At 62.4% G+C, this 44007-nt stretch carries 36 protein-coding genes and 8 pseudogenes; 19 read left to right on the top strand and 25 right to left on the bottom strand.

Translation table 11 applies throughout. From position 1 onward, the window contains the following. Both fghA and ABY44_RS29365 read right to left on the bottom strand, forming a co-directional pair. The coding region (gene fghA, locus ABY44_RS29370; RefSeq protein ID WP_431642319.1) for an S-formylglutathione hydrolase at positions 1-719 on the bottom strand (719 nt) is incomplete at its 3' end. 16 nt (positions 720-735) lie between these two features. Further along, positions 736-1842, bottom strand: coding sequence for an S-(hydroxymethyl)glutathione dehydrogenase/class III alcohol dehydrogenase (locus ABY44_RS29365; RefSeq protein ID WP_034178684.1), 1107 nt, complete (start codon positions 1840-1842; stop codon positions 736-738). Between the two features lie 409 nt (positions 1843-2251). Between ABY44_RS29365 and ABY44_RS29360 the strand changes: the two genes are divergently transcribed. Further along, positions 2252-3694: an APC family permease gene (locus ABY44_RS29360; protein WP_034178683.1), complete on the top strand. Its 1443-nt coding sequence runs from the start codon at positions 2252-2254 to the stop codon at positions 3692-3694. 128 nt (positions 3695-3822) lie between these two features. Then, positions 3823-5112, top strand: a complete 1290-nt coding sequence (locus ABY44_RS29355) for a porin (protein ID WP_235212418.1) — start codon at positions 3823-3825, stop codon at positions 5110-5112. Between the two features lie 91 nt (positions 5113-5203). Here the strand turns inward: ABY44_RS29355 and ABY44_RS29350 are convergent. Both ABY44_RS29350 and ABY44_RS29345 read right to left on the bottom strand, forming a co-directional pair. Further along, positions 5204-5352, bottom strand: a pseudogene (locus ABY44_RS29350) (IS3 family transposase); the annotation flags it as partial. A 33-nt stretch (positions 5353-5385) separates the two neighbouring features. Then, a pseudogene (locus ABY44_RS29345) lies at positions 5386-5706 on the bottom strand (LysR family transcriptional regulator); the annotation flags it as partial. Between ABY44_RS29345 and ABY44_RS29340 the strand changes: the two are divergent. Then, positions 5705-5974 (top strand): annotated as a pseudogene (locus ABY44_RS29340) (aldehyde dehydrogenase family protein); the annotation flags it as partial. The pseudogenes ABY44_RS29345 and ABY44_RS29340 overlap by 2 nt on opposite strands. Next, a pseudogene (locus ABY44_RS29335) lies at positions 5974-6456 on the top strand (MFS transporter); the annotation flags it as partial. The pseudogenes ABY44_RS29340 and ABY44_RS29335, both read left to right, overlap by 1 nt. 171 nt (positions 6457-6627) lie before the next feature. Here ABY44_RS29335 and ABY44_RS29330 read toward each other — a convergent pair. Further along, positions 6628-7008, bottom strand: a complete 381-nt coding sequence (locus ABY44_RS29330) for a nuclear transport factor 2 family protein (protein WP_152603865.1) — start codon at positions 7006-7008, stop codon at positions 6628-6630. Positions 7009-7255: 247 nt separating this feature from the next. On the opposite strand from ABY44_RS29330, the gene ABY44_RS29325 reads away from it, so the two are divergent. Further along, positions 7256-7957 (top strand): helix-turn-helix transcriptional regulator, encoded by a 702-nt coding sequence (locus ABY44_RS29325; protein ID WP_051983591.1) that lies wholly within the window; start codon positions 7256-7258, stop codon positions 7955-7957. Between the two features lie 270 nt (positions 7958-8227). Here ABY44_RS29325 and ABY44_RS29320 read toward each other — a convergent pair whose 3' ends face one another. Next, positions 8228-9697 (bottom strand): flavin monoamine oxidase family protein, encoded by a 1470-nt coding sequence (locus tag ABY44_RS29320; RefSeq protein WP_051983590.1) that lies wholly within the window; start codon positions 9695-9697, stop codon positions 8228-8230. Positions 9698-9956: 259 nt separating this feature from the next. On the opposite strand from ABY44_RS29320, the pseudogene ABY44_RS29315 reads away from it, so the two are divergent. Continuing rightward, a pseudogene (locus tag ABY44_RS29315) lies at positions 9957-10100 on the top strand (IS3 family transposase); the annotation flags it as partial. Positions 10101-10353: 253 nt separating this feature from the next. Here the strand turns inward: ABY44_RS29315 and ABY44_RS29310 are convergent. The 4 genes from ABY44_RS29310 to ABY44_RS29295 form a co-directional block, all read right to left on the bottom strand. Beyond that, the gene (locus ABY44_RS29310) at positions 10354-10905 is read right to left on the bottom strand and encodes a hypothetical protein (protein WP_081053972.1); all 552 of its coding nucleotides are present in this window, start codon (positions 10903-10905) and stop codon (positions 10354-10356) included. A gap of 67 nt (positions 10906-10972) precedes the next feature. Further along, a complete protein-coding gene (locus ABY44_RS29305; protein ID WP_034178713.1) occupies positions 10973-11950 on the bottom strand; it encodes an ATP-binding protein in 978 nt (325 codons plus the stop codon). A gap of 26 nt (positions 11951-11976) precedes the next feature. Then, entirely contained in the window at positions 11977-13962 is a 1986-nt protein-coding gene (locus ABY44_RS29300; protein ID WP_034178682.1) for a DDE-type integrase/transposase/recombinase, read from the bottom strand. Next, positions 13962-14594: a hypothetical protein gene (locus ABY44_RS29295; protein WP_034178681.1), complete on the bottom strand. Its 633-nt coding sequence runs from the start codon at positions 14592-14594 to the stop codon at positions 13962-13964. Before ABY44_RS29295 ends, ABY44_RS29300 begins: the two co-directional genes overlap by 1 nt. Positions 14595-14761: 167 nt before the next feature. Between ABY44_RS29295 and ABY44_RS29290 the strand changes: the two genes are divergently transcribed. Next, on the top strand, positions 14762-14980 hold the full coding sequence (locus tag ABY44_RS29290; RefSeq protein WP_431642911.1) for a hypothetical protein: 219 nt from the start codon (positions 14762-14764) through the stop codon (positions 14978-14980). Between the two features lie 110 nt (positions 14981-15090). On the opposite strand, the gene ABY44_RS29285 is transcribed toward ABY44_RS29290, so the two are convergent. Next, a complete protein-coding gene (locus tag ABY44_RS29285) occupies positions 15091-15978 on the bottom strand; it encodes a LysR family transcriptional regulator (RefSeq protein ID WP_226816466.1) in 888 nt (295 codons plus the stop codon). Between the two features lie 143 nt (positions 15979-16121). Between ABY44_RS29285 and ABY44_RS29280 the strand changes: the two are divergent. The 8 genes and pseudogenes from ABY44_RS29280 to ABY44_RS29245 form a co-directional block, all read left to right on the top strand. After that, positions 16122-16388 (top strand): annotated as a pseudogene (locus ABY44_RS29280) (porin); the annotation flags it as partial. A gap of 631 nt (positions 16389-17019) precedes the next feature. Further along, positions 17020-17514, top strand: a complete 495-nt coding sequence (locus tag ABY44_RS29275; RefSeq protein ID WP_193093306.1) for a (R)-mandelonitrile lyase — start codon at positions 17020-17022, stop codon at positions 17512-17514. Beyond that, positions 17492-18295 (top strand): carboxymuconolactone decarboxylase family protein, encoded by an 804-nt coding sequence (locus tag ABY44_RS29270; RefSeq protein ID WP_081052407.1) that lies wholly within the window; start codon positions 17492-17494, stop codon positions 18293-18295. Before ABY44_RS29275 ends, ABY44_RS29270 begins: the two co-directional genes overlap by 23 nt. Positions 18296-18378: 83 nt before the next feature. After that, positions 18379-19569, top strand: coding sequence for an arabinose transporter (locus tag ABY44_RS29265; protein WP_226816468.1), 1191 nt, complete (start codon positions 18379-18381; stop codon positions 19567-19569). Between the two features lie 270 nt (positions 19570-19839). Continuing rightward, positions 19840-20607 (top strand): SDR family oxidoreductase, encoded by a 768-nt coding sequence (locus ABY44_RS29260; protein ID WP_431642908.1) that lies wholly within the window; start codon positions 19840-19842, stop codon positions 20605-20607. A 73-nt stretch (positions 20608-20680) separates the two neighbouring features. Next, positions 20681-20938 (top strand): 4-oxalocrotonate tautomerase family protein, encoded by a 258-nt coding sequence (locus tag ABY44_RS29255; RefSeq protein WP_226816470.1) that lies wholly within the window; start codon positions 20681-20683, stop codon positions 20936-20938. Between the two features lie 52 nt (positions 20939-20990). Further along, positions 20991-21983: an aldo/keto reductase gene (locus tag ABY44_RS29250; RefSeq protein ID WP_124646042.1), complete on the top strand. Its 993-nt coding sequence runs from the start codon at positions 20991-20993 to the stop codon at positions 21981-21983. A gap of 75 nt (positions 21984-22058) precedes the next feature. Next, on the top strand, positions 22059-22658 hold the full coding sequence (locus ABY44_RS29245) for an SDR family NAD(P)-dependent oxidoreductase (protein ID WP_431642906.1): 600 nt from the start codon (positions 22059-22061) through the stop codon (positions 22656-22658). A 146-nt stretch (positions 22659-22804) separates the two neighbouring features. On the opposite strand, the gene ABY44_RS29240 is transcribed toward ABY44_RS29245, so the two are convergent. The 4 genes from ABY44_RS29240 to ABY44_RS29225 all read right to left on the bottom strand — a co-directional run bounded on the left by ABY44_RS29240 (position 22805) and on the right by ABY44_RS29225 (position 26059). Further along, on the bottom strand, positions 22805-23899 hold the full coding sequence (locus ABY44_RS29240; protein ID WP_431642904.1) for an IS5 family transposase: 1095 nt from the start codon (positions 23897-23899) through the stop codon (positions 22805-22807). Positions 23900-24282: 383 nt separating this feature from the next. Beyond that, entirely contained in the window at positions 24283-25029 is a 747-nt protein-coding gene (locus ABY44_RS29235; RefSeq protein WP_431642902.1) for an SDR family oxidoreductase, read from the bottom strand. A 43-nt stretch (positions 25030-25072) separates the two neighbouring features. Further along, positions 25073-25273, bottom strand: coding sequence for a zinc-binding dehydrogenase (locus tag ABY44_RS29230; RefSeq protein WP_124646044.1), 201 nt, complete (start codon positions 25271-25273; stop codon positions 25073-25075). A 183-nt stretch (positions 25274-25456) separates the two neighbouring features. Continuing rightward, a complete protein-coding gene (locus ABY44_RS29225) occupies positions 25457-26059 on the bottom strand; it encodes a putative quinol monooxygenase (protein ID WP_431642900.1) in 603 nt (200 codons plus the stop codon). A 203-nt stretch (positions 26060-26262) separates the two neighbouring features. On the opposite strand from ABY44_RS29225, the gene ABY44_RS29220 reads away from it, so the two are divergent. The 4 genes and pseudogenes from ABY44_RS29220 (at position 26263) to moaA (ending at position 30481) form a co-directional block, all read left to right on the top strand. After that, positions 26263-27156 (top strand): LysR family transcriptional regulator, encoded by an 894-nt coding sequence (locus tag ABY44_RS29220; RefSeq protein WP_193093340.1) that lies wholly within the window; start codon positions 26263-26265, stop codon positions 27154-27156. Between the two features lie 16 nt (positions 27157-27172). Further along, entirely contained in the window at positions 27173-28075 is a 903-nt protein-coding gene (locus tag ABY44_RS29215) for a LysR family transcriptional regulator (protein WP_431642898.1), read from the top strand. Between the two features lie 330 nt (positions 28076-28405). After that, positions 28406-29215, top strand: a pseudogene (locus tag ABY44_RS29210) (IS481-like element ISBcen26 family transposase); the annotation flags it as partial. 117 nt (positions 29216-29332) lie between these two features. Continuing rightward, on the top strand, positions 29333-30481 hold the full coding sequence (gene moaA / locus ABY44_RS29205; RefSeq protein ID WP_226212711.1) for a GTP 3',8-cyclase MoaA: 1149 nt from the start codon (positions 29333-29335) through the stop codon (positions 30479-30481). A gap of 156 nt (positions 30482-30637) precedes the next feature. On the opposite strand, the pseudogene ABY44_RS29200 reads toward moaA, so the two are convergent. The 10 genes and pseudogenes from ABY44_RS29200 to ABY44_RS29155 form a co-directional block, all read right to left on the bottom strand. Further along, positions 30638-31234 (bottom strand): annotated as a pseudogene (locus ABY44_RS29200) (MFS transporter); the annotation flags it as partial. Positions 31235-31359: 125 nt separating this feature from the next. Then, the gene (locus ABY44_RS29195; RefSeq protein ID WP_226212710.1) at positions 31360-32640 is read right to left on the bottom strand and encodes an MFS transporter; all 1281 of its coding nucleotides are present in this window, start codon (positions 32638-32640) and stop codon (positions 31360-31362) included. Positions 32641-32653: 13 nt separating this feature from the next. Further along, on the bottom strand, positions 32654-33442 hold the full coding sequence (locus tag ABY44_RS29190) for a peptidylprolyl isomerase (protein WP_226212709.1): 789 nt from the start codon (positions 33440-33442) through the stop codon (positions 32654-32656). A gap of 9 nt (positions 33443-33451) precedes the next feature. Further along, positions 33452-34135, bottom strand: coding sequence for a respiratory nitrate reductase subunit gamma (gene narI, locus ABY44_RS29185; protein ID WP_431642896.1), 684 nt, complete (start codon positions 34133-34135; stop codon positions 33452-33454). A 24-nt stretch (positions 34136-34159) separates the two neighbouring features. Continuing rightward, positions 34160-34855 carry a nitrate reductase molybdenum cofactor assembly chaperone gene (gene narJ / locus ABY44_RS29180; protein WP_431642894.1) on the bottom strand — a complete coding sequence of 232 codons (696 nt, stop codon included), beginning with the start codon at positions 34853-34855 and terminating at the stop codon, positions 34160-34162. After that, positions 34852-36381, bottom strand: coding sequence for a nitrate reductase subunit beta (gene narH / locus ABY44_RS29175; RefSeq protein ID WP_226212706.1), 1530 nt, complete (start codon positions 36379-36381; stop codon positions 34852-34854). The genes narJ and narH overlap by 4 nt, the downstream gene beginning before the upstream one ends. After that, complete coding sequence (locus ABY44_RS29170) at positions 36378-40145, bottom strand: nitrate reductase subunit alpha (protein WP_431642892.1); 3768 nt, start codon at positions 40143-40145, stop codon at positions 36378-36380. The genes narH and ABY44_RS29170 overlap by 4 nt, the downstream gene beginning before the upstream one ends. Positions 40146-41288: 1143 nt before the next feature. Further along, a complete protein-coding gene (locus ABY44_RS29165; protein ID WP_080465451.1) occupies positions 41289-41801 on the bottom strand; it encodes a TniQ family protein in 513 nt (170 codons plus the stop codon). After that, complete coding sequence (locus ABY44_RS29160) at positions 41794-42663, bottom strand: TniB family NTP-binding protein (protein ID WP_112751254.1); 870 nt, start codon at positions 42661-42663, stop codon at positions 41794-41796. Before ABY44_RS29160 ends, ABY44_RS29165 begins: the two co-directional genes overlap by 8 nt. A 9-nt stretch (positions 42664-42672) precedes the next feature. After that, a partial coding sequence (locus ABY44_RS29155; protein WP_431642890.1) for a Mu transposase C-terminal domain-containing protein occupies positions 42673-44007 on the bottom strand: 1335 nt, incomplete at its 5' end.

Raw genomic sequence — 44007 nt, 5'->3', positions numbered from 1 at the left:
TCGAACACGTCGGGGTTGAGCTGGTTCGCGAGGAACTGATCCGCGAGGCCCTGATCGACGAGGATGCCGTCCGCGAACTTCGGCGCATCGGCGCGCGCGACGAGTTCGCTCGCGTCGTGTGCCTTCCAGGCATCGCGATCGGCGCCGAGGTAGCCCGAGAAGGCCTTCTCGCCCCACGGGCAGCGTGTCGGCGCGGCGATCGGCGCGAACGCCGATACCGACCGGTACAGCCCGGGATGACGCAGCGCAAGCGTCAGCGCGCCGTGCCCGCCCATCGAATGACCGAAGATCCCGAGCCGCGCGCCGTCGATCGGCAGTTCGGCCGTGACGAGTTCGCGCAGCTCGCCCGTCACGTACGACTCCATCCGGTAATGCGCGGACCACGGCGCTTCGGTCGCGTCGACATAGAAGCCCGCGCCGACGCCGAAGTCCCACGCGTCGGTCTCGCCCGGCACGCCCGCGCCGCGCGGGCTCGTGTCCGGCATCACGAGCGCGATGCCGTGCTGCGCCGCGTATTGCTGCGCGCCGGCCTTGATCGCGAACGTCTCGTCGGTGCACGTGAGCCCCGCGAGATAGAACAGCGCCGGCACGCGGCCGTGCGCGGCCTGCGGCGGCAGGTACACCGAGAATTTCATCGGCAGGCCGATGGCCGCCGAATCGTGACGGTAGAAACGCTGCTCGCCGCCGTGGCACGCATGCGAGGAAACGAGTTCGAGCATCGCGGTGCGCTCCCGGTCAGTACAGCACGACCGAACGGATCGACTCGCCGGCCTTCATCAGGTCGAAGCCTTCGTTGATCCGCTCGAGCGGCAGCGTGTGCGTGATCAGGTCGTCGATGTTGATCTTGCCTTCCATGTACCAGTCGACGATCTTCGGCACGTCGGTGCGGCCGCGCGCGCCGCCGAACGCCGAGCCCTTCCACTCGCGGCCCGTCACCAGCTGGAACGGACGCGTGCTGATTTCCTCGCCCGCTGCCGCCACGCCGATGATGAACGACTGGCCCCAGCCCTTGTGCGTGCACTCGAGCGCCTGGCGCATCAGCTTCACGTTGCCCACGCATTCGAACGAGTAATCCGCGCCGCCGTCGGTCAGCTGCACGATGTGGTCGACCACGTTCTCGACTTCGTTCGGGTTGATGAAGTGCGTCATCCCGAACTTCTTCGCGAGCTCGACGCGCTTCGGGTTGATGTCCACGCCGATGATCTTGTCCGCGCCGACCATCTTCGCGCCCTGGATCACGTTCAGGCCGATCCCGCCGAGGCCGAACACGACGACGTTCGCGCCGGCCTCGACCTTCGCCGAGTACACGACCGCGCCGACGCCCGTCGTCACGCCGCAGCCGATGTAGCAGATCTTGTCGAACGGCGCGTCCTCGCGCACCTTCGCGACCGCGATTTCCGGCACGACGATGTAGTTCGAGAACGTCGACGTCCCCATGTAGTGGAACAGCGGCTTGCCGTCGAGCGAGAAGCGCGACGTCGCGTCGGGCATCAGGCCCTTGCCCTGCGTCGCGCGGATCTTCTGGCACAGGTTGGTCTTGCGCGACAGGCAGAACTTGCACTCGCGGCATTCGGGCGTGTAGAGCGGAATCACGTGGTCGCCCTTCCTCACGGTGCCGACGCCGGGGCCGACGTCGACCACGACGCCCGCGCCTTCATGGCCGAGGATCGCCGGGAAGATCCCTTCCGGATCGGCGCCCGACAGCGTGTAGTAGTCGGTGTGGCAGATGCCCGTCGCCTTCACCTCGATCAGCACTTCGCCGGCACGCGGCCCTTCGAGATCGACTTCCTCGATCGTGAGAGGCTGCCCTGCCTTCCAGGCGATTGCGGCTTTCGTTTTCATCTCAATCCTCGATCTATTTGCTGGAACGAAGATTAAATGTCGAAGAACGCTCAGCCAACGCTTCTCCTGAATGTTGGCGGGATCGTTGCGCACGATGGCGCGAATCAGTGCATCTGCTTCCAACCTGAAATCTACGCTTGGGTGGCTCCCTTTTCGTCATTCGTGCCCTCGACCTGGGACACCTGGGTGTATCCCGCACTAGGGGAAACACTGGCTTTGCAACTTTGGGATGATTGACGATTGATTTCGGCCGCAGAAAATCAGTTCGACAGATGCCGGTACCGCACGGAAATCCGTCTCCAGCGAGAGGTCGACGCGACAGATCAACACAGATCAGAAGAACTTGCGTTGACAAATGTACAAGCCGACAACGCCAGCTTTTCGCCCTAATTTTGGAAGGAACCCCACCATGGATGCCGCAAGAGAAGTAGATCAACCGCAACTGCGGAAGGGCGCTTTAGGGCTCTTCGCAATAGTCTCGGCCGTCATCGCAACCAACGGCCCCTTGACCGCTCTGGTTGGAGCGGTTCCCGTTTCCCTCACCATGGGCAACGGCATCGGGCTGCCTTCGGTATTTGTCATCGTCGGCTTGGTCTATGTGCTCTTCAGCGTCGGTTTCACCGCAATGAGCAAATACACCACGAACGCGGGTGCGTTCTATGCGTACATCGCTCAGGGACTCGGGCGGCCGTGGGGCATCAGTGCAGCGTTTGTCGCCATCTTGTCGTATAACGCAATGCAGCTCGCCTGTTACGGCATGCTTGGATTCTTCCTGTCGACAGGCTTACACGACTGGATTGGCGTTGACGTGCCATGGTGGATATGCTGCCTGGGTGCGCTACTTGTCATTCTCGTAGCGAGTGTCACCAACATCGAGATCAGCGGTCGATTATTGTTTTTCCTCCTCGCCGCCGAAATGCTCGTCATCGCCGCATTCGACGTCGCTGCAGTTTTGCATGGCGGTCCCGCTGGCTATACGCTCGCACCTTTCACCCCGCAGCATACCTTCACTGCCGGTTTTGGAACGGCAATCGTGTTTGTCGTCGGTTCATACATGGGCTTTGAAACCACCGCGATTTATGCGGAAGAAGCAAAGGAGCCGCATCGCAATATTCCATTGGCGACGTATATCTCCATCACGACGATCATGGTGCTGTACACCTTCTCCGTTTGGGCGCTGATCGTCGTCTGGGGACCGAGCGAGGTCGTCTCCATGGCTGGGAAAGATCCTGCCGGTTTGTGGTACGGAATAGCAGAGCGAATCGCCGGCAAATTCATTTCCGAGGCGATGCAAGCGCTGATGCTTACCAGCCTGTTCGCCGCACTTCTCAGCTTCCACAACACCACGTCCCGTTACATTTTCTCGCTCGGGCGAGAGGAAGTGCTGCCAAAGGTGCTCTCAACGGTATCACGAGGACAGCAAGCGCCCGTAGTTGCATGTGCGGTGCAAGCTACCGCCGTGGCCGCCGCTCTGCTCCTGTTCGCGTGGTCGAAGTCCGACCCGATGAACGTCGTCCTGCCCTATACGGCCGCACTCTCGACCATCGGTCTCCTGTCGGTTCAATGCTTGACTTCGCTTTCGGTGATCGCCTTTTTCATGCGGGGCGGTCGTGGCGAGAGCGCGTGGGTGAGGCAAATAGCGCCGGCGGCGAGCGCAATCGCGCTTGCGTGGTTCGTCTTCATGGAAGTCAGCCACCTTGATCTGATGACTGGATCGACGTCGCGGTGGATCTACTGCTTCCCTTACGGCATCGCGACGCTGGCGCTCTTAGGGGTCGTGTACGCACTTTGGTTGCGCAAGGCTCGTCCGGATCGCTACAGCAGTCTGGGGCGCTTCCTCTCCGAGTTGTGAGTTTCACGGAAAGTTCAAAACATGGCTCGTAAGCGAGCCAACTGAAACCCATCAATCGGTCCAACGCAGGCGGCGACCTCTGCGGGGCGGCGTTCGACCGAAACACATCGATTCCAGGAGCCGTTCGAATGCGCAATCCAAAAATCAACCCGTATTCGGTAATGAATCGCTACGCGAGTTCATCCTCTTTCAATGCCAGGCATGCAAAGTTTCGGACCCGCGCAATCTGTTCATCTGTCGCGGCTATCTTCGCGTGCGGACCGATGATTGCCGCGGCCCAAAGCAGCGTCACACTTTATGGTGTAGTTGACACCGGCATCACGTTCCTGTCCAACCAGCAGATTGCAGACGGCGCGGGTGCTTCGGGAAAACGCGCGTGGCAAATGACAGCCGGTAACAGTGCGCCGTCATCATTCGGCATTAAAGGCGTGGAGGATCTCGGCGGCGGAATGGCTGCAACTTTCAATTTGCAGAATTATTTTCAATCGAACAACGGTGCTTTATTTGAGCCCAACGGACTGTTTGACGCGAATGCAACCGTTGGCCTCAAGTCCGACAAACTCGGGGTGCTCACCCTTGGCCGCCAGTTCGACTCGTACACGACGTATCTCGCACCATACGCATCGAGCAATGTCTGGTCCGGATTTGCAGGCGCGCACTTTGGCGACGTCGACAATCTAAATGCCGCGTTCAATGTGAACAATTCCGTTGTGTATACGAGCCCGTCCTTTGGTGGCTTCTCCTTCAGCGGCACGTTCAGCCTGGGCAATCAACCTGGAGCGTTCGCGACCAATCGTGCATGGGCCGTCGCGGCTGGTTACCAGTCTGGTGCCCTCTCCGTTGCGGCCGGTTATCTTTCGCTGCGTGATCCGTTCACAGCAGCCTTAGGGGGCAACAACGCATATATCGGCGAGTTTAGCTGCGGCCAAAGCCCGTCGAACTATTGCCAGCTGCAGAACGCGAGCGAGCTTCGGACATACGGGGTTGGAGGCAGCTACAGTTTCGGCCGATTCAACGTGAATGCCACGCTTACGCGCGCAAAGTTGCTGGCCAGTCGGTATCTGGTCCAGGCCGGCGGCCCGGTCAGTGACGTGCGATTCGATACAGCCGAAGTCAATAGTCTGTACAGTTTTTCCGAGGCGCTGCAGTTCGGTCTGGCCTACGCATACACGATTGGAAAAATATCCGAAACGGGGGATCGGCCTCAGATTCACAAGGTAAGCCTCGCGACGATCTACAATCTTTCGAAGCGAACGCAGCTCTACCTCATCGGCAATTTCGAAAAAATGGCTGGCGATGGCATCGGTATCAACCCCGTGACCGGCTCGCTCGAGCGCTACGCGCAACTCTCGTATTTCGGCAATTCGAATTCGTCGAGCCAGCTCGCAGTGTCGATGGGTATCAAGCACACGTTCTAGCCGCATCTTGCGGTCTCGACCCGGTTCTGGACGATCGTAACGTCGAAGTAATCGACGCGAGCGCTTGGACCCGCCAGCGTCTCATAGACACTCACGAGCCGTTTAGCGATGAAAGATCGCCGGCGGAACCATGCCGACGAACCGGGTCATAAAACCTTTCGATGTAATCGAACAGGTCCGGGGCCGCGTCGCCCGGCTCGGATAGATGCGCCGCTTGATTCGCTCCTGTTTCAGGAGCTCGGAAGAACAGCAGCAAGCCACTGCGGGGAGCGGTCAGCGTTGCTCTGCCGTCAGTTGCCTCAACTGTTCGAGCAGTTTGACGGCGGGGCTCGGCAATAAACCGTGCCGGCGCCGAAATCCGGTCAACGTGCGCCGCCCGACCACCTTCGGCAATTCGAGCGTATCGAAGACGCCAGCCTTGTTCTCCGTGACGTACATCGGTTCAGGCATCCAGCTCAGAAAGCCGGACCGGGCGACGAGACTCTTCAACACGGTAATCGATCGGGTTTCGTCTACGACGTTCGGGAATCCGAGGCCGTGTCCGGCGAACACCTGCAGCATGTGTTCGAATGGCGCGGTGCCGCGCGGCGACACCCATGGCCTCATCGTCGAGGCGATGCAGGAGACCGGATTGCCGGCCGGCACGGTGAATTTCGTCACGAACGCCCCGGCGGACGCTGCCCGCAGCGTCGACGCACTGGTCGCCCATCCCAAGGTCCGGCGGGTCAACTTCACGGGCTCCACGCGCGTAGGGCGCTTGATCGCGGAACAATATGCGCGTCATCTGAGACCGGCCGTGCTCGAACTCGGCGGCAAGGCGCCGTTCATCGTCCTCGGTGATGCGGACGTCGACGCAGCGGTTGGCTGCCTGCCATGCTCACCAGCGAGGGATTGTCGGTGACGATCGCCGACTACCGCCTGACGGCCTACAATCTCGGCGGCGTGCTCGGCGCGCCCGCATGTGCGACGGCGATCGCCCGCAACGGTTCGCGCGTCCCGTTGCTGCTGTGCTGCATCGGCGGCGCCGCCAGTGCATGGCTGATCCTCGGCGTGGACTTGAAGCATCAGACCACGCTTCTGATCTTGGGACTCGGGCTGCACGGCCTGTTCGTCAACGCAGTCCAGTCGACGATGTATGCACTCTGCGCGTACGTCTATTCGACCGGCGTGCGGGCGACCGCCGCGGCGTCCGCCCTGGCTTTCGGCCGGCTCGGTGCAATCCTCAGCGCCTTTGCCGGTGCGGCCGTGATTACCGTGACCGGAGGAGCCGGCTACCTGCTCATGCTTGGATCCGCGATGATGGGCGTATTCGTCGCCCTGACCGTCGTTCGTCAGCACATTCCCGCGGATTCAACGCGACGTCAGGCGATACGCGCTTCCGGTGACAGGCGCGACGGAGACGATTGCCGGAAGCGCGAACCGCCGCACAATGCACTTGCACTGGGTGTCGGTAAAAAACCGAACCCGGTCATGGCGATTGCTTTACCGAATGCACTGACTGTCAGGCTGCAACATTCACAGTTCGCCGGCAGAGAACGAGTCGCTGGAGATGACGAGCCGGCCATCCACTCGCTCCCAGAGCGTCAGTGACCGCATGGTGGCCTGGACCGCTCCACCAGCATCGGTAATCCGCCAATGCAGCCAGCTCGAGATCGCGGAGTCGAATGCGCTTGCCGATACGACTTCCACTTTGACGTACGGAGCCTGCTCGAACATGTGCTGAAGCGTTGCTACGACTCCTGCGGCGTCATGCGCGGCTGCCGGCATACCTTCGCCAGCGATCCATGCCTGCGGCGAGAAGAATTCACGATGGATGGTGTTTGCGTCGTGTTCGGGCCATGCCTTATTGAGTTCCGAGACGCGAGCTTCAAGCTCGCTGCGAAGGGCTTGTGACATAGGGTCTCCACCTGTTTTCCGGTTCGATGTGTCGGTCCGATCGGACCCGTCGCGCCACGTAGGTTGCGACGTAGCGTATTGTCGTCAATCGGTCTCGCCGCCGGAATCCATCGCAAGATTGAATTTTTCTTTCACCTGTCTTTCACGCGGCAGGACATGCACGGAAATTCAGGTAAACACGATGTTGACGGGCCGATGACGGGTGACGATATTGACGTGCAGCCTAAATTTTCATCGTGGACGTGGAATGAAACCTCAAGATCTCAACCAGTTCGCAGTCGAAACCATGAAGTTTTTGTCGACTATCCTGCGAACCGACAAGATGCTCTTTTACACCGTCGATCGGTCTGCGGACGGACCGATCTTCGTGGCAAGGGACATCGACGAGGATCTGATGACGAGCTACATGTCGTCAATGCGGGACGTCGATCCATTTAACACCGAGCGAGCCTGGTTGTCGGGGAGTTCAGTCGAGGTCGCGAGTAAAGGTGCCGCGCGTGTGCCATTCGGCGAACGTTTCATGGATTTTTTCGGCAGCTATGGCTTTGGCGAGATCGTGGAACTCTTCTTCCGCGATGCCAAGCATCAGTTACGTGGCGGGCTGAGTATTCCGCTCACGCACTCTCAAAGCAAAGAGGAAAACGTGCGACGTGTCGTATCGGACGTCGCCAATTGTCATCGCTTCATTGAGTTCAATTTTGTTAGCCAACGCTTGAATGCGTCGGACGCGAACGCCGAATGGTATCTGAACGATTTTCCGCTTTCAAAACGCGAATCGCAGATTGCCCGATTGATTGCAGATGGGCGCAGCAATCAGGAAATCAGCGAGGCATTGTGCATTAGCCTGGCGACCGTCAAAAGCCACTTGAACAATATCTTCGGAAAGGTTCAAGTCACCAGCCGCACGGCGCTTGCAGCCAAGATCCTGCGGCAGGCTGTAATCCATTAAAGTCGCCGCGCAAATCCGGACAATCGGACAAGTGGGTTTGGCCGAGGCCTGAGCCAGCGATCATGCTGGTAAAGGAACTGGGGAAACTACGAAGAGAACCCGACACACGCACTCGGCGGCGTTCCAAGTGAAGGTGGCGCTGGCGGTAGATTTGCTCCCGCGCCCGTTCCGGCCTGTTCCCGGAACAACGGAACCCCCGCGCCGAAAAACGTGGAGTTCGTCGGCAATCTGAGGACTGCGCACGCAGTCCTCATCTTCAGGTGTCGATCGTCAACCTCGAACGGGTTGCTCTGTCTCCACCTCGTCCCGCAGCGCTGCGCGCACATTGACTGCAGCGATTGTCCCGCTCTCGATCGCGCCATCAATAAAGCCGCGCCAGCCATTCGCCCAGTCCGAACCGGCAAAGAACAGTCGGTTATCGGAGGACTGCAACGTCGCGAGTGCCGAGGTGAGCTGATTCGGCCGGTAGAAACACCACGTGCCCAACGCCGCTTCATCTTTCGCCCAATCATGGGCAATCACTGCTTTCACCGCGGCATCGGGCAACAACGTATGCAGAGCCGTCTGAACCGCCTCGAGACTCGACACGTCGACTTGATCGGGCGAGCCGAAGCACACTACGTAAGTGCCATCCTCTGCCTCGGTATCGGTCCATGCGGCCAGAACGGGATTCGGATAGGGAGCCATACCAAACCAGCTGCCGATCTTTCGGTCAAGTCTCACCCAGAACTTCGTACCCTTCCCTGCATGCTCCTCGCGCGAAGCCGCAAGTTTTCCCGGACTCAGTTCCGGGATGAATTCCACGTTCTTGAGCACGTTCATCGGCAACGCGCATACCACTTGCCGTGCAGTGAGCGTTTCACCATTCGCCGTATGGACCTCGACTGCATCGCCCCGTTGCTCGATTTTCACGACTTTGGTCGAAAGCAGGAGATCTGCCTTGCTGTCCTCCAGCATTGCCAGCGCAAGGCTGGTCGTGCCCTCCTTGATCTTGAACTTGCCACACTTGTCGAACATGCGGCCCATTTCGTAGTCTCCCAGGGCCCACCAGCGCAGTTGATCCACAAGACCAGCCGTTGCGGGATCGCCGTGGCAATCGAGCGCGAGCATCGCGCCGATCATGTCGCGAATTTCCGGGCGCAGATTCAGTTCCGCGAGGCGATCGGCGAGGGTGATATGGTCGTACTTTGCAATTTCCTCCGAGTAAAGCGGATCGTGTGCTCGCGGGAACACCGTGCGCGCCTCGGCACCGTCGACATTGCAGTATGCCGCCATCGCCTCGGCAAACTCTGCCCATACCTCCTCTGCTGCCGCCCGTTTGAGGACGCCGTCGCAAAGATAGGAAATCGTCGTTGGCGCGGCACCTATGGACTCCTTGATGCTCAGGCCGTAGCGCGTGACCTCCGACCATACGTGAGGCTGACTCCAGTGAATCCACGTGCCGCCAATTTCGTAGTCGTAGCCGTCAACGCGTGCGGCGAACGTGCGGCCGCCGATTCGATCGCGACTCTCGACGAGCAACACCCGATAGCCATCCCTGCCCAAATCCCGCGCCGCCGTCAGCCCGGCGAAGCCCGCACCGACGACGATCACGTCGTAATCGCGCGCTGCTGCGTCACGAGCGCGTACGCCCGTGACGGCCGCCCGGGTCGGCAGCTCGTTCCGTGGCGGCCGTGCATCGGCATAACGCACGTACCCCTCTTTCGTCACCGAAAGCTCCGAATCTTTAAGCTGCGACATGCTCAGTCTCCATGAAGGTCGCGTTGTATCCTTGCGTCGACACGCTCGTCATTCGATGCGACTCGCGATGATTCGAGTCATTCAGCGGTGAACGACGGTCCGTCTATTTTTGACCTTCACGATGCGGATTGCCAATCCGCCAAAGGATGGTTTTTCTTCAGTTTATGGCTGGCCGCTTACTGACGTTGCTCAGGGGGGAGCTGGCCAATTGAACCGCCCCGAGTTTTGTGGAGGCTCCAACTCTTGAGAGAATGGAGCTATGAACAAGAAGCCAAGCAAGTTTTCCCCGGAAGTCCGAGAGCGCGCAGTGCGCCTGGTACGCGAGCAGCGTAGCGAGCATCCGTCGATGTGGGCGGCCGTCGAATCGATTGCGCCAATGATCGGCTGCACGCCGCAGACGCTGTCGTAGACCGAAGCAAAGTTGTCACCGTTTGCGAAGTAAAAATGTCACTTCAGAGGTCGACACCGACGCGGAATCGGAAAATTGCCAAGAAATCATGGATTTGCGTACCGCGAAATAAAATCGTCACCGCGCGTGGTGTCGCGAAGACCGGCGTCAATTCCCCGTAGTGCCTGCTGTCGCAGTCACGCGATGTTCAACCCTTGCGTTTGAACAGGCGATCGTTGATCGCGCGTGCAACTTCCGGATCTGCGCCCTATCCCAGGTGACGTTCGTAATAGCGTCGCGTCAACGCCTTGCGGTACGTAGACTTCATCGGACAAGCCTTGTCTGGCGACCAACCGCCGCCTCCGTAACTGCCACCACAGATCGCGCATCGATACGGCGACTCGAGCAGGCGAACATTCACGACGTAGGGGGCCTCATAGCCGCAGCGGCGACACGCAGTTTCCAACTGCCGATAATGTGCCGGACAGGTGTTGAATTTCAGCATCTGGTGCACCACGCTATGGTAGCCGCGCGCAATGCAGCTGCGGCAGTGACGAAACAGTGGACTGTACTGGCGCCGCTGACTCGGGTGCAGCAGTCCAATCTCGAGCGACGCATAGGGAATACCGAGGATGCTGTGTAGCCGCGCAACACTGACGATACCGAGTTGGGGTACTACGCCCTCGTACGGATCGACATCGGGGCCCATCACCCGCGCCACAACATTCCCAGGCAATGCATTTACTTTCTCGAACTTCCACAAAATCGACACGAGCGATTCGCAGGGGTCCAGCCAGCGCTTGTTGAACACGTAGCCCATCGACGGTGTCAGCTTTTGCTCGTCGAGCGTCAGAATCGGCAGGCGCGGCGGCTGGAGCGACGCTCCGCTACGCTGTGGCGAGGACCTGGCCGGTCGCATGGCGAGACTGAATGTAACCACATTGATGCGCCGCGCGCGTCCACAAGGTCGGCTCGGGACAGTAACCAGGCGCATCCATTAACTCGCTGTCCTTCAAAACGATTTCCACCGCGCGCGCGAACGACTCCATCGGAATCTCGAGACGGCCCGGCAAACGGGCCTTGTGGTGGGCCGCCTCGAACGCCCGCCAGAGTTCACTCGCGTCGTCGAGCAAGCGATAGCCGGCGTCGAAAGCCTGCGGCAGATAGAATCGCGTAAAGCTCCAGTCGCTCGTCTCCGGATACGCAGTCTGATCGTAGCCGTTCAGACAGGTGGCGACATCGGCGACGTTGCGAATTCCGTAAAACGGCAGTTCCTCGACCATCAGGCGCGCGACGATCTGCGTCTTGCCGGCAATCTGCAGGGCGGTTTTCTGGGAGAGCAGTTCCTGTTGGCCGACGAGGAACGTGAACAGCTTAATTTGCTGGCGATCGAGTGCATCGTGAACGTCACGCAACCATTCGTATTCGTTTTCGTTGTATCGCTGCGCCTCGTCGCAAAACAGCAGCACGGTGCCGCTGCCAGCACGGGCAGCCGCTTCGCGAATGCGCAACGTCAGACGCATGCGCTTGGCCGAACCGACACCCGCGTTCGGGTTATGGTCTCCAACGGCCTCGAGCAAGTTGACGAAGAATGGGCCTTCGGCGTGCCGCGGCTTGTGCTCGCACTGCGCATGGTAGCTGGTAATCTTTGGCAGGTCGCGAGCCAGCAGTAGGCGCAGATATTCAATTGCCCGGGTCTTACCAATGCGCGGCGGGCCATAGATAAGCGCGCCCATGATGCGATAACGCAAACATTTCGTGACAAGATCGTAGAAAGCCTCAATGGCGGGCGTAGCGATCCGGTAATTGCCGGTCGCCAAGGGATGCAACGCCGGATCGATGGGACGTGGAACCTCGACTGACATGGTGTCCTCCTCTCGGAAACGTTGGATCAACCTACCTGACCGGTGCCGATCTTCAGCTTGCGCGGATGCGCACGTACCTGTGGGACTTCGGGCTGCACTACACTGGTAGCCGGGTAGACTACGGCGGTCGACGTGGACATCGATGTCGACACCGGTCCCGGCGGCGTCCGAACGATTGGCGCGGCCGCCAGAATGCGAGCCGCTTGCGCCAAATCGGACGCGGCTCGGCGGGTTTTCCCCGCTTGCTCGAGTTTGGCGCGGATGTACTTCTCGATCCCGCTGGCATCCAGTGATGCCCGCAGACGCTTGCGGCTTTGGGCCTTGCGAATCTCCTGTCGCAAGGTCAGGTTGTGCGGCACGACGTGCCACGCACCTTGCGCGTCGAGGACACCTAATTCGGTGCCGTCGAGCAGGAATGCACGGACACTGCGCAAGTCGTCCGCGTTCAGGTAGACGAGCAGCTGCTTACCGATGAGCTCAGTGCTGCAAGCCAGAACGGGACTCGAATACCGTACACCGTAGAGGTTGATATGCGGTCGGATACCCTGATTCAGATAGGCGTGGACACGACAGCGCTTCGCCGACTGCATCAGGCACAGCGTGCGACGGCGAGGCTCCGGCAACCAGTTCACGAGCGTGTGTCGGCCACGGACGAACGATTCCATCGCCTCGAGCGGCGAGACGTTGTTGAGTCCGGTGTGCGGCGTGCCGTTGTAGCTCGCGATTGCGTATTCGACCAACTCTTCGAGCTCGTCGAAGGATACGAACAAGCGCAGATTCCCCTTTGGGTCCGACAAAGCGCGACGCAAATCGCGAGGATGGCCGCCGGTGTAGCCCGGCAAGCGCGAGGACAACCGAGTGGCGATCGTGCCAAAGAACCGCTCGATGTAAGGACGCTCATCCGGACTGTGCTTCGGTCCGGCCGCGACCTGGCAGCCAATGAACTCGCATAAAGCGGTCAGCGTCTCGGTGGCGAGATTCGCCTTCGCGTTGTCGAGCTTGATGCGCTCCCACGTCACGTACGCCAGCTCCGGCATGCGTTGAGACGGGTACCCATCCATGGGACCGTAGCCGAGTTCGCGAATCGTGAAGGACCGGGCTCGATGCGGCTCGAGCGCCGATTCGATCGCTTTGATGACGTCGTAGCGGCTGTATTCGCGAGCCAGAACGAGGTGATGCCCGAGCACAGCGCGTGTGCAAACGTCAATGATCACCAGCAACCAGGCGCGTTCGATTTCGAACTCGTGCGTAAAACCGAGCGGATCAAGCATCACGATCTTGAGCCGGATATCGAGCCGGTGCCCGTCGAATTCAACGACCTGGTAGGGGCGTGTCGCGACGGGCGCAGCGAAATCATCGCTGCGCGGCAGGCCTTTCAGATGCGTCGCGCCGGCGGCACGCGCAGCGGTGCCGAATCCGCTCAGCAGTTCGCTTTTCACGCGGGCCGAGAGCGAGCGGATCGCGTGGCTCGCCGTATTGAACGGATAGTCGGCAGCCATGAGGCCGCACTGACGACATTGCTGCAGAAAGCCCGCATGCAGTCCTTGCAGGCCGCGTAGGCGTGTGCGCAATTCTCCGCCGGTACGGATCTCGATCAACGCGACGCGGTGCTGCTTGATTTGCAACCGCAGCCACGCCGCGAGCACCGGGAAACGCTCAAGCAGTTGCGACAACGCGCCGACGGCGCCGCGGCTTCCGCGTTCGCCGTTCGGTTTCACCGGACTCAAACGGACGTAATCGGCAACGCGGGCGTGCAAGACCAGCGCGCGAAAGCCATAGAGGCGACCGTCCGGGTGCGCTGCGAGTGCCCGCTCGAGCAGGCGATAAAGTTGTCGTCGGTTGACTCCCGTGCTCTGCTCAATCTCCTTGATCGCAGCGCCACGCGCATACTGCTCGATCGCTGTCATACGCGCCTGGATCGATTCCCTTTCGGCAGTATCAAACTCGGTCCACGCGATGGTCGGCCAGGTCGACGGATCCAGTGTCTGAAATTCCGGCTTGCGACGTGCCATCATGCCGCCTCGGTTGCGACGAAGCGCGTCAGCAACGACAGAGGCTCGGTACGCAGATCAACCGCGTCCACGTGCCCTGCATACACGAGCGCGAAAATCGCCGCACGGACCAGCGCCGGATCGCCGACAGAGAGCTCACGCTCGATCTCGAGCAAGGTATGCGGCATCGTCACGAAAGTTTCGACTGCGCGTAGGAGCGAAGACGCGACCAACCCGCGCGCCGCGACCAGGCAGGGCAGCATGTGCCGCCAGTTATCGATCCAGGCGCGCGCGGCCGCGAGGTCGGTTGATGTCACCGACCGGACGGGAACGCCGTCCAATTCATACTTGGGGCGAGCAGCACGGAGCCGCATGTCCGCGAGCGAATCGGACAGGATGACCACCTCTTCGCGGTCGGCATAGCGGATCCAAAAATCGGCGAGGTAGCGCTGTCCGTTGAGCTGCACGTAACCCGGCCGCTCGCAAAATGATTGGACAGCGGGATCCGTTTCGATGAGCAGCCACAGTTCGGGCGCGCCACGTTGAAACAGCGTCAGTCGACGATCGAGTTTGAGGCTGAAGGCGTCCAGCCGGGGTGCGCCGCGGGGGCGCGGCGTCGTAACCGGCCGCATTGCGTGCCGGGAATCGTCCATAAGATCAGGGCCTTACAGTCGGGCTTCGAAGTCTATGACGCGAGTTGACAAATTTAATTCGGACATATGCGAATTGACGACTTTATTTTGGTGAGACCGCCAATAATGTCGTCAACTCACACGCCACATGCCTTGAACCGCGGGGATTCTGGAGTGACAGAATTAATTTGCTCTACGCCATGCAATTGGCCGTATTGGGCCGTGAAATCCCTTTCAAGGTCCATGCGTTGCGCGCGTTGTCGCGCGGCGTGACCAAGGCGCAACTGGAAGGTTTGCTGCTGTGCGGACTGGGGGTGTCGCTCGTCGCGTTCGAAGCGGCCCAGGCTCTGATCTGGCTCGACGAGGCCTGCGCCGAAGCAGATACCACCCAGCCCATTCAGACCTGACGAACGGGCGGTCCATCATCCGTACGCGTTCGACACGTCACAGCCCACGAGGTCACCTGGGTTTCGAACAAGCGTGCGCGATGCATAGCACGCTTGCCCGCTCGCATCCATTACAACCCGAGCGGGCGAAGTTCACGCGTAAGGTCGATCAAGAGGCGCAGGCCGGTCGGCATCTGACGTCTGCTCGAATAATAAATGTAGAAACCCGGCTCGGAAGGCGCCCAATCGTTGAGCACGAGACGCAGCCGCCCCTCCTTCACGTACGGCGCGACGAGCGGTTCGGGAAAGTACATCAACCCCGCTCCGCCGAGAACTGCGACGAGCCCGGTTTCGGCCTGATCGACCGTCAATGACGATGGCACAGCCACCTCGAGTTTCTCATCGCCCCGTTCGAACTCCCATCGGTAAATTCGATCGTCGCCAAGACGATTGCCGATGCAGCGATGTGCGAGCAGATCATTTGGATGATCGGGGTTGCCGAAGCGATCAAGATAGTCGGGCGCCCCTGCGACGACCCAGCGTATATTGGCCGAAAGCCGCTGTGCGATCATGTCCTCCGGCACCGTACCGCCGTAGCGAATACCCGCATCAAAGCCTCCCTCCGTCACGTCGACCAAGCGGTTGCTCGCAACGATATCCAGCTCTACGTCCGGATAGCGTTCGACAAAAGTCGGCAGGATCGGTCCTAACAGCAACGTCGACGCCTCGACGGCGACATTGATCCGAATGCGGCCGGTAGGCGCGTCCCGGAAGCGATTCAGGGTTTCCAGCGCCGTGTCGATCGCCTCGAAAGGCATGCCGATCGATGCAGCCAGCGCGTCTCCCGCCGCAGTCAGCGTGACGCTCTTGGTCGTGCGGTTCAGTAGGCGAACACCGAGTCTACCTTCTAGCCCCTTCAGTGCATGACTCAATGTCGAAGCGCTTACCCCGAGCTCTATCGCGGCACGACTAAAGCTCCTTTGTCGGGCAATGGCCAGGAAATAGATCAAATCAGCCATATCAGATCGATTTATTTGCATATCAAAAATCTCATTAAAAAAATCTTTCTGATTTAACGAACATTTCGCTCAATGAACCGCACCACGGACGGCCAGCCCGTCCGGCTCGCCATACTCGTCTACCGCAGAGCAGGCACTCGGACGCGGGGTACAGCTACACGCGTGCCACCCAAGCCAAAATCATTGCCAATGGCGCAACGTATCAGCAGATCACACTCACACAGCACGATGGGCTGTCCAAACGAACCGGACTGTGTGCGACGGAGGCCTACACACGCGCAGCAGGACAAACGCTCGGCTCGACGTGAGCAGGTAACATCATAGAGGCCACGGCGACAATAGGCGATGGATTCAATTCGGCACCGTCGCGCAGCGTGTTCGCAGGCATGGGGATATTTCACAAGTTTTAGCAGCTCTCCGAAGCGAATCCTATCGATTCAACGCGCGAGGCACCACACCGCGGACTGGTTGCACATTTCGAGCCAGTATTCGTTGGGCGCGTCGAAGCCAGCGGCGTCGGCACGGCCGATGTGTTCCGATTCGCCCCACTCGCGGCAACGCTCATCGGTCGGGTCAAGCTAGACATCGACGTTGCCACTATGCGAGTACTGCCGCAGCGCCTCTGCTTGGCATCGAGGGCGTGAGCCGGATGCGGGCCATGCGGCGAGCACTCTCAATGCGCTCACGATGTCCGGACAATCGCGCCGACGCAGCGACCGCAGCACCGAGATGAGACGCTGCGTCGGCCGTCGACTCGCGAAGCACGACCACCATTTGGCCGTCTGTGGCTGCTGTCCGGAGCAACATCGGCACGAACGTCCTGACCTACGCACTGGATCAAGGTCTGGGCCGCCGACATTCATGAGCATTGCTTATATGACCTTTCACAATTCATCGGCTACTCAGCGGCACTCAAACTGACGAAAATTTTGATTGCCGAGGGCCGGACGACGACGCCGATGCAACACGCCGTCTCCCGAGAAGCCTGACCAAGCCTCCGCGCGATTGACCGCTTCGCACTCTGGAAAGGAGAGAGTCTTCATGCGCCCGTCTTTGATACCCGCGCTGCTCGCCACCACCCTGCAGACGACCTTCGCCTTTGCTACCGAGCCGCAGGCCGGCAAGCCCGCCGACGCGCAACAAATCACGCTCGCCGGCGAACAACCGTCGGCTGCCGGCCCGGCCCGGTTCTTCACCGGCCGCGTGCGGGTCGACCCGGTGTGGCCCACCAACGAGAACATCAATGCATCGGGCGGTCTCGTCACGTTCGAGCCTGGCGCGCGATCCGCCTGGCACACCCACCCGGCTGGCCAGCGGCTGGTGGTCACCTCCGGCGTTGGTCTGACGCAGGAGTGGGACAAGCCGGTGCAGGTCATCCGCCCTGGTGACGTGGTCTGGTGCCCGCCGGGCGTCAAGCATTGGCATGGGGCCGCGCACCACACAGCCATGACCCACCTGGCTGTGACCGGCACGGTCGATGGAACGAATGTCACGTGGATGGAGAAAGTTACCGATGAGCAATACAACGCCCGCTAAGTCCCGAAACACGCATCTACATGCTGGCGCGCTGACCTTGGCCCTGGGTCTGGCCACCGCGCTGGGCACCGATGCCAACGCACAGGAAACCAAGCCCATGACCCCTTCCCCAACCTCGGCGCCCAGCGCATCCGAAACCCTCAACACTCGGCAGCACGCCATCGTGCCGATCGCGGCTTTCGCCGCCGCGGGCGACATTGCCAAGTTGAACACCGCACTGAACCGGGGGCTGGACGCCGGCCTGACGGTCAGCGATGCCAAGGAAGTGCTGATCCAGCTGTACGCCTACGCTGGCTTTCCGCGCAGTCTCAACGCCTTGGGCGAACTGATGAAGGTCGTGGAGACGCGCAAACAGCGCGGCATCCAGGACGCCCCAGGCAGCGCGCCCAGCCGCCCGACCCCGAAGGGTGACGCGCTGATGGCAGCGGGAACCGCCAATCAGACCAAGCTCTCGGGCGGCCCGGTGGGCGGTCCGCTGTTCGACTTCGCACCGACGGCCAACGAGTACCTGCGGGCCCACTTGTTCGGCGACATCTTCGAGCGCGACAACCTGGATTGGCAAAGCCGTGAGCTGGCCACGGTAGGTATGCTCTCGGCGCTGCCGGGCGCGGAACCACAGTTGCTGGCGCACATGCGTATCAGCATGAACGTAGGCATTACCGAAGGCCAGTTGCGCCAGCTCACCCAAGTCCTGGCCGATCGCGTGGACGCAAGCATGGCCGCCCGTGCGCGCGAGGCGCTGGCGCAGCAAGTCGCAAGCCTTTCCGGCAAGAAGCAGTAATCCACTGCGCTGGATGCCGCCGCACGGCTCGCGCCGGCATGATCCCGGCTGGCGTACGCGCCGCCCTTACAACCTCCGCCACGATGCCCAGCCCTCCGGATTTGCCGATCGATCGCACGCTGCTGTCCTTGATGGCCTGCGTCTTCGCCGTGTTCCTCGTCACCGGAGCGGCACTGCCGGCATTGCCGCTGCACATCCATGACGATCTAGGCTTCGGCACCTTCGCGGTCGGCCTGGTTTCCGGCGCGCAATTCGCCGCCGCGCTGCTGTGCCGGCTGTGGTCCGGAACGGTTTCAGACCGGCACGGTCCGAAATTCACCGTGACGACGGGCCTGCTGCTGGCGGCCCTTGCAGGTACGCTCTATCTCGTCTCGCTGCTGGCGATGGGCCGCCCCTCACTGTCTATCGCCATCCTGATCGCAGGACGAGTCCTCCTTGGAGGTGCAGAGAGCTTCATCATGATCGGCGCGCAGAGTTGGTGCCTATCGATCGGAGGGCCCCGCAACGTCGGCAAGATGATCGCCTGGATCGGCACGGCCATGTTCATTGCGCTAGCCTTGGGGGCACCGCTAGGAAGTTCGCTGCTCGCTAGTTTTGGCTTTGCGTCGATCGGCTGGATCACGCTGATCGGCGCGACGGGCACGTGGCTGCTCGTCGTGTCCATTCCAGCCATCCAAGCCGCACCGCGAAGCGGCAAGGCAAAGGGGCACGTCCTCAAAGCGGTCTGGATACCTGGCCTTGCGATGGCGTTCTCCAGTGTGGGCTACGGCATCATGACCGCGTTTGGCGTGCTGCTCTTCGTTGAACACGGCTGGCAACCTGCGTGGCTGTCCTTTACCGCCTTCGCCGTGGCGCTGATGGTGGCACGGCTGTTCTTCGGCCCATTGCCGGACCGCTTCGGCGGAGCGCGCACCGCGATGATCTTCGTCGTCATTCAGAGCGCCGGCCTGGCCCTGATCTGGCTGTCTCCCTACGCATGGCTCGCCTTCGCAGGCTCTGCCATGGCGGGTTTCGGATACGCGCTCGTGTACCCAGGCCTGGGAATCGAAGCAGTGGCACGGGCACCCGCGGATGCGCGAGGCCTTGCCATGGGGATCTATACGGCTTTCATCGATCTGGCGCTCGGCCTACTTGCTCCTCTGCTGGGACTGCTCGCCAACGGCATCGGGCTGTCCCGAATTTTTCTCATCACGGCGCTTCTCGCGCTTTGCGCCGTGCCCATCGCGGCATGGTTGCGGACTCATCCCGCCCGAGCGCCGGCGACTGCCCAGTGAGGGACACCGGGCTTGTTCGACGATTCAAAGCAAAGGTCCAGAGCTTTTCCCGGCATGCCTGCTTCGGGGTCCAGAATTCGTGAATTTCATTTATATGAGTTTGCACCATTCATTAGCTACTCAGTAGACCTGAAATTGGCGACCATATCGGTTCCGAATCAGCCATTCCATTGCTGCCGGCGAGTGCGCGCGCAAGCCGCTGCGGCCTTGATGCCCGGCGCGTATTGCTGCGCAGCAGTGGATTCGCGCCCAACCATGGAAGGTCACAACATGAATCCGATTTATGACTTCAAGGGCCAAGTCGCCTTTGTCACCGGCGCCGCAATGGGGATGGGCCTGGCCGCTGCCCGTGCCTTTGCACAAAGCGGCGCGTCCGTGGTGCTCGCAGATCTCGACGGGGCACTGGCGGCCAAGGAAGCGCAGAAGATCGTCGATGAAGGCGGCACCGCCATCGGGGTGGCCTGCGACGTCACCGACGAAGCACAGGTGGCAGCCACAGTCGATCGGGCCGTCGCCGAATACGGCCGGCTTGACATGGCCTTCAACAATGCTGGCATCCAGGTGCCACCGAGCGATGCAGCCGACGAGCCGGTCGAAAGCTTCCAGCGCGTGGTCGGCGTCAACCAGTTCGGCGTGTGGGCCTGCATGAAGCACGAGCTGCGCGTGATGCGCGCCCAAGGGTCCGGCGCGATCGTCAACAACTCATCGCTGGGCGGCCTGGTCGGTCTTCCCGAGCGCGCGGCGTATCACGGGACGAAGCACGCCGTGCTGGGCATGACCAAGAGCGTCGGCGTGGAATACGCGCCCCGCGGCATCCGGATCAACGCTGTGTGCCCTGGCACCGTCGACACCCCGATGGTGCAGGACATGCTGAAGGGCCAAGCGGACGCGATGAAGGTCATCCTGAAGGAGCAGCCGATTGGCCGCCTGGGGCGCGCCGATGAAGTGGCAGCGGCCGTGCTGTGGTTGTGCAGCCCCGGTGCCAGCTTCGTCGTCGGTGTCGGCCTGCCGGTCGATGGCGGCTTCACCGCACACTGATTTTCGGGAGCCCGGTGAGCGGAGTTTGCCCGCTCCCGAGCCCACAGGCCTCAACCCGACAAGGACACATGCCATGCCTCACATCATCGTCAAGATGGCCGCAGGACGCAGCGACGCCACCAAGCAGGAACTGGCCGAGCGCCTGGCCACTGCCATGAGCGAGGTGCTGGCGCTCGACGCCAGTGCCATCTCCGTCGCGGTGGAGGATGTGCCGGCGCAGAAGTGGATGCAGCAGGTCTACGGCCCCGACATCGAAGGCGCCGGCCAGCGCCTCGTCAAGCGGCCGGAATATGGCCCGCTGGCCGCGTCTGCGCCAGGCAACGAGCAATGAAACAGCCCTGGCCGCGGCGATCCCGCGCAGGGCCATGCAGGAGTACCAAGCAATGAACTACACGCACCTCGGCCGCACCGGCCTCAAAGTCAGCCCGATCGCGCTGGGCGCCCTAAACTTTGGCGAACTGACCGACGAGGCGACTGCCTTCGCGATCATGAACGAAGCCCTGGACGCGGGCGTCAACTTCTTCGACACAGCCGACGTCTATGGCGGGCCCCAGTCGCCGGACATGGAGAAGGGCTTTGGCACCTCCGAGGAGATCATCGGCCGCTGGCTGGCCCAGGACCGCGGCCGCCGCAACAGGATCGTGCTGGCGACCAAGGTCTATCAGCCGATGGGCACCGGCCCGAATGACAAGTACCTGTCGGCCTATCACATCCGCCGCGCCTGCGACGACAGCCTCAAGCGCCTGCAGACCGATCACATTGACCTCTACCAGATGCACCACATCGACCGGGCCACACCCTGGGAGGAGGTCTGGCAGGCGATGGAGCAGCTAATCCGCGAAGGCAAGATCACCTACGTCGGCTCCAGCAACTTCGCCGGATGGGACATTGCCACCGCGCAGAGCACGGCGGCCTCGCGGCACTTGCTGGGGCTGGCGTCGGAGCAGAGCCTGTACAACCTGGCCCAGCGAACCATTGAGCTGGAGGTGATCCCGGCCCTGCGCCACTTCGGCGTTGGCCTCATTCCTTGGAGTCCGGTCGGCAAGGGGCTGCTGGGGGGCGTGCTGAACGAGACGTTCACGCAAGGACGCCGTGCCACGCCCCGGCTGAAGGCACAGATCGAGAAGTTCCGCCCGCAACTGCAAGCCTATGAGGCGCTGTGCGCCGAGCTGGGCGAAGCACCCGCTGTCGTGGCGCTCGCATGGCTGCTGCACAACCCGGTCGTGACCGCTGCAATCAATGGCCCGCGCACGCTGGAGCAGTGGCGCCTGAGCCTCAAGGCCCCGTCGGTGACGCTCTCGCCAGAGACGCTGGCCCGGCTCGACGAGATCTGGCCAGGCCCTGGCGGCGAGGCGCCCCAAGCCTATGCTTGGTAGGTAGACGCTCGGGCCGGCATGCCAGCCGCGACCGTCCTGGTGCAAACCCCGCCGAATTCCCGACAGGAGATGTCCATGTCCAACACGCAACAAGGCGCGGGCCGCAAGGCTCGCGTGTTTATCACCGGCTCGGCCGATGGGCTTGGCCATGCTGCGGCCAAGACGCTGCTGTCCCGGGGACACGACGTCGTAGTGCATGTCCGTTCCAAGGCCCGGATGTCGGCGGTGAAGGAACTTGTGGACCAAGGCGCCACCGCGACCATCGGCGATCTGTCGGACCCCGCGCAGATCCGTAACGTCGCGCGCCAGGTCAACGACATCGGCCGGATGGATGCCGTCATCCACAACGCGGGAGTGATTTCCGGTGCACCGCTGCTGGTGGTGAACGTGGTCGCTCCCTACCTGCTCACCGCTTTGATCCAGCGTCCGCAGCGCCTCATCTACGTCAGCAGCAGCATGCACCGAGGCGGGAACACCAATCTGTCCGGCATGGACTGGACGGGTGGCACGCCCACCGGCAGCTATTCGGACAGCAAGCTACTCGTCACCACGCTGGCTGCGGCCATCGCACGGCTGTGGCCTGGGGTGTACAGCAACGCCGTCGATCCGGGCTGGGTGCCAACCAAGATGGGCGGCGCCGGGGCGCCGGACGACCTGCGCCTAGCAGGCTGTTGAAAAGCGCCTCGTTTTGACAACCGAGGCAGTGTTTCAAAGGATTTCGTATGCGATTAGCGGCCGAGTTGCAGACGTATCGTGCCGGATGCCCCGCTGGCGAGCGGGCTGGCCGGCGCGTCGCCGCGCGGCGATCGCACTTGGGCGGCTCATCGCGCCGCTCCTTGCGGCACCGCTGCCAGTATTCGCGCCATTCGAGTCAGGTTGCTCGCCAGCATCGTCAGCTTGAAGTGCTGGTCGACTCGCTTGATGCCGCGATACGCGGTCTGTCGAATCCGGCCGACGGTCTTGCCCCAGCCGAAGTGCTCTTCGATGCGCTTGCGAATCACTTGGCTAATGCCATAGCCGACGTGCCGCGAGGTGCGGCCGTCGATCGCGCTGCCGCCTTGATGCGTGTCGTTGCGCGCGACGTGCGGCGTCACTTTGCGCGCTCGGCAATCCCGCACAAAGTCGCGCATGTCGTAACCCTTGTCGGCGCCGAGCGTCTTGGCGTCACGACCCGGTACACAATCGAGCAGGTTCAACGCACTTGCGCGTTCGGCGAAACCGTCGGCATGGCTGACCACGGCCCCAACCACCAAGCCCGAGCGGTTCTCCATCAGGATGTGCCCCTGATAACAAAGGATGGCTCCGCTTTGCCTACCCTTACGGAACAGGCGCGCATCCGGATCGGTGCTCGATTCATGCGTGTCGTTGCTGCGCCGCTTGCCCTTCCAGTCGGTGTCGACATTGCGACCACCGCCGGCTGGCGGGTCGTCCGAACCGTCCTTGGGCCGGAAGCTCTTGTGGCTGGCCCACGCCTGGATCAGCGTGCCATCGACCGAGAAGTGTTCTCTGGACAGCAGCCCTTGCTTGTCGGCCAAGCTCATGACTTCGGTAAAGAACGCTTCGATTACTTCGTGCTCAAGCAGACGATCGCGGTTCTTCGAGAACACCGAGTGGTCCCAGACGGCGTCTTCGATGGCGAGGCCGACGAACCAGCGGAACAGCAGGTTGTAGCGCATTTGCTCCATCAGCATGCGCTCGCTGCGCACCGAGAACAGCACCTGCAGCAGCAACGCGCGCAGCAGCTTCTCGGGCGCGATCGACGCACGGCCGCTGTCCGCGTAGATCGTGCCAAACAGCCCATTGAGCCGCTTCAGCGCTTGATTGACCAGCAGCCGAAGCGGCCGCAACGGGTGATCGGCCGGCACGAAGTCTTCCAGCTTCACCGTCGTGAACAGCGGTTCTTGCATCTCGTCCATTCCGCGCATCGCTCTCGTCTGCCCAAGATCATGAACACGATATCTCTAACGCACCGCTCGCAACGCCCGTTTACACCGTTCCGAATTTCAACAGCCTGCTAGGGCATCTGACGCAGGAGTGGCTGGCGACCAGCGACGATCCCGCGGCGCTGACCAGCGGCGGCTACTGGCATCATCAGCGCCGCCAGGAACCGCTGCCAGCCGTCAACGACACCCGGTTCCAGAACCTGTTACTGAGCGAACTCGCACGCGCGGTCGGCACCAAGCTGACCTAATTCAGCGCCATCGAGTCGCACGGTCGGAGGCGGTGGATGGCATGGATCAGCCTCCCCTGTCGCATCGAAGAGGAAGACGCTGCGCAGGCAAACGGCCGCGCTGCTGCATCAGAATTCTTGTCGCGTCGGACGCAGGGTGATCTCATTGATGGACACGTCCTCTGGCTGCTCGATGGCATAAGCCACGGCGCGGGCCACCGAATCGGCCGGGATTTCATTGGCTTCGTAAAACGCCTTCATCCCGGCGGCGGCATCGGCATCGGTGCTGCCGTTCACGAGTTCGCTGGCAACTGCACCTGGATACAACGTGGTCACGCGGATGCCCTCGGGGCAAACCTCGGCGCGCAGGCCTTCGCTGATCGCCTTCACTGCAAACTTGGTGGCGCTGTACACCGTGCCCACGCCGGTGGACACGCGGAGCCCGGCCACGGACGACAGGTTGATGATGTGGCCGCTTCTGTTGGCGCGCATGCCCGGCAGCGCCGCGGTGATCCCGTAGAGGACGCCCTTGATGTTCACGTCGATCATCTGGTCCCACTCATCGACCTTGAGCTTGGACATGGCCGCCATGGGCATGATGCCGGCGTTGTTGACCAGCACATCGACGCGGCCGAACTTGTCCTGCGCCGCCTTAATTAGATTCTCCACGTCGGCGCGCTTAGCGACGTTCGTCGCAACGGCGATGGCTTCGCCACCTGCGGCCGTAATGTCGGCCGCGAGCTTTTCCAGACGATCCAGACGGCGCGCACCCAGGACGAGCCCGGCGCCGCGCTCCGCGAGCAGGCGGGCCGTGGCCTCGCCCAGGCCGCTCGATGCGCCAGTGATGACGACGACCTTGCCGGTGATGGTATTCATGTGGACTACTCCTGATGCTTGATGAATGGACGCTGCGGATAGCTCAGAACGTCAGAACGATGCGGCCTCGCAGGCCGCCAGCTTGCAGCAGCCGATGTGCCTCGACCGCCTGCTCGGCGGGCAGGGTTCGGGCCACGCGCAATGTGATGTGGCTCTGATCGGCCAGTTCGCGAAGTTGGTTCAGTGCCGCATGATTGCGTGCGTATTTCGGCACGAAGGTACGGTCGGTGACGATGCCAATCATGTCCGTCGGAGCCTGCGTAAGCCTGGCGCGATCGACTGTACCGACACCGATCCTTCGTCCCAGCACCTCAGTGCGCAAAGCGTGACATCGGAACGGGACAGCATGCCCGGCGCGGGCGGTTCAAACGCGCCATAAGCCAGCCGATCCTCGGTCAACGGCCCTCTGTTTCTCACCACCGCGCTTCTAGGGTTGACGGCTCATCTTCTTGAACATGAGCGGCATCGACTTCGCATCCATGGCCTGCATGTCCACGAGCCGAAGCGACTTCACCATCTCCAGCGTCGACGTCTTGTACTTCTGGAAATGCGGCGACTTAATGTGTGACTCGTAGGCCTCTCGACTGGCATAGATTTCCAGAATCCTGATCTGCGTCGGATTGTCCTTCTGGGCGCTCGGGAAGATGCACATGACTCCTGGCTCCAGACGAACGGACGCTTCGGCTTCCTCATTGAGGATGCGCTGATATTCCTCAAGGTGCTCGGGGAATATCTCGATTTCCGAAATGCGTATCAGCATTTGCGGCTCCTGGGCATAGGCGTTGTGGTGTCCGGCGAACAACGCCAGCGCGCACACCAGCACGGTTGCGAAAATGACCGCTCGACGAGGCCCGAAACGCGGTGCGTCATGCGCTGTTTTCATGGGTGTCGAATGTTGAGTGGGCCTAGCTGCATCAATATACCCGTTCAATCCCTGGAGGCCACGCTGATCATCAAGCCGGATGACCAGCCCCGAGGGACAAGTACGCTGGATGACGTGCGCCTTACCTGGCATTTCTGCCTGCAGCACCGATAGACCGCGGATTCAACGCGCGAACGCCGGTGATCGTCCTTCTGACCTAGGGTACGGCGAATTTAAGGTGCTGCCGCGAATTCGACTAGATGGCTGGATCCGCATGCCGATATAAGCGGAATTCATCAATCATGCTGGTGACTTCGCCAAACTCGCCGGCACTGGTAGACTCTGCGGAGTCACATAAAGATCTCTCATTAATGCCACGAGATACCTTTGGCGACCTGCAAGCCTTCATCGCCGTAGCGCGAGCGCGCAGCTTCACGCGCGCGGCGGCCCAGCTTCGCGTGTCTCAACCTGCGCTGAGCTACACCGTCAGAGAGCTGGAGGAAAGGCTCGGCGTGCGCCTGCTCATGCGTAGCACGCGCGGCGTGTCCCCTACCGAGGCTGGGCAGCGCCTGCTGGATCGCCTCGCCCCCGAGTTCGATGGCATCGAAGAAGGAATCCAGGCGCTGAGCGAACTGCGCGATGAGCCGATGGGGACCATTCGGATCACGGCGATCGACTACGCGATCAGGAGCACGGTCTGGCCGAAGCTGGCGATGTTCCTTCCGAAGTACCCGGACATCAAGGTCGAGCTGATCAACGAGTATGCAAGCGTGGACATTGTCGCAAGCGGCTATGATGCGGGCGTGCGCTTTGGGCAGGAACTGGCGCAGGACATGATCTCGGTGCGGATCGGCCCGGATATTCGCATCATGGTCGTTGCTGCGAAAACCTACTTCGCGGGACGCAAGCTTCCCGGGACACCCCAGGACCTGATGGAGCACACCTGCATCAACCTGCGCACCACGACGTATGGCAACCTTTATGAGTGGGAGTTCGTCAAAGGCAAGAAGGCGCTGAGCGCGCGTGTCGATGGCCCTCTTACCTTCAACAACGCATACGACATTTTCGAGGCAGCAAAAGCAGGCTTCGGGCTGGCCTACCTGCCCGAGGACTTGGTGCGGCCCTTTATTGCAAAAGGTCACTTCGTGTCGGTTCTCGAAGACTGGTGCCCCACATGGGATGGCCTGCACCTGTACTACCCGAATCGTCGCCAACCGTCCAGAGCCATGACATTGCTGGTGGACGCGCTTCGCTATAGACCTTAGAGATTCCGGTACATCCATGTCAGGCGACAACCTCCGAGATATCTACACATTTCTCGCCGTGGCACGCGAGCGCAGCTTCACGCGCGCGGCGGCACAGCTTGGCGTGTCGCAATCTGCCCTGAGCCACACCATTCGCGGTCTGGAGTCGCGGTTGGGGTTGCGGCTGCTGACCCGTACAACGCGCAGCGTCGCCCCGACAGAGGCCGGCGAGCGCCTGATCCAGAACATCGCTCCGCGGTTCGACGTGATCCAGGAAGAACTCGCCGCGTTTGACGAGCTTCGTGACAAGCCTGCCGGGACGGTTCGCATCACGACCTCGGACTTTGCGGCCAACACGGTACTGTGGCCGAAGCTGTCGAAGCTCCAACCCGAATACCCTGACGTGAAGATCGAGATCGCCATCGATCCCGGCCTCACTGACATCGTCGCCGAACGCTATGACGCGGGCGTGCGCTTCGGCGACCAGATCGCCAAGGACATGACTGCTGTCCGAATCACCCCAGACATTCACATGACCATCGTTGGCGCGCCGTCCTACTTCGAAAAGCGTCCTTTGCCGAAGACACCGGCGGATCTCACCCAGCATGACTGCATCAACATGCGTTTCTCGATTCGGGGCGGTGTATATGCGTGGGAGCTGAAGAAGGGCAAGCGCAATCTGCAGGTACGAGTAGAAGGGCCCTGGACCTTCAACAGCATCTACCCGGCGCTCGACGCGGCCTTGGCCGGTTTCGGCCTAGCGTACATGCCCGAGCAACTTGCACAACCACACGTTGAAAGCGGGCGCCTGCTGCCCGTCCTCAAAGATCGGTGTCCGACGTTCCCGGGCCTGCATATCTTCTATGCCAGCAGGCGGCAGTCCTCGCCCGCGCTGTCGCTGATCGTGGAGACGCTGCGCTATCGCCGTAGAGCAAAATAAAGTCGTCGCCTTCTGCGAAGTAGAAATGTCACTTCGCCTGTCTCAGTCGACTAAGAGATACGAAACCGTTGCGAATCAAACGATTGTCCGCCGCGAACTAAAGTTTTCACGAAGCCCGGCTTCGCGAAGACCAGGGTCAATTCCGCTAGAGCGCTGACGGCCGCCGCGGCACGTTGCGCGGAATCTGAGTTTGAACGGACGAGCATGCCGTAGTGGTAAGGTTCTTATCTCACTGGCGCGTTCATCCCGGCGTCAGGATCGGCAGCCCAGAGCTTTGCCCCGCTTAAGGTCACCTAACCGGAAAAGCGCACGGGAATCAAAGCCCCCCCACGCTACCTAGCCGGCGGTGCGGTTGCGCTGGCTGACGCTTCTTCTCGACCGGCTCGCTCTCCACGCGCCATCGCCCCGTCGACTGCCTTACTGATCGTGGAATTGCGCCAGCAGCGCTTGCTGCAACGTCAGATCGCTCGACAGGTGGGAGTGTCGGCCTCGACCGTCAGTCGGGTGCTGGTGCGTGCCGGACTATCTCGGTTGAGCGACCTGCAACCGCGTGAACCGGTTCAGCGCTACGAGCACAAGGCGCCGGGCGATTTGCTGCACATCGACATCAAGAAGCTTGGCCGTATCGCGCGTCCTGGCCATCGTGTCACCGGCAATCGGCGCGATACAGTGGACGGCGTTGGCTGGGAGTACCTGTTCGTCGCAGTGGACGATCACGCCCGGATTGCCTACACGGCAATGCATCCAGACGAGACGAAACGCAGTGCCGTGCAGTTCCTGCGCGATGCAGTGGCTTGGTACGCCGGACTCGGCGTGCGTGTGCATCGCTTGCTAACCGACAACGGTTCGGCGTTTCGCTCACACGAGTTTGCGCGAGCCTGTCAGGAACTGGGTATCCGGCACAAATTTACGCGGGCGTATCGTCCGCAGACCAACGGCAAGGCCGAACGCTTCATCCAGTCAGCATTACGCGAATGGGCCTACGCATGGACATACCAGAGCTCGGCCCATCGCATCGAAGCCTTGGCGAGTTGGCAGCACCACTACAACTGGCATCGTGCCCATAGCGCCATCGGCGGCGTTGCGCCGATGGCCAGACTTCCCGCGTCGAGAAACAACCTCTTGACGCTTCACAGCTAGCCTGCACATGTCGCACCGCCTTGCCGCGATTAGCGCGAAATTGCGCATCTGCCCGTATCATCACACGAACGCGCGCCCCGACTACGCATACCGTCGCCAACGCGTCATCTGCCGGCCATGCACGTGGCCGCTCTTCCACCCTACCTTACCCGGGCAGACGAACCGATCGTGAATTCCATCGCACCCGCCCTGCCGATCGACATCGCGTCCTACCGCAATGCACCGGCAGACGCCCCGTCCTTAGACACGCTCGCGCGCCCATTGCGCGATCTGCGGCTGTCCGTCATCGATCAATGCAATTTCCGCTGCACTTACTGCATGCCGCGCGCAAACTTCGGCGCCGACTACGCATTCTTGCCGTCGTCGCAGTGGCTGCCATTCGAGCAGATGATCAAAATCGCACGTGCATTCACGTCGCTCGGCGTCGAGAAGATCCGCATCACGGGAGGCGAGCCGTTGCTGCGGCGCGGGCTCGAATCGTTGATCGAGTCGCTCGCGGCATTGCCGGCCTTGAACGGCCAGCCAGTCGAAATCGCACTCACGACCAACGGCTCGCTGCTCGCCGCGAAAGCGCGCTCGCTTCGCGATGCGGGCCTCGGTCGCGTGACGGTCAGCCTCGATGCCGTCGACGACGCGATCTTCGGCCGCATGAGCGACGCCAGCGTGCCCGTTTCGCGCATACTCGCCGGCATCGAAGCCGCGCAGGCGGCCGGGCTCGCACCGGTCAAGGTCAACGCGGTAATCGAGCGCGGCGTCAACGATAGCCAGATATTACCGCTGGTTCGCCAGTTCCGGCATACGGGCGTGGCCGTGCGCTTCATCGAATACATGGACGTCGGCGGCGCGCGCTTCTGGTCGGGTGACAAGGTGCTGACCGCGATACAAATGCGCGAGATCATCGAATCGGCCTATCCGCTAATGCCGGTCGGCGACGGAGATCCCGCGGGAACCGCGATCCGCTATCGCCACGCCGACGGCGCCGGCGAAGTCGGGTTCGTCGCCAGCATGTCGCATCCATTCTGCGGCGCGTGCACGCGGGCGCGCGTGTCCGCCGACGGGAAGCTGTACACGTGCCTGTTCGCGACCGACGGCACGGATCTCCGCCCGTGGCTCGCCGATACGACGCCCGTCGAGCAACTGGCTGCCGCGGTACGCCGCCGCTGGCTGCACCGCGACGACCGGTACTCGGAACTTCGAGCCGCCCTCGGCGCGCGGCGGCCGGGAAAAGGCTATCCGACCGTGCGCATGTCGCTCGTCGGCGGTTGATAGGTGGCGCGGCCAAGAAATACGACACGCGACGCTTCCCAAACAACAAGATCACAAAGACAACCGACGATACGCATGCCGGACCACCGGACGAGCCGCTGCGATCCGTATCGCCGCCAAACTCGCTCTAGATCCGGTCCGGAAAACCAAGCGGATCAGCGACAGAGTGACGTAGCCGCCGAGTACGACGACGTAATATTGCGAGTAACGCAACACCCGCCGGTCCTTCAGTACGGCCATCTGGCTGCTGAAGCTTTGCGCCACGGCCGCTCGATGGGAACGGTCGGAAACCGACACGAGCCAGAAGCCGACGACCGTGAGCAGAATCTCCACCGAATAGACCTTGGGCACGATGGTCCATATGCCTGCCGCCACCATCAGCACCGGCGCGACGAAATTATTGAGCGCGGCGCCCGAGTTGCCGGCGCCGAATATGCCCATCGCAAAACCTTGGCGCGCCTTCGGAAGCCAGCGGGCAACATAGGGCGTGCCCACCGAAAACGAAGCCCTCGCGATACCGAAAAACAGGCCTAGGACGAGGAGCTGCAAGAGCGCCGTCGCGTACGAAATGAGCCGGATCGGCACGATCGTGCAGAGAAAGACGATGTGGCCGCCATACCGGTCGGTCCAGATGCCGAGCGGCACGCTGGCGAGCGAGTCCGTCAGCACCGGCATGGCCGTAATCAGTTCGAACTACGTGTCTATCAGTTGCAACTGCTGCTTGAGCGGAATGCCGAGAATCGCAAACGTCATCCGGACCGCGAACGCAAAGGTGCTGGCGCCGAATGCACGCGACGCCCTCACATGAATTGCTAACGAATTAGGTCACCCCAATCGCAACGGGTCCGGAAGCACGCCGCGTGATGCAATCACGCGGCTCAACCCCAATGCGAGCCCTCGGCAACCGGAATCCGTTTGACTTCAGAAAAATAAATTAGGATCAGCGACACCCACACGATCCCGTACAGGAACATGAAGCAGGTCGTGCGCACGCGCAGCAGGTCGAGCAGCACGCCGAACAGGATCGGCAGCAGGAAGCCGCCGAGCCCGCCCGCGAGGCCGACGATGCCCGTGACGACGCCCATGTTGTCCGCGAAATCGTCGGCGACGTACTTGAAGGTCGACGCCATCCCGAACGCGAACACCGCGCCGAGCGCGAAGGTCAGCGCGACGAAGCCGGCCACCGGCATCGACATGTTCAGCGTCGCGGTGCCGTCGATCGTGTGGATCACGAAGTCGGTGGCCGGATACGACAGCAGGAACAGCGTGATCCATGCGACCCACAGCCCCCACCACGTGACCGCATGCGCGCCGAAGCGGTCGGACAGCGCGCCGCCGAGCGCGCGCAGCACGGAGCCCGGCAGCGAGAAGCCGGCCGCGAACGCGGACGCCATCACGAGCGACATCCCGTATTCGCTTTTCAGGTACTGCGGAATCCACAGCGACAGCGCGGTGAAGCCGCCGAACGTGATCGAGTAGTACTGGCAGAGCCGCCACACGCGCGGGTCGCGCAGCACCTTGAACGAATCGAGCCACGAACCGCCGCGCTTGCCCGCGCCCGGATCGGGCGCCGACGCGAACCAGAAGATCAGGGCCGTGACGAGCAGCGCGACCGCATACACGCGCGGCACGAAGCGCCAGCCGTACGCATTGAGCAGCAGCGGCGTGACGAACAGGTTGACCGCCGCGCCGCTCGTGCCCGCGCCGAACACGCCCATCGCGAGCCCGCGCCGCTGCGGCGGGAAGAAGCGCGCGACATACGGCGTGCCGACCGCGAACGACGCGCCGACGCAGCCGAGGAACAGCCCGATCAGCAGGAACTGCCAGAGCTGCGTCGCATAGCTGACGATATAGACGGGCACCGCGCACACGACGAGCAGCACCGTCATCACGATGCGGCCGCCGAAGCGGTCGGTCCACGTGCCGAGCGGCAGACGCATCAGCGCGCCGGTCAGCACGGGTGTCGCCGTGAGCATCCCGAACTCCGTGCTGTTCAGCCCGAGATCGGTGCGCAACTGCACGCCGAGCACGCCGAACATCATCCACACGACGAAACACACCATGAACGCGAGCGTGCTCGCGGCCAGCACCGACCACGCGCGCAGCGGGATGGCCGGCACGTTCGCGACCGACCCGGCGTTACCTTGTTGAGTTGCCATATGCAAAACCCCGTTATTGGACCAGCGGCCCGTTCGCGCCGTCGAATTCGACGCCTTCGACGCGCGCACTGCCCGCGAGAATCGCCACGTACTGCCGCATCGCCCGCTGCCGCACGCGTTCCGACAGATACGCGGCGATCTGCGCGGCGGCTTCGTCGAACGGCACCGCGTCGCCCGGCACGCGGCGCTCGATCCGCACGATGTGGAAGCCGAAGCGCGTGTTGACCAGTTTCGGCAGCACGCCGAGCCCATCGGTATCGAACAGCGCGGCCTCGAATTCCGGCACCGTGTCGCCGCGCAGCAGTTGCCCGAGGCTGCCGCCGATTTCCGCCGACGGGCAGTTCGACGACGCGCGCGCGACCGCTTCGAACGTATCGGGCGCGGCGACCACGTCGGCCAACGCGCTTTCCGCGCGCTGCCGCAGCGGCGCGAGCGGCACGCGGTCCGTCACCGCGAACAGCACATGGCTCGCATAGACGATGTCGTTGCGGCGAAAGCGCGCCGGATACTGCGCGTAGTAGCGCTCGCAATCCGCGCGGTCGGGTTCGGGCACGTGCGTCAGCTCGCGCTCGAGCAACGCGTCGACGGCCGCGTCGTCGAGCGGCGCGCGTTCGTCGAGCAGCGCGAGCGATACCGCGCGCTGCCGCAGCAGCTCGCGCACCGCGAGCGAACGCCGTGCCGCATCGATCGGATCGAGTGCGTCGCCGTGATGCGCAGCCGCCTCAGCCGCGATTGCGTCGTCGTCGATCGCGACACCGTTGATGCTCAATGCGACCGGCGCGTCGGAGAGAACGTCGTTCATGCGGCCTCCTCAGCGCTTGCGCACGAGCTGGTACGGGCGGATCAGGTACGCGACCGACGCGATCCCGCTCCAGATATGCACCATCCGCGTGAACGGCGACACGAGGAAAATCGTGAAGCCGAGCAGGATATGCAGCCGGTACGTGAGCGGCACGCCGACGAGCAGGCTCGCGATGTCCGGCCGGAACGTGACGACGCCCTTCACGTAGTCGGTGAGCTGTTCGAACATCGCGCCGTCCATGTGCCGCGTCGACAGCACGACGGTGCCGAGCCCGAGCGCGAGCTGCACCCACAGCATCAGCACGATCAGGATGTCCGACTTGCGGCTGTTGCGGCGGATGCGCGGGTCGCCGAGACGCCGCCAGATCAGGAGCGTCAGCCCGATGATCGCCGCGACGCCGGCGGCACCGCCCGCGACCATCGCGACGAGCTGGTGCCCGGACGCCGACAGGAACGGCGACACGAGCCAGTGCGGCGCGAGGAAGCCGCCGAAGTGCCCGAGCACGACGACGAGCACGCCCCAGTGGAACAGGATACTGCCGAGCCGCAGCATGCCGTGGCGCAGCAGCTGCGACGAATCGCTCTTCCACGTGTACTGCTCGCGGTCGAAGCGGATCAGGCTGCCGACCAGCAGCACGGCGAGGCAGATGTACGGGTAGATCCCGAACAGGAACTGATGCAGAGTGTCGTTCATGTGTTTCCCCAGTTGGGCCCGCGCTTAAGCGCCGCGGGCGGGCCGCTTGTCGTGGAATTGAACCGTCTGCTCGGCGGGTGTCGCGGCGCCGACGAAGCGCACGGCCTCGTCCGCATACGACGCATCGAGCGCGCGGTAATCGTCGGCACTCGGCCGCTCGGCGGCCACGTCGTCGGTGGCGGCATCCGGCGCGTCGACCGGCGCGAGGCCGGCCATCGGCAGCAGCGCGCCGACGACGAAGCTGTAATGGCTGCCGCGCTGCGCGAGCGCGCCGGCCAGCGCGCGCAGGATCTCGCCGGTTTCGGCGAGCAGCTTGCGTGCGTCGGGCGCTGGCAGCCGCGACAGGTATTCGAGGAACACGGGCAGGTAGTCGGGCAGCTCGCCCCGGTTCAGGAACAGCCCGTGCCGCTCGTACATCTGCAGCAGGTCGACCATCGCCTGCCCGCGGTCGCGCGATTCGCCGTGCACGTGCTCGAACAGGTACAGCGATGTCGCGCGGCCGCGGTCGAACAACCCGACATAGTTCTCCTGCAGCGTGAGCAAATCGCGCTCGCGCACGTAGCCAAAGAACCGGTCGAGGCCCGCGCGCACCGTTTTCGGCAAACGCGCACCGTCGCGCAGATGCGCTTCGATCGAATCGAGCGCGGCGACGAGCGTATCGTCGGGATAGTCGAGCAGCGCCGCGAGCGCCGCATAAGTTGGATCGGTTGCGGTGCTCATCGCGAGGCCTCGTGAATCGGAATCGTCTTCGTGCCCTTCTTCGTGCTGAACAGGCTCGCTTCGGAACGACCGTCCGAACAGCCGTTGCCGAACGAGAAGCCGCACGATGCACGCAGGTCGTACGCGTTCTCCGCATACTCGCGGTGCGTCGTCGGGATCACGAAACGATCCTCGTAGTTCGCGATCGCGAGGTAGCGATACATTTCCTCGACCTGCGCGAGCGACAGCCCGACCTGGTCGAGCACGCCGCGCGCATCGACGCCGTCCACGTGACGCGCACGCATGAACGCGCGCATCGCGAGCAGCCGCTCGAGCGCGAGCTTCACGGGCGCCTCGTCGCCGGCCGTCAGCAGGTTCGCGAGATAACGCAGCGGAATGCGCAGCGATTCGACGTCCGGCAGGTAGCCGTTCATCCCGAGCGCGCCGCTGTTCGCGGCCGCGTTGATCGGCGACAGCGGCGGCACGTACCACACCATCGGCAGCGTCCGGTATTCCGGATGCAGCGGGAACGCGATCTTCCAGTCGATCGCCATCTTGTAGGCCGGCGAACGCCGCGCGGCGTCGAGCCACGCGGCCGGCACGCCGTCGCGTTCGGCCTGCGCGATCACGGCCGGGTCTTCCGGGTCGAGGAACAGCGACAGCTGCGATTCGTACAGGTCCTTTTCGTTCTCCGCGCTGGCCGCTTCGCTGATCCGGTCGGCGTCGTACAGCAGCACGCCGAGATAACGAATGCGGCCCACGCAGGTTTCCGAGCACACGGTCGGCTGGCCGGCCTCGATGCGCGGATAGCAGAAGATGCACTTCTCGGCCTTGCCGCTCTGCCAGTTGTAGTAGATCTTCTTGTACGGGCATCCCGACACGCACATGCGCCAGCCGCGGCACTTGTCCTGGTCGATCAGCACGATGCCGTCTTCCTCGCGCTTGTAGATCGAGCCCGACGGGCACGCCGCGACGCACGCCGGGTTCAGACAGTGCTCGCACAGGCGCGGCAGGTACATCATGAAGGTGTTCTCGAACTGCCCGTAGATGTCCTTCTGCACCGATTCGAAGTTGTAGTCCTTCGCGCGCTTCTCGAATTCGCCGCCGAGGATTTCCTCCCAGTTCGGCCCCCACTCGATCTTCTCGAGCCGCTGGCCGCTGATGAGCGAGCGCGGCCGCGCGACCGGCATCGCGCGCGTGTTGCCGGCTTCCTGCAGATGCGCATAGTCGAACGTAAACGGCTCGTAGTAGTCATCGATCTCGGGCAGGTGCGGGTTCGCGAAGATCTGCGCGAGCAGTCGCCACTTACCGCCGAGGCGCGGCTCGATCTTGCCGTCCGCGCGCCGCTGCCAGCCGCCGCGCCAGCGGTCCTGGTTCTCCCAGTCCTTCGGGTAGCCGATGCCCGGTTTCGTCTCGACGTTGTTGAACCACGCGTACTCCATCCCCTCGCGGCTCGTCCATACGTTCTTGCAGGTCACCGAGCAGGTATGGCACCCGATGCACTTGTCGAGGTTCAGCACCATCGCGATCTGTGCGCGTACCTTCATGACGTTTCTCCTACCCGTGCCTGCGTTGTCGGGTCGACCGCGGTTTCTTCACCATCGAGCCAGTCGATCTTGTTCATCCTGCGCACGATCAGGAACTCGTCGCGATTCGAGCCGACCGTGCCGTAGTAGTTGAAACCGTATGCGAACTGCGCGTAGCCGCCGATCATGTGCGTCGGCTTCAGCGCGATGCGCGTGACCGAGTTGTGGATGCCGCCGCGCGTGCCGGTGATCTCGGAGCCCGGCGTGTTCACGATCTTCTCCTGCGCGTGGTACATCATCACCATCCCGGACGGAATCCGCTGGCTGACGACGGCCCGTGCGCACAATGCGCCGTTCGAGTTGTAGCACTCGATCCAGTCGTTGTCGGCCACGCCGATCGCCTTCGCGTCGTCCTCCGACATCCACACGATCGGGCCGCCGCGCGACAGCGTCAGCATCAGCAGGTTGTCCGTGTACGTGCTGTGGATCCCCCACTTCTGGTGCGGTGTCAGGAAGTTCAGCACGCGCTCGGGATTGCCGTTCGAGCGCTTGCCGACCATATGCGCATAGCTGCCCGTATCCACCGGCGGCTTGTACGCGCACAGCGATTCGCCGAACGCGCGCATCCATGCGTGATCCTGGTAAAGCTGCTGGCGGCCGGTCATCGTGCGCCACGGCACCAGTTCGTGCACGTTCACGTAGCCGGCGTTGTACGACACGTGCTCGGATTCGATCCCGCTCCACGTCGGCGACGAGATGATCTTGCGCGGCTGCGCCTGGATGTCGCGGAAGCGGATCTTCTCGTCCGCGCGCGCGGCGGCCAGGTGCGTATGGTCGATGCCGGTGATGCCGGACAATGCGCGCCACGCCTTCACCGCCACTTCGCCGTTGGTCTCCGGCGCGAGCGCGAGGATCACCTCGGCCGCGTCGAGCGCCGTATCGATGCGCGGGCGCCCTTGCGCGACGCCGTCGGCCACCTTGTAGTTGAGCTCGCCGAGCAGCTTCACTTCGTCCTTCGTGTCCCAGCCGATGCCCTTGCCGCCGTTGCCGAGCTTGTCCATCAGCGGCCCGAGCGACGTGAAGCGCGCATAGGTGTTCGGATAATCGCGCTCGACGACGGTCACGGCCGGCATCGTGCGGCCCGGCACCGGCTCGCATTCGCCGCGCTTCCAGTCCTGCACGTCGAACGGCTGCGCGAGTTCGCCCGGCGTGTCATGCGCGATCGGCGCGAGCACGACGTCGCGCTCGACGCCGAGGTGCCCGTCGCACAGCTCGGAGAAACGCTTCGCGATCCCCTTGAAGATCTCCCAGTCGCTCTTCGATTCCCACGCGGGATCGACTGCCGCCGACAGCGGATGGATGAACGGGTGCATGTCGGACGTGTTCATGTCGTCCTTCTCGTACCACGTCGCGGTCGGCAGCACGACGTCCGAATACATGCAGGTGGTCGACATCCGGAAGTCGAGCGTCACGAGCAGGTCGAGCTTGCCGCGCGGCGCCTCGTCATGCCACGTCACTTCCTCGGGGCGCGTGCCGCCCGTCGCGCCGAGATCCTCGCCCTGCACGCCGTTGGTCGTGCCCAGCAGGTGCTTCAGGAAATACTCGTGCCCCTTGCCCGACGAGCCGAGCAGGTTCGAGCGCCACACGAACAGGTTGCGCGGGAAGTTGCCGGGCGCATCGGGATCCTCGCTCGCCATCGTCAGCGCGCCCGATTTCAATTGCCGCGCGATATCGGTGCCGGCGTGCGCCGGATCGGCAAGCGCCGCGCCGACCTTCAGCGGATTCACCGCGAGCTGCGGCGCGGACGGCAGCCAGCCCATCCGTTCCGCGCGCACGTTGTAGTCGATCGGCGCGCCGTGGAACTGCGACTTGTCCGCGAGCGGCGACAGCAGCGTGGCCGGGTCCATCGGGTCGTAGCGCCACTGGTCGGTATGCGCGTAGAAGAACGACGTCGCGTTCATCTGGCGCGGCGGGCGGTTCCAGTCGAGCGCGAACGCAAGCGCGGTCCAGCCCGTCTGCGGCCGCAGCTTCTCCTGGCCCACGTAGTGCGACCAGCCGCCGCCCGGCTTGCCGATACAACCGCACATGATCAGCATATTGATGATCGCGCGGTACGACATGTCCATGTGGAACCAGTGGTTGATCCCCGCGCCGATGATCACCATCGACTTGCCCTGCGTCTTGTGCGCGTTCTCCGCGAACTGCCGCGCCACCGCGATCACGTCCGCGCGCTTCACGCCGGTGATCGCCTCCTGCCAGGCAGGCGTGTACGGCAGGTCGTCGTCGTAGCTCGCGGCCACGTCGCGGCCGCCGAGGCCCTGGTCGAGCCCGTAGTTCGCGACGAACAGGTCGTAGACGGTCGCGACCAGCATGTCGCCGTCACGCGTCGCAATGCGTCGCACGCCGATCCGGCGCGACAGTTCGGAAGCATGCTGCGTCGAGTTGAAGTGCGCGTGCGGCTGGTTGCCGAAGTATGGGAACAGCACGTCGACCACGTCGTCGTGCGCGTCCGTGCACGACAGCCGCGGCGACAGCGCCGCGCCCTTCGACGTCTCGCCGCGCAGGTTCCACTTGCCCTTGTCGGCGTCGTTCTGCTGCCCCCAGCGGAAACCCACCGAGCCGACCGGCACGACGAACTCGCCGGTCGCGTCGTCGATCATCACGGTCTTCCAGTCGGGGTGCGCGGCCTCGTCGAGCGCGTCGTCGAAGTCGGACGCGCGCACCAGGCGCTCGGGCACGTAGCCGTCGCCGTGCGGCACGAGGCGCACGAGGCACGGCATGTCGGTATAACGCTTGCAGTAGTCGGTGAAGTAGTCGCTCTTCCCCGCCAGATGGAACTCTTTGAGGATCACATGGCCCATCGCGAGCGCGAGCGCCGCGTCGGTGCCCTGCTTCGGGTGCAGCCACAGGTCGCCGAACTTCGCGCCTTCCGCGTAGTCGGGGAACACCGACACGACCTTGGTGCCGCGATAACGCGCCTCGACGAGGAAGTGCGCGTCCGGCGTGCGCGTCTGCGGGACATTGGAGCCCCACATCATGATGAACGTCGAGTTGTACCAGTCGGCCGATTCCGGCACGTCGGTCTGCTCGCCCCACGTCTGCGGCGACGCGGGCGGCAGGTCGCAGTACCAGTCGTAGAAGCTCAGGCACACGCCGCCGATCAGCGACAGGTAGCGGGAACCTGCCGCATACGACACCATCGACATCGCCGGAATCGGCGAGAAGCCGACCACGCGATCGGGGCCATGCCGCTCCACCGTGTGCACGTTGGCCGCCGCGACGATCTCGTTGACCTCGTCCCAGCTCGCGCGCACGAAGCCGCCGAGCCCGCGCCGGCTCTGGTACGCATGCCGCGCTGCGTCGTCGTCGACGATCGAACGCCAGGCTTCGACGGGGCCGAGCGTACGCCGGCGTTCGCGCCACAGCTTGACGAGCGCGCTGCGCACGAGCGGATGCTTGAGGCGGTTCGCGCTATATAGATACCAGGAGTACGAAGCGCCGCGCGAGCAGCCGCGCGGCTCGTGGTTCGGCATGTCGGGACGCGTGCGCGGATAGTCGGTCTGCTGGGTTTCCCACGTGACGATCCCGCCTTTCACGTAGACCTTCCACGAGCACGAACCCGTGCAGTTCACGCCATGGGTCGAGCGGACGATCTTGTCGTGCTGCCAGCGCATCCGGTAGCCGTCTTCCCATTTTCGGTCTTCGTCCGTGACGGCGCCGTGCCCGTCGGAAAAGCGTGGCCGCGTGGTGGAGAAGTAACGCAATCTGTCCAGGAAATGGCTCATGGGGATCTCGTTTTTCCGGTCTTTTGGTAGACCCTGATTATTTAAGGAGGTGAAATACCGGTTGTAAAGGACGACCGACCGTCGGCCGACACGCATTGAGCCACAGGTCAGTCGTATTGTGATCCGAATTCTTATGTCACGACTTGATACAAATCACGACACGACACCCTGTGCGCGAGAGCGGAAAGCGGTTGGCACGCCGACATTCGCTTTGTCACCTCGTAACCTCGCACATAAAAACTGCGCTTTCATGACATCGTATTTTCATGTTCCGCGCCTCGTCATGCCGAGCGGCGTCAATTTCGCGTCGTCATCCGCGACGACGCGTCTCGACGCCCCGTTACTATCTTCATGCCCCGATAATCGGGGCTTTGGCCAGCTAGGCCCGGCATGATTCTTGCTGCCAGTCGCAGTCCTTATAGGGGGGGGTTGTCACCGGGCCTGGTGTGTGGCTGGTGATCGCTGATAGGGGTTTGGCCGGGATATCCCGATGCCGTCCGTAACGTGGATGCCGAGACTTGCCACTTTTTTTTGCAGGCCATCCCGTTTACTCTGCACAAACTGCGTGAGCGGCCAAACCAGAGCGTAGCAAAACAGCCTGTCGTGAGCGATCGTGCGGCGCTACATATCCAATAGGGACAATGGCCGGGAAACGGATCACTGCGGTGCAGGGCTCATGCATGTTGCCGAGCCAGTTGTACAGTCTCACTTCCGGACCGCCTCATGCCGCCGCTTGCGGCGAGTCTTTTCGGTCGTCGTGACGCTGACGAAATAGCACCGAGCACACCAGTGGCCACGTCGAATCGTATTCGGTGTGGCAAACCATCGATGGCCCTGGGCACATTCCCACTCGAGTCTGGTTGCGCTGTTCACATAGGTCGCCGAGACACACTTCCCACCGCGCTCGACCGCGATCCTGTTCATCAGCTCAAGCCCAAGCTTGACCGCGTCGCGGCTGCACACGGGGCACCAATGCCCCCGAACGATTGCTGCTGGGGCAGCCTCCCAGCGATGGCCGTGTGCGCATTCCCATTTCAGTCGCGTCGCCGCGTTTCGGTATGTTTCGGATAAGCACCAACTGTAGGAGTTCACAATCAATGCTAGCCGTGCCCAAAGGAGTGCTAGCGATGTTCACTAATATTGCTAGCGTAGTGTTTTACTCAGCCTAAGCGGTGGGCATCGATATCGTGATATCGCCCGCAGCGCGGCGTCGAAATTCGGAGCTCTGGCGAAAATCGATTGCGGAACAGTCTCGAGCAGGCTGTGGTGCACCCGGCAGTAGTCGGCTGACGGATCGAGCCACTCCCTCTTCCACCGTGACGCAGTGACATCGGCGTCGTTCAGAACAAGACATCTGAAGCAATACACCAAGTACTTCTGATCGAAGACCCACTCATGCGGCGTCTGGATCATGCTCAGAATACCGTCGTTGAGCCGCGCTGCGCGAGATAGACGGCTCAGGGTTGGGGAGGGAACTGGGGGAAAGAGGATCCAGCCGGCCTTGGTCAGGCTAGGCATCGCTACGCCTGTGCCCGATTCCCAGATCAAGTCTACGCTCGTCTGATACCGCGCCGCGATGCGACCCAACCAGCTACCAAACGCCTCTTCCAGGAAGGGGCGAGGTGCGATGGGCCACGGTCTGTGGGTTTCAGACATGCGCGCGGGCAACTCGTTCAAGGTGGGCGATATCGATGCACTCGTCATCGTTCCTGATCGCCAACTCTGCTGCTTCGTTGAGGATCGTAGATATGGCGCCAGTCAGCCCTCCGCTTATCTCGAGAACGAGCTGGACAATCTCACGTCGCGACAGATTCGATGGTTTTCGTAGCGGCAAGACTTTCTCGAACGCAGCCATGAGCCTGCGAAGACTTTCACTTTCCCTCCACCTTGGGATCTCGAATGGTCTGTAGCGGCTGATCATCTGTGAATCGGTCTGAAGCCCTAGAACGGCATCGCGCGTACCGACAAGGACCATGCTAATCTGCAGGTCGTTGGCGAGGTATTTTAGAAGGTTCAAAGAGGCGCGTTGCTCACGGTACGTTCCGGCGAGCAGGTGATGAACCTCGTCTACGATTAGCATCTGCGGCGACATCCGCCGCAAGATGTCGCGAGCGAGCCGCTCGAGTGTGGCAAGCCCCGCGGCGGGGTTATGTGGCGCACCGAGCTCAAAGAGCAAGGCGGCGTAAAAGCGGTGCTGATCGGGGGTGGGAGGCATCTGTACGCTCACGACCGGACACCGCTCTACCCCGGTTCTCTCGTCGAACTCGCTGGGGTGCGCTCGCCTGAACTTGGCCGTTATCTTGGTTTTCCCGATGTTCGAGTCGCCGTGCAGCAGAAGACACGGCATGCGCTCACGTCTCGGCGTGTCATAGAGCCGCTGCAGTAGCTGCAAGGCTTCAGTCGCTCGGGGATAGTCGATCCACCGGTCACGTAGTAGACCCTTTATGCGATCCTCTTTTCCGAGTAGGACCTGATCTCTTGCTGCGGGTAGCAGATGCGCGAAATCACCTTGCTTCATGCTGGCCCCCTACCACTGTTCAACGTCATACGCGGTAACTGGTGCGTCGTAGTTCACCTGCTCGACCTGCCGCTGTTCAGTGAGTGAAAGATCTTCGATGCTGCTCTTCGGAACCAAACCGCCAGCTTGACGTGCCATGCGGCGTCGCGCTCGAGTAGCGCGCTGGGAAGTGACGACCAGTTGTCGCTGCTGCTCAACAGTCTCGAATATCTCCCTCTCCGATACTGCCCGTTGTCCCCTAGCCCGGATAGCTCGCAAAGCTGCCCGCTGTTCGAACAGCGAGATGGGAGGCCGACGCAAGTCCGCGTATCGCACTTCAACTAAACTGCCTCTGCCAGCGCTTACGAAGATGCGCGAGAGATCTTCTGGGTGATAGCGGATCGTCACGGACCGGCGTGTTTCCCGCCATGCCGCGAACAAGGGATGCCAATAGCGGATCAGGAAGAGCTTGAGGCCGTCCCGCTGAATGGTCCGGGATGCGACTGGCAGGAACCGGATCAGAAACTTCAGTTCGGCATCCGGTTGAGCTGGCAAGCATCGTGAATCCGCTGCTCGCCATGTTTCCTGCCACTTTTGCGCGGGCTGAAGTCCCAACAAACCGCGGTGGGGGCTGCAGTGATAACGCCTGCCGATCTCGACAGCCAGCCACTGCTCGAACTGCTTCAACGTAAGTGAGGCTGTCTTTTCGGCCTGGCGCGCCTTGCGCCCTTTGACTGACGATCCAGTCGAACCAGGGAGGCCACGCACGCGCTCCATCAAGGTCCTGTTCAGCCGCTCGATGTGGCCACCAAAGTGCGGCTTGCCCACCGGTCGGTACATCAGTTCAATGCCGTACTCGCGGCATCCACTGCGAAGGGCACGGCTTTTGAATTCGGCCGCGTTATCAAGATGCAGCGTTCGAGGGATACCGTGCATCGGCCAGTCAGCCTCGACGCCTAGTCTTTCGAGCCACGGCTCTTTCCGCAGAACTACGCGCGAGAGGAGCAAGCTTACCGTCGCAGCCCCCGGCCTCTCCATTGCGACATAAAAGCCAAGCACACATCTCGTAGCAACGTCGAGAGCCACAGACAGCCACGGTCGACCGATAATCTGTCCGTCCAGTTCGCTAACGAGCAGGATGTCCGCTTGCGTGTGATCAACCTGCACGATATCTAACGGATGTCGGACCTGGAATGTGCCAGGGGCAACTGCAGCGTTCGGGAGGGCAGCTCGTGCCAAAGCATCCTGCTCGCGATAGGAGAGCCACCGTCGAGCTATTGTTGACCTGCTTGGAGGCGATAGACCTGCAACGCTGCAGCGACGTTTCACCTCAAGTACAAGATCAGTTGCAGGATGCGCAAGGTG

The organism is Burkholderia sp. ZZQ-2 (genome assembly GCF_050768715.1).
In the GTDB taxonomy this organism is placed as follows: domain Bacteria; phylum Pseudomonadota; class Gammaproteobacteria; order Burkholderiales; family Burkholderiaceae; genus Burkholderia; species Burkholderia cepacia.
The sequence above is the reverse complement of the archived record's forward strand: the minus strand, read 5'-3'. Positions and strand labels throughout refer to the sequence as shown.

What these genes read in the sequence shown, in the direction of transcription:
- ABY44_RS29365 (WP_034178684.1), bottom strand. Translation starts at nt 1,842, where the DNA reads ATGAAAACGAAAGCCGCAATCGCCTGGAAGGCAGGGCAGCCTCTCACG.
- ABY44_RS29360 (WP_034178683.1), top strand. Translation starts at nt 2,252, where the DNA reads ATGGATGCCGCAAGAGAAGTAGATCAACCGCAACTGCGGAAGGGCGCT.
- ABY44_RS29355 (WP_235212418.1), top strand. Translation starts at nt 3,823, where the DNA reads ATGCGCAATCCAAAAATCAACCCGTATTCGGTAATGAATCGCTACGCG.
- ABY44_RS29330 (WP_152603865.1), bottom strand. Translation starts at nt 7,008, where the DNA reads ATGTCACAAGCCCTTCGCAGCGAGCTTGAAGCTCGCGTCTCGGAACTC.
- ABY44_RS29325 (WP_051983591.1), top strand. Translation starts at nt 7,256, where the DNA reads ATGAAACCTCAAGATCTCAACCAGTTCGCAGTCGAAACCATGAAGTTT.
- ABY44_RS29320 (WP_051983590.1), bottom strand. Translation starts at nt 9,697, where the DNA reads ATGTCGCAGCTTAAAGATTCGGAGCTTTCGGTGACGAAAGAGGGGTAC.
- ABY44_RS29310 (WP_081053972.1), bottom strand. Translation starts at nt 10,905, where the DNA reads ATGGGCTACGTGTTCAACAAGCGCTGGCTGGACCCCTGCGAATCGCTC.
- ABY44_RS29305 (WP_034178713.1), bottom strand. Translation starts at nt 11,950, where the DNA reads ATGTCAGTCGAGGTTCCACGTCCCATCGATCCGGCGTTGCATCCCTTG.
- ABY44_RS29300 (WP_034178682.1), bottom strand. Translation starts at nt 13,962, where the DNA reads ATGGCACGTCGCAAGCCGGAATTTCAGACACTGGATCCGTCGACCTGG.
- ABY44_RS29295 (WP_034178681.1), bottom strand. Translation starts at nt 14,594, where the DNA reads ATGGACGATTCCCGGCACGCAATGCGGCCGGTTACGACGCCGCGCCCC.
- ABY44_RS29285 (WP_226816466.1), bottom strand. Translation starts at nt 15,978, where the DNA reads ATGGCTGATTTGATCTATTTCCTGGCCATTGCCCGACAAAGGAGCTTT.
- ABY44_RS29275 (WP_193093306.1), top strand. Translation starts at nt 17,020, where the DNA reads ATGCGCCCGTCTTTGATACCCGCGCTGCTCGCCACCACCCTGCAGACG.
- ABY44_RS29270 (WP_081052407.1), top strand. Translation starts at nt 17,492, where the DNA reads ATGAGCAATACAACGCCCGCTAAGTCCCGAAACACGCATCTACATGCT.
- ABY44_RS29265 (WP_226816468.1), top strand. Translation starts at nt 18,379, where the DNA reads ATGCCCAGCCCTCCGGATTTGCCGATCGATCGCACGCTGCTGTCCTTG.
- ABY44_RS29260 (WP_431642908.1), top strand. Translation starts at nt 19,840, where the DNA reads ATGAATCCGATTTATGACTTCAAGGGCCAAGTCGCCTTTGTCACCGGC.
- ABY44_RS29255 (WP_226816470.1), top strand. Translation starts at nt 20,681, where the DNA reads ATGCCTCACATCATCGTCAAGATGGCCGCAGGACGCAGCGACGCCACC.
- ABY44_RS29250 (WP_124646042.1), top strand. Translation starts at nt 20,991, where the DNA reads ATGAACTACACGCACCTCGGCCGCACCGGCCTCAAAGTCAGCCCGATC.
- ABY44_RS29245 (WP_431642906.1), top strand. Translation starts at nt 22,059, where the DNA reads ATGTCCAACACGCAACAAGGCGCGGGCCGCAAGGCTCGCGTGTTTATC.
- ABY44_RS29240 (WP_431642904.1), bottom strand. Translation starts at nt 23,899, where the DNA reads ATGGACGAGATGCAAGAACCGCTGTTCACGACGGTGAAGCTGGAAGAC.
- ABY44_RS29235 (WP_431642902.1), bottom strand. Translation starts at nt 25,029, where the DNA reads ATGAATACCATCACCGGCAAGGTCGTCGTCATCACTGGCGCATCGAGC.
- ABY44_RS29230 (WP_124646044.1), bottom strand. Translation starts at nt 25,273, where the DNA reads ATGATTGGCATCGTCACCGACCGTACCTTCGTGCCGAAATACGCACGC.
- ABY44_RS29220 (WP_193093340.1), top strand. Translation starts at nt 26,263, where the DNA reads ATGCCACGAGATACCTTTGGCGACCTGCAAGCCTTCATCGCCGTAGCG.
- ABY44_RS29215 (WP_431642898.1), top strand. Translation starts at nt 27,173, where the DNA reads ATGTCAGGCGACAACCTCCGAGATATCTACACATTTCTCGCCGTGGCA.
- moaA (WP_226212711.1), top strand. Translation starts at nt 29,333, where the DNA reads ATGCACGTGGCCGCTCTTCCACCCTACCTTACCCGGGCAGACGAACCG.
- ABY44_RS29195 (WP_226212710.1), bottom strand. Translation starts at nt 32,640, where the DNA reads ATGGCAACTCAACAAGGTAACGCCGGGTCGGTCGCGAACGTGCCGGCC.
- ABY44_RS29190 (WP_226212709.1), bottom strand. Translation starts at nt 33,442, where the DNA reads ATGAACGACGTTCTCTCCGACGCGCCGGTCGCATTGAGCATCAACGGT.
- narI (WP_431642896.1), bottom strand. Translation starts at nt 34,135, where the DNA reads ATGAACGACACTCTGCATCAGTTCCTGTTCGGGATCTACCCGTACATC.
- narJ (WP_431642894.1), bottom strand. Translation starts at nt 34,855, where the DNA reads ATGAGCACCGCAACCGATCCAACTTATGCGGCGCTCGCGGCGCTGCTC.
- narH (WP_226212706.1), bottom strand. Translation starts at nt 36,381, where the DNA reads ATGAAGGTACGCGCACAGATCGCGATGGTGCTGAACCTCGACAAGTGC.
- ABY44_RS29170 (WP_431642892.1), bottom strand. Translation starts at nt 40,145, where the DNA reads ATGAGCCATTTCCTGGACAGATTGCGTTACTTCTCCACCACGCGGCCA.
- ABY44_RS29165 (WP_080465451.1), bottom strand. Translation starts at nt 41,801, where the DNA reads ATGTCTGAAACCCACAGACCGTGGCCCATCGCACCTCGCCCCTTCCTG.
- ABY44_RS29160 (WP_112751254.1), bottom strand. Translation starts at nt 42,663, where the DNA reads ATGAAGCAAGGTGATTTCGCGCATCTGCTACCCGCAGCAAGAGATCAG.